General features: G+C 58.3%; 57 protein-coding genes and 3 pseudogenes (2 of these 60 running past the window's edge). 24 read left to right on the top strand and 36 right to left on the bottom strand.

The window, feature by feature from the left end; all coding sequences use genetic code 11:
* From AB8B33_RS38220 to AB8B33_RS38200, 5 genes are all read right to left on the bottom strand, one after another.
* Positions 1-1,475: the beginning of a helicase-related protein gene (locus AB8B33_RS38220; RefSeq protein WP_439019398.1), read on the bottom strand. The gene continues 3,610 nt to the left of window position 1, outside the view; only the first 1,475 of its 5,085 coding nucleotides appear in the window; its start codon is at positions 1,473-1,475; the stop codon falls past the left edge of the window.
* Positions 1,476-1,567: 92 nt separating this feature from the next.
* Positions 1,568-2,173, bottom strand: coding sequence for a DUF1419 domain-containing protein (locus AB8B33_RS38215; RefSeq protein ID WP_164565947.1), 606 nt, complete (start codon positions 2,171-2,173; stop codon positions 1,568-1,570).
* Between the two features lie 157 nt (positions 2,174-2,330).
* Positions 2,331-3,233, bottom strand: a complete 903-nt coding sequence (locus AB8B33_RS38210) for a DUF3991 and TOPRIM domain-containing protein (protein ID WP_164565959.1) — start codon at positions 3,231-3,233, stop codon at positions 2,331-2,333.
* Positions 3,234-3,765: 532 nt separating this feature from the next.
* Positions 3,766-4,344: a hypothetical protein gene (locus AB8B33_RS38205; protein WP_164565946.1), complete on the bottom strand. Its 579-nt coding sequence runs from the start codon at positions 4,342-4,344 to the stop codon at positions 3,766-3,768.
* Positions 4,345-4,425: 81 nt separating this feature from the next.
* Positions 4,426-4,884, bottom strand: coding sequence for a transposase (locus tag AB8B33_RS38200; RefSeq protein ID WP_164565945.1), 459 nt, complete (start codon positions 4,882-4,884; stop codon positions 4,426-4,428).
* Positions 4,885-5,510: 626 nt separating this feature from the next.
* Between AB8B33_RS38200 and AB8B33_RS38195 the strand changes: the two genes are divergently transcribed.
* The 3 genes from AB8B33_RS38195 (at position 5,511) to AB8B33_RS38185 (ending at position 7,910) form a co-directional block, all read left to right on the top strand.
* The gene (locus AB8B33_RS38195) at positions 5,511-6,287 is read left to right on the top strand and encodes a metallophosphoesterase family protein (RefSeq protein WP_164565944.1); all 777 of its coding nucleotides are present in this window, start codon (positions 5,511-5,513) and stop codon (positions 6,285-6,287) included.
* A gap of 52 nt (positions 6,288-6,339) precedes the next feature.
* A complete protein-coding gene (dut, locus tag AB8B33_RS38190; RefSeq protein ID WP_318035247.1) occupies positions 6,340-6,612 on the top strand; it encodes a dUTP diphosphatase in 273 nt (90 codons plus the stop codon).
* A gap of 296 nt (positions 6,613-6,908) precedes the next feature.
* On the top strand, positions 6,909-7,910 hold the full coding sequence (locus AB8B33_RS38185; RefSeq protein WP_164565942.1) for a restriction endonuclease: 1,002 nt from the start codon (positions 6,909-6,911) through the stop codon (positions 7,908-7,910).
* Here the strand turns inward: AB8B33_RS38185 and AB8B33_RS38180 are convergent.
* The 5 genes from AB8B33_RS38180 to AB8B33_RS38160 form a co-directional block, all read right to left on the bottom strand.
* Positions 7,873-9,609, bottom strand: coding sequence for a DEAD/DEAH box helicase (locus AB8B33_RS38180; RefSeq protein WP_439019397.1), 1,737 nt, complete (start codon positions 9,607-9,609; stop codon positions 7,873-7,875). The genes AB8B33_RS38185 and AB8B33_RS38180 overlap by 38 nt on opposite strands.
* Positions 9,609-10,052, bottom strand: coding sequence for a hypothetical protein (locus tag AB8B33_RS38175; RefSeq protein WP_439019396.1), 444 nt, complete (start codon positions 10,050-10,052; stop codon positions 9,609-9,611). Before AB8B33_RS38175 ends, AB8B33_RS38180 begins: the two co-directional genes overlap by 1 nt.
* 2 nt (positions 10,053-10,054) lie before the next feature.
* Complete coding sequence (locus tag AB8B33_RS38170; protein ID WP_164565939.1) at positions 10,055-10,642, bottom strand: hypothetical protein; 588 nt, start codon at positions 10,640-10,642, stop codon at positions 10,055-10,057.
* A 99-nt stretch (positions 10,643-10,741) separates the two neighbouring features.
* Entirely contained in the window at positions 10,742-11,113 is a 372-nt protein-coding gene (locus AB8B33_RS38165) for a phospholipase D-like domain-containing protein (RefSeq protein WP_439019395.1), read from the bottom strand.
* 58 nt (positions 11,114-11,171) lie between these two features.
* A complete protein-coding gene (locus AB8B33_RS38160) occupies positions 11,172-12,446 on the bottom strand; it encodes a phospholipase D-like domain-containing protein (protein WP_164565937.1) in 1,275 nt (424 codons plus the stop codon).
* A 383-nt stretch (positions 12,447-12,829) separates the two neighbouring features.
* Between AB8B33_RS38160 and AB8B33_RS38155 the strand changes: the two genes are divergently transcribed.
* Complete coding sequence (locus AB8B33_RS38155) at positions 12,830-13,075, top strand: hypothetical protein (RefSeq protein ID WP_439019394.1); 246 nt, start codon at positions 12,830-12,832, stop codon at positions 13,073-13,075.
* A 215-nt stretch (positions 13,076-13,290) separates the two neighbouring features.
* On the opposite strand, the gene AB8B33_RS38150 is transcribed toward AB8B33_RS38155, so the two are convergent.
* From AB8B33_RS38150 to repA, 5 genes are all read right to left on the bottom strand, one after another.
* Positions 13,291-13,743 carry a hypothetical protein gene (locus AB8B33_RS38150; protein WP_164565935.1) on the bottom strand — a complete coding sequence of 151 codons (453 nt, stop codon included), beginning with the start codon at positions 13,741-13,743 and terminating at the stop codon, positions 13,291-13,293.
* Positions 13,744-13,746: 3 nt separating this feature from the next.
* Positions 13,747-14,106, bottom strand: coding sequence for a hypothetical protein (locus AB8B33_RS38145; RefSeq protein WP_246711336.1), 360 nt, complete (start codon positions 14,104-14,106; stop codon positions 13,747-13,749).
* A 92-nt stretch (positions 14,107-14,198) separates the two neighbouring features.
* Positions 14,199-15,479: a plasmid replication protein RepC gene (repC, locus tag AB8B33_RS38140; protein WP_164565934.1), complete on the bottom strand. Its 1,281-nt coding sequence runs from the start codon at positions 15,477-15,479 to the stop codon at positions 14,199-14,201.
* A gap of 198 nt (positions 15,480-15,677) precedes the next feature.
* Positions 15,678-16,679 carry a plasmid partitioning protein RepB gene (repB, locus tag AB8B33_RS38135; protein WP_164565933.1) on the bottom strand — a complete coding sequence of 334 codons (1,002 nt, stop codon included), beginning with the start codon at positions 16,677-16,679 and terminating at the stop codon, positions 15,678-15,680.
* Positions 16,676-17,890: a plasmid partitioning protein RepA gene (gene repA, locus AB8B33_RS38130; RefSeq protein WP_164565932.1), complete on the bottom strand. Its 1,215-nt coding sequence runs from the start codon at positions 17,888-17,890 to the stop codon at positions 16,676-16,678. The genes repB and repA overlap by 4 nt, the downstream gene beginning before the upstream one ends.
* Before the next feature lie 788 nt (positions 17,891-18,678).
* Here repA and AB8B33_RS38125 point away from each other — a divergent pair.
* Positions 18,679-19,056 carry a hypothetical protein gene (locus tag AB8B33_RS38125; protein ID WP_164565931.1) on the top strand — a complete coding sequence of 126 codons (378 nt, stop codon included), beginning with the start codon at positions 18,679-18,681 and terminating at the stop codon, positions 19,054-19,056.
* A gap of 8 nt (positions 19,057-19,064) precedes the next feature.
* On the opposite strand, the pseudogene AB8B33_RS38120 reads toward AB8B33_RS38125, so the two are convergent.
* Positions 19,065-19,447 (bottom strand): annotated as a pseudogene (locus AB8B33_RS38120) (integrase); the annotation flags it as partial.
* A 260-nt stretch (positions 19,448-19,707) separates the two neighbouring features.
* Between AB8B33_RS38120 and AB8B33_RS38115 the strand changes: the two are divergent.
* The 4 genes from AB8B33_RS38115 to AB8B33_RS38100 all read left to right on the top strand — a co-directional run bounded on the left by AB8B33_RS38115 (position 19,708) and on the right by AB8B33_RS38100 (position 23,099).
* Entirely contained in the window at positions 19,708-20,223 is a 516-nt protein-coding gene (locus AB8B33_RS38115) for a GNAT family N-acetyltransferase (protein WP_164565930.1), read from the top strand.
* Between the two features lie 396 nt (positions 20,224-20,619).
* The gene (locus tag AB8B33_RS38110; RefSeq protein ID WP_164565929.1) at positions 20,620-21,513 is read left to right on the top strand and encodes a helix-turn-helix domain-containing protein; all 894 of its coding nucleotides are present in this window, start codon (positions 20,620-20,622) and stop codon (positions 21,511-21,513) included.
* 90 nt (positions 21,514-21,603) lie between these two features.
* The gene (locus tag AB8B33_RS38105) at positions 21,604-22,314 is read left to right on the top strand and encodes a YbhB/YbcL family Raf kinase inhibitor-like protein (RefSeq protein ID WP_164565928.1); all 711 of its coding nucleotides are present in this window, start codon (positions 21,604-21,606) and stop codon (positions 22,312-22,314) included.
* A gap of 29 nt (positions 22,315-22,343) precedes the next feature.
* Complete coding sequence (locus AB8B33_RS38100; protein WP_246711335.1) at positions 22,344-23,099, top strand: methyltransferase domain-containing protein; 756 nt, start codon at positions 22,344-22,346, stop codon at positions 23,097-23,099.
* 424 nt (positions 23,100-23,523) lie between these two features.
* On the opposite strand, the gene AB8B33_RS38095 is transcribed toward AB8B33_RS38100, so the two are convergent.
* Positions 23,524-24,441, bottom strand: coding sequence for a recombinase family protein (locus AB8B33_RS38095; protein WP_164565957.1), 918 nt, complete (start codon positions 24,439-24,441; stop codon positions 23,524-23,526).
* A gap of 516 nt (positions 24,442-24,957) precedes the next feature.
* Between AB8B33_RS38095 and AB8B33_RS38090 the strand changes: the two genes are divergently transcribed.
* Positions 24,958-26,097 (top strand): RHE_PE00001 family protein, encoded by a 1,140-nt coding sequence (locus tag AB8B33_RS38090; protein WP_439019393.1) that lies wholly within the window; start codon positions 24,958-24,960, stop codon positions 26,095-26,097.
* A gap of 240 nt (positions 26,098-26,337) precedes the next feature.
* Here AB8B33_RS38090 and AB8B33_RS38085 read toward each other — a convergent pair.
* The 5 genes and pseudogenes from AB8B33_RS38085 to AB8B33_RS38065 all read right to left on the bottom strand — a co-directional run.
* Positions 26,338-26,541: pseudogene (locus AB8B33_RS38085) on the bottom strand (HNH endonuclease); the annotation flags it as partial.
* Positions 26,542-26,851: 310 nt separating this feature from the next.
* Positions 26,852-28,741, bottom strand: coding sequence for a UvrD-helicase domain-containing protein (locus AB8B33_RS38080; RefSeq protein WP_439019392.1), 1,890 nt, complete (start codon positions 28,739-28,741; stop codon positions 26,852-26,854).
* The gene (locus AB8B33_RS38075; protein ID WP_439019391.1) at positions 28,728-31,028 is read right to left on the bottom strand and encodes an AAA family ATPase; all 2,301 of its coding nucleotides are present in this window, start codon (positions 31,026-31,028) and stop codon (positions 28,728-28,730) included. Before AB8B33_RS38075 ends, AB8B33_RS38080 begins: the two co-directional genes overlap by 14 nt.
* Before the next feature lie 109 nt (positions 31,029-31,137).
* Complete coding sequence (locus AB8B33_RS38070; protein ID WP_439019390.1) at positions 31,138-31,506, bottom strand: DUF2513 domain-containing protein; 369 nt, start codon at positions 31,504-31,506, stop codon at positions 31,138-31,140.
* Positions 31,507-32,176: 670 nt separating this feature from the next.
* Positions 32,177-32,878 (bottom strand): hypothetical protein, encoded by a 702-nt coding sequence (locus AB8B33_RS38065; protein ID WP_439019389.1) that lies wholly within the window; start codon positions 32,876-32,878, stop codon positions 32,177-32,179.
* A 307-nt stretch (positions 32,879-33,185) separates the two neighbouring features.
* On the opposite strand from AB8B33_RS38065, the gene AB8B33_RS38060 reads away from it, so the two are divergent.
* The gene (locus tag AB8B33_RS38060; protein WP_439019388.1) at positions 33,186-34,706 is read left to right on the top strand and encodes a Shedu immune nuclease family protein; all 1,521 of its coding nucleotides are present in this window, start codon (positions 33,186-33,188) and stop codon (positions 34,704-34,706) included.
* A 7-nt stretch (positions 34,707-34,713) separates the two neighbouring features.
* Here the strand turns inward: AB8B33_RS38060 and AB8B33_RS38055 are convergent, their stop codons facing one another.
* From AB8B33_RS38055 to AB8B33_RS38045, 3 genes are read right to left on the bottom strand one after another with little or no spacing between them, the layout of a single operon-like run.
* Positions 34,714-35,718 carry a HEPN domain-containing protein gene (locus AB8B33_RS38055; protein WP_439019387.1) on the bottom strand — a complete coding sequence of 335 codons (1,005 nt, stop codon included), beginning with the start codon at positions 35,716-35,718 and terminating at the stop codon, positions 34,714-34,716.
* A 20-nt stretch (positions 35,719-35,738) separates the two neighbouring features.
* A complete protein-coding gene (locus tag AB8B33_RS38050; RefSeq protein ID WP_439019386.1) occupies positions 35,739-36,476 on the bottom strand; it encodes a PaeR7I family type II restriction endonuclease in 738 nt (245 codons plus the stop codon).
* A 2-nt stretch (positions 36,477-36,478) separates the two neighbouring features.
* Positions 36,479-38,194, bottom strand: a complete 1,716-nt coding sequence (locus AB8B33_RS38045; protein ID WP_439019385.1) for an Eco57I restriction-modification methylase domain-containing protein — start codon at positions 38,192-38,194, stop codon at positions 36,479-36,481.
* Positions 38,195-39,016: 822 nt separating this feature from the next.
* Between AB8B33_RS38045 and AB8B33_RS38040 the strand changes: the two genes are divergently transcribed.
* Entirely contained in the window at positions 39,017-39,571 is a 555-nt protein-coding gene (locus tag AB8B33_RS38040; RefSeq protein ID WP_439019384.1) for a T4SS efffector SepA family protein, read from the top strand.
* Positions 39,572-39,987: 416 nt separating this feature from the next.
* Here AB8B33_RS38040 and AB8B33_RS38035 read toward each other — a convergent pair whose 3' ends face one another.
* The gene (locus tag AB8B33_RS38035; protein ID WP_439019383.1) at positions 39,988-40,734 is read right to left on the bottom strand and encodes an SDR family oxidoreductase; all 747 of its coding nucleotides are present in this window, start codon (positions 40,732-40,734) and stop codon (positions 39,988-39,990) included.
* A gap of 93 nt (positions 40,735-40,827) precedes the next feature.
* Here AB8B33_RS38035 and AB8B33_RS38030 point away from each other — a divergent pair, with 93 nt between their 5' ends.
* From AB8B33_RS38030 to AB8B33_RS38015, 4 genes and pseudogenes are all read left to right on the top strand, one after another.
* The gene (locus AB8B33_RS38030) at positions 40,828-41,760 is read left to right on the top strand and encodes a cupin domain-containing protein (protein ID WP_439019382.1); all 933 of its coding nucleotides are present in this window, start codon (positions 40,828-40,830) and stop codon (positions 41,758-41,760) included.
* A gap of 187 nt (positions 41,761-41,947) precedes the next feature.
* Positions 41,948-42,262, top strand: a pseudogene (locus tag AB8B33_RS38025) (DUF309 domain-containing protein); the annotation flags it as partial.
* 6 nt (positions 42,263-42,268) lie between these two features.
* Positions 42,269-42,469 carry a hypothetical protein gene (locus tag AB8B33_RS38020; RefSeq protein WP_428413680.1) on the top strand — a complete coding sequence of 67 codons (201 nt, stop codon included), beginning with the start codon at positions 42,269-42,271 and terminating at the stop codon, positions 42,467-42,469.
* 166 nt (positions 42,470-42,635) lie between these two features.
* A complete protein-coding gene (locus AB8B33_RS38015; RefSeq protein WP_439019381.1) occupies positions 42,636-42,935 on the top strand; it encodes a cold-shock protein in 300 nt (99 codons plus the stop codon).
* Positions 42,936-42,948: 13 nt separating this feature from the next.
* On the opposite strand, the gene AB8B33_RS38010 is transcribed toward AB8B33_RS38015, so the two are convergent.
* The 5 genes from AB8B33_RS38010 to AB8B33_RS37990 all read right to left on the bottom strand — a co-directional run bounded on the left by AB8B33_RS38010 (position 42,949) and on the right by AB8B33_RS37990 (position 44,758).
* On the bottom strand, positions 42,949-43,215 hold the full coding sequence (locus tag AB8B33_RS38010; protein ID WP_439019380.1) for a hypothetical protein: 267 nt from the start codon (positions 43,213-43,215) through the stop codon (positions 42,949-42,951).
* Positions 43,216-43,220: 5 nt separating this feature from the next.
* Complete coding sequence (locus tag AB8B33_RS38005; protein ID WP_428413349.1) at positions 43,221-43,463, bottom strand: hypothetical protein; 243 nt, start codon at positions 43,461-43,463, stop codon at positions 43,221-43,223.
* Positions 43,464-43,477: 14 nt separating this feature from the next.
* The gene (locus AB8B33_RS38000) at positions 43,478-43,723 is read right to left on the bottom strand and encodes a hypothetical protein (RefSeq protein WP_439019379.1); all 246 of its coding nucleotides are present in this window, start codon (positions 43,721-43,723) and stop codon (positions 43,478-43,480) included.
* 73 nt (positions 43,724-43,796) lie between these two features.
* Positions 43,797-44,573 (bottom strand): exodeoxyribonuclease III, encoded by a 777-nt coding sequence (gene xth, locus AB8B33_RS37995; protein WP_439019378.1) that lies wholly within the window; start codon positions 44,571-44,573, stop codon positions 43,797-43,799.
* Between the two features lie 5 nt (positions 44,574-44,578).
* Positions 44,579-44,758, bottom strand: coding sequence for a hypothetical protein (locus tag AB8B33_RS37990; protein ID WP_439019377.1), 180 nt, complete (start codon positions 44,756-44,758; stop codon positions 44,579-44,581).
* A 199-nt stretch (positions 44,759-44,957) separates the two neighbouring features.
* Here AB8B33_RS37990 and AB8B33_RS37985 point away from each other — a divergent pair, with 199 nt between their 5' ends.
* The 6 genes from AB8B33_RS37985 (at position 44,958) to AB8B33_RS37960 (ending at position 49,014) form a co-directional block, all read left to right on the top strand.
* Positions 44,958-45,854, top strand: a complete 897-nt coding sequence (locus tag AB8B33_RS37985) for a Ku protein (protein ID WP_439019376.1) — start codon at positions 44,958-44,960, stop codon at positions 45,852-45,854.
* A 12-nt stretch (positions 45,855-45,866) separates the two neighbouring features.
* The gene (locus AB8B33_RS37980) at positions 45,867-46,679 is read left to right on the top strand and encodes a non-homologous end joining protein Ku (protein ID WP_428413341.1); all 813 of its coding nucleotides are present in this window, start codon (positions 45,867-45,869) and stop codon (positions 46,677-46,679) included.
* Positions 46,676-47,707, top strand: coding sequence for a non-homologous end-joining DNA ligase (gene ligD / locus AB8B33_RS37975; RefSeq protein ID WP_439019375.1), 1,032 nt, complete (start codon positions 46,676-46,678; stop codon positions 47,705-47,707). Before AB8B33_RS37980 ends, ligD (AB8B33_RS37975) begins: the two co-directional genes overlap by 4 nt.
* Positions 47,708-47,878: 171 nt before the next feature.
* Positions 47,879-48,352: an Hsp20 family protein gene (locus tag AB8B33_RS37970; protein ID WP_439019374.1), complete on the top strand. Its 474-nt coding sequence runs from the start codon at positions 47,879-47,881 to the stop codon at positions 48,350-48,352.
* 74 nt (positions 48,353-48,426) lie between these two features.
* Positions 48,427-48,726 (top strand): DUF982 domain-containing protein, encoded by a 300-nt coding sequence (locus AB8B33_RS37965; RefSeq protein WP_428413338.1) that lies wholly within the window; start codon positions 48,427-48,429, stop codon positions 48,724-48,726.
* A gap of 9 nt (positions 48,727-48,735) precedes the next feature.
* On the top strand, positions 48,736-49,014 hold the full coding sequence (locus AB8B33_RS37960; RefSeq protein ID WP_439019373.1) for a hypothetical protein: 279 nt from the start codon (positions 48,736-48,738) through the stop codon (positions 49,012-49,014).
* Positions 49,015-49,026: 12 nt separating this feature from the next.
* On the opposite strand, the gene ligD (AB8B33_RS37955) is transcribed toward AB8B33_RS37960, so the two are convergent.
* From ligD (AB8B33_RS37955) to AB8B33_RS37940, 4 genes are all read right to left on the bottom strand, one after another.
* Positions 49,027-51,699 carry a DNA ligase D gene (gene ligD, locus AB8B33_RS37955; protein ID WP_439019372.1) on the bottom strand — a complete coding sequence of 891 codons (2,673 nt, stop codon included), beginning with the start codon at positions 51,697-51,699 and terminating at the stop codon, positions 49,027-49,029.
* Between the two features lie 336 nt (positions 51,700-52,035).
* Positions 52,036-52,329 carry an I78 family peptidase inhibitor gene (locus AB8B33_RS37950; protein WP_439019371.1) on the bottom strand — a complete coding sequence of 98 codons (294 nt, stop codon included), beginning with the start codon at positions 52,327-52,329 and terminating at the stop codon, positions 52,036-52,038.
* A 219-nt stretch (positions 52,330-52,548) separates the two neighbouring features.
* Positions 52,549-53,133 (bottom strand): flavodoxin family protein, encoded by a 585-nt coding sequence (locus AB8B33_RS37945; RefSeq protein ID WP_439019370.1) that lies wholly within the window; start codon positions 53,131-53,133, stop codon positions 52,549-52,551.
* Between the two features lie 98 nt (positions 53,134-53,231).
* Positions 53,232-53,582: a DoxX family protein gene (locus AB8B33_RS37940; RefSeq protein ID WP_439019369.1), complete on the bottom strand. Its 351-nt coding sequence runs from the start codon at positions 53,580-53,582 to the stop codon at positions 53,232-53,234.
* A gap of 139 nt (positions 53,583-53,721) precedes the next feature.
* On the opposite strand from AB8B33_RS37940, the gene AB8B33_RS37935 reads away from it, so the two are divergent.
* Complete coding sequence (locus tag AB8B33_RS37935; RefSeq protein WP_056536345.1) at positions 53,722-54,294, top strand: TetR/AcrR family transcriptional regulator; 573 nt, start codon at positions 53,722-53,724, stop codon at positions 54,292-54,294.
* A 200-nt stretch (positions 54,295-54,494) separates the two neighbouring features.
* On the opposite strand, the gene AB8B33_RS37930 is transcribed toward AB8B33_RS37935, so the two are convergent.
* Positions 54,495-54,932, bottom strand: coding sequence for a VOC family protein (locus AB8B33_RS37930; RefSeq protein WP_060642032.1), 438 nt, complete (start codon positions 54,930-54,932; stop codon positions 54,495-54,497).
* Positions 54,933-55,150: 218 nt separating this feature from the next.
* Here AB8B33_RS37930 and AB8B33_RS37925 point away from each other — a divergent pair, with 218 nt between their 5' ends.
* Positions 55,151-55,773 carry the 5' portion of a PAS domain S-box protein gene (locus AB8B33_RS37925; protein WP_439019368.1) on the top strand. It continues 460 nt past the right edge of the window, so the window shows 623 of its 1,083 coding nt (coding positions 1-623); the start codon lies at positions 55,151-55,153; its stop codon lies beyond the right edge, outside the window.

Below are 55,773 nucleotides of genomic sequence, written 5' to 3'. Positions count from 1 at the left end.
ATGCCATCCGTACTCCGTCCTTTCCTGGCCGCGACCGGGGCAGCGACGCCCTCCACCACCTGCATCAAGGCCGTCGCCTTGCCAATGAAATAACTACCTTCGCGCACCTTTGGATCGTCGGGCCGCTCTGCCATCGCGTCCGCAACCTCATCCTCGAGTGCGAAATCGATTGTGGGCGGCTCGCCGTCATAGATGCCTGAAGGAAGGACTTCGATGGCAGCGTTCAGGATCGTTTCAAGATCATCACCTGTGGGCTGGCAGGTATAGGTCTCGCCGAAGGGACCTGACGTGAGCGCGTGGTGCCCTAACACCATGCCTGGATGATCGGCAAACCATTTGTTGATGCGGAGACTACCGCCCTCGCCTGCAGCCTGGACATCTGCGAGATCGAGCCAACTGCTGTCTCCTGCCTGCTCTTGCGTGCGGCGCTTGCGGAAGAACAGGATATCGACGACGACATCGGTGCCGGCGTCGGCGCGAAAGCTGCCCTCGGGTAGGCGAATTGCTCCGATGAGATCGGCCATGGCGGCGATGTATCCGCGGGCTCGCGCGTCGGCCTTGTCCATTGTGCCGGACGAGGTGACGAACGCGGCAATTCCGCCCGGCGTCAGCCGGTCGATGGCCTTGGCAATGAAATAGTCATGCAGTCGGAAACCGAGGGAGCGAAAAGCCGGATCGCTCTTCACTGTCCGATCCGAGAACGGCGGATTGCCGATCGCCAGATCGAAATGATCAGGCAGATCGGTTCGCGCGAAATCACCGGCGATGATCTTTGCCCCCGGCTGCAGCAGCCGGGCGATCCTGGATGTCACCGGATCGAACTCGACACCGGTGACATGGCTGACCTTAGAGATTGCGTCAGGCATCAGCGCCGGGAAAACGCCGACGCCGATCCCAGGCTCGAGCACCCGGCCGCCGGCAAATCCCAACCGAGCCAGCCCCGCCCAGATGGCGCGAACGATGAACTCCGGCGTGAAATGGGCATATTGGGTGCAGCGGGCCAGCGAGGCATAGTCGGCTTCTTCGACCGCCGACTGCAGATTGGCGCCGAGTTCCTCCCAGCCTTTGCGGAACGCCGCATCGCCCGGCCGACGGAACATGCCGCTGGCAAGCTCCGATGCACCAAAACCGGTGAAACGGATCAGTCTTTCCTGCTCGTGCGTCCGTGCCGGGCGATCCTGGCGCTCGATCTCTCGCGCTGTCAGGATCGCGGCGATATTGTCGGCGGCGCGCTCACGCCAGGACGCCGCCAGATTGCGGCTGCCATTGAGCCTGAAATCGATTTTTTCGCGCATCGGCGGTGGGGGCTTTGCTTGCGCTTCGACAACTGGAACCGGCGGGGTGGCAGGCGCCGGCTTTTCCACCGGATCGCTTTGGTCGAAGACAGCGTTCAACGCTGGCGCTCCAAGGTCGAAGCCCGAGGAAAGGGCAGTATTGCCGAAGAGATCGAGGGTGAAGGGATCGTCATGGGTCACGGGAAGTCCTTTCGTCAGATCGAGGCGCGGGCTCCGGCAGTGGGTGCTGCCCGGCCGGCGAAAAGGGATTGAGGGGGAGATGGCCGGGGCGCTTAGGCCGCGACAGCGTCGCTTAGGTGACGGATCTGAACGGGGAGCTTGGCGGCGACCTCGTCGTCATCAAGGTCATCGAGCCGCTTCCAGACCTTCGCCTGCGTGGCAGAAAACACCAGGACAAGACGCTGGCCAGCAAAACCGGGAACGAAACGCTGATCGCCATAGGCGCGAAAATCCGGCGCGGTGATGCTCCAGATATGGTCGAGTTTTTCGACCCGGCTCATCGCGCGGACCGGGCGCGATTGCCGCTCGACGATTGCGCTCCGCATCCGGTTGATCGCGCCGCTATCGCCAAGATCACAATAGCTATGAAACCAGCGGAACTGATCGTCGATCTTCAGGCTGAAGAAGACGCTCGTCACGCGTGCTGCCTGGAATTCGCGCATGGCAAAATGGTCGGCGCGCATCAAGAGCGGCGGAAGGATGTCGAACATGCGATCGTGGTCGGCCTCCGATATCTCGAACCATTCGCCGGCATAGAGCCTGCCGGAATGGCGCGCCTCATCGAAGGGCGCCTGGGCGTGCCGATTCATCATCGCGTAGAATTCGTGGCGGCTGGCCACACCTTCGAAGATCTTGCGGGTTTCGGGATGGCTGATCATAGCTTGCTCCTGAGGTTGCGGCCCGAAGAGCCTTGTCTCCGGACCTTTTGATCACTCCATCCGCGATCGCCGCCTGGCGAATTGCCGGGTCAGGGGCCGCGCCAGCGGGCGGAGACTTGCCCTTGACGCGGCAAACGCCCATGCGGCATGCCCTTCTTCATCCTTCCTCCCTGTCCCGTCTTTGCTGCAGTTCCTCGTTCCAGTCGGAAGCGTTCGGACGAAGCCGTTGAAACCCGCAGTCCTGGCCAGTCGAGATCTGCCGCAACCGGTCGGCATAGGCCTCGCCCTGGCTATTGCGGTCGGTCGCGGCCACCAGAAGATCGAGGTGACCGGCAAGCAAGATTACCGCGGCCTCGGTTGCCGGCGACCAGCCGCCGGCCGTGCTGACATAGAGCGTGTCGGCGCGGGATTGTTCGAGTGCTGAAAGGCTCAAGGCATCGATTGCCGCCTCGGCGACGCAAAGCCTTACCGCTGCCGGATTCCCGAACCGGAAAAGCGACTTTGCGCCCCCGGACGAAAATCCGCGCCAGGCTGGTCCTCTCTCTTCCCAGCCGCGGATTGTTCCCGCATCGTCCTGATGGGCGAACCAGGCGCTCGCCGACGGTCCCTGGCGGATCAGCCGGGCGTCGATTGCCAGTTGCAACTGATGGCGCGGGATGGCGCGCACCCGGGTCAGATAGTCGTGGGCGGCAGAGCCGGGACGAAGGACCGGGCGGGCCGACCATCGCTCGAAAATATCCGCCTCCCGCCGGCGTGATCGGCGCGGTCCCCAGGCAGGCTGTGCAGGCGCCATGCCGGCCAGGGCGCTGACCGCGGCAAGCGTTGCCTGGAAATGGCCGGGCTGCAGCCAGCCGACCAGTGCAAAGACATCGCCCTTGCGGTCTGAGAGAGGATCGAACCACCCTCTTCCCTCGTGAGTGACGATGATGATTTCGGCGCCCCGCCGATATTTGACGGCGCGGCGCGTGCTCTCCTTCAGATCGATTGCAAAACCGGCCTGCTCCAGTCCGACGGCGCAGGACGCCCGCGCGCGTAGCGCCTCTATGTCTCGTCTGTCCATCCTTCCCATCTTTCCCATCCTTTCCGCCCTTTTACTCTCAGGGCAGATCCCGCCAGCCGCGAAGACCGGCGGCGGCAAGGGCGCGTGCGTGGATCGACCAACGACGGAGATCGGGCGCGGCGAAGCCTCCCTTGCGGCAGACAGGTCGCGAGCGGCAACCTGAAGCGCTGGGATGGAAGCCTCCAAGGGAAGACCGGCCCAGGTTTGCGCATGTCCAATATCGCCGCCTGAGGGCAACGCAACGATTAGCGAACGGTCGTGCTCACAGGTTCAATAGGAAATCGCTCCAACTGCCGTCCAGGAGGGTTATGGTTCGTTGCAAATCGGCTAGCCGATATCGATGAGCACGATGTGAGTCGATCTCACTCCGATTGCGGGGGACTCGAAAGGGCCACCACAGGGTTCGGAAAGTGTTTTGGTCGTCCGAGGCATGCGGTCACTGAAGTTTGATCAAACGCCGACTGTTTGGCTGGCGGGAGAAGCACGGAGATCTCTCGCTGGAAAAGACGTTCATTCGAACAGATCTTTGGATTTATTCCGAGCCGAACCGCCTTAGCATCGATCTCAGCTTCTCGTTTTCCTGACGGAGCTTGATGATCACGAGCCTCTTCAGCCGACGGTTTTCTGCGTCGAGCGCAACAAGGTCTTCCTCGTCATCGCGCGGTTGCGAAAACTCAAAGCAACCGTCGGCAACAGTCTGCTGTTGGATGGGTGCGCGTTTGCCGCGGATTGAAGAACGGTTTGAACTCTTCGCGTCACTTTCAGTCCGACGATGATCGTGCGCTGCGGGCGCCGCAATTGCCGAAAGCTCTGGCGGAACGCCTTTTAGGGATACACCATTCCCGTCGCCCACGAGCGGACTAGCTGGAGCGTGAAGATGGTCCTCAACTGCAGCATGAGGCTCCTGCAAGGAGGCGATGGCTGCGACCGGAGCTGGATCGCTGACGGGGGCATCCGGATCGGACCGAACCGCATCAGGCAAAATGCCATCGGCCTCAATCTGCCGGGCAACGGCCTGCAGATCGAGACTACCCCAAATGGATGGAGATCTTGCTTGGGTTTGCCGCCGAGTCTTGTATTCGACAACGAAGTTGCGCTGTGGGGTTTTCATCGTTCGTCAGTTTCACATCGATTGCAGCAGCGCAGTGACCACTGCCCCGTTGATGGTGTCATCGCAAACATGAAACCCTGCCTAGCTGATCCCCAGCCGCTTGCGCAGTGCGGCGTTTTCGGCGCGAAGCTTTTCAGCAAGCAGCTTACGCAGCCGGCGATTTTCTTCCTCAAGCTGGGTAAATTCGGCGAGTTCATCGTCAAATGCGGCCGTGCTCGCGGGGACTTCAGCAATCGTCACAGCAACGGCTTTCTTCCACGTGTAGTAGGTCTGGTCGGATATCGACGCGGCATTCACAGCATCTTTCAATGTTGCGCCACCCGCAACGGCAGCTTCGATCTGCTTGATCTTGTCGCGCTTCTCGTCGTCACTCAAGCCGCGCGCCCTGGGCTTTGCCGTCTTTTCACTGACCGCGTCAGCCTTCCCCGCCACTGCTTTCTTGGAGCTTGACCGTTTGCCACGAGCGGCAGTCGCTGCCTGCACCGCTTCAGGCTTTGTTGCGGTGCTATCGGGGGGTGTAAGGACTTCTTTGTCAGCCATCGATGATCCTCATGTTGTTGCACGCGTTTTCGGTCAGGTCGGTGCAAGAGTCAATGTCGCCGCATCACAGACCCCTGATCAGCCTACGTCCGCTCAAGGATTGCGGCAGACCAGTCGCGAGCGGCACGAATTGGCGAGTACCCCTAAATTTTTAGGGTTGCTCATGATGCGAGGCCGCGCCGGCAATTCTTCCAGCTCGGAAAGAAGAGCGTACCAGGCAAAGGGCGCAGCGCGGCCGGAGCCAGTTCGCGCACCGCTTGACCGGTTAAAAGGGCAGCCGCAGGAGGTTTAGCATAGCGCCGCCCATCGGGCGGAAACCGGGATCGACTGGCCCCGGCAAGCGGTTCCGATCAAACTTTCCCGGATGCTCGTTCCTCAGGGACAAACACTGGCAGGCTGCTCTTCAGCGTCAGGGATGGACGCCCACAGGGGAAGACCGCAAGGGCTTCCGCTCCGCCGACAGCCCGGCCCGCAAGGGCGACGCACGGAACACTAGATGCGGCGCGAGAGCCGTCGTCACCAGCGCCGGCCGGTTTCTCCTCCAATCATTTGCTGGGAAGCCTCGATAATGTAGGCTCTCCGATGCGGTCAGTCGCGGGCAAAACATTAAGCGCCGGAGAGCATGAATGACCAGAATTCTCGCGTGCACAGACATCCATAACAACGTCAACGCAGTCCGGCAGCTAAGGGTGCGAGAAGGCAACGATTACGACGCGGTGATCGTCGCCGGAGATCTCGGAAGCGAGACCGCCGGCGAAATCTTTGAGCTGTTCCAGAGTTTCGAATGCCCGGTTCTCTACGTCTTCGGCAATTGGGATCACCGGCTCGGACACGACAGGCGTTTCGGTGAACGGTGCCACCATGTGCACCTTTCTGCGGTGCGGATCGGGGCGCTCAGCATTGTCGGCGAGACAATTGACGGCATCGATCCCGATTGGGAGACCTTGCGCCCCGAGATCGAGGCCGCAAACTCTGCCGGTATCCCTGCAGCCCGCCAGGCATTTCGCCAGCGGCAACGCGAAAGGCTCTCCGCGATCGTCGAGGCCGAGGGACCGGAGCGCACCATTGTCGTCAGCCACTATCGGCTCACGAAGACACAAAGATTCCTGCCGGGCGTTCCGCTTTTTCTGTTCGGGCATATCCACCGTTTCGAGGACAAGACCTTCCGCGGCCAGCGCTTCGTTAACGTCAGCGCCCTCGACAACAAGGTCATGGTCGTTCCGCGGGATCTTAGCCGGATCACGCGGAACGACTACCGCTATCTGAACGACGGCAGCTATGTCGTGATCACCCACGACCAAGACACCGGCTTTGCAATCGAGCCACGTCGGTTCGATCCCGATTTCTCGAACTGGAAGCGTATAGAGGGTATATTCCACAGCTCGGCCACCGAGGTGGAGTGACAACAAGAATTCTCCTGCCGTGAGGCAGCATTCAAGAGCGAGAGGTTCGTCAGTGAGCGAGTGTGTGCAGATCAGGCCGCGCTCGGGACTGGCAGCGAACCACGGCATCACCGTCCTGAATTCTCCTGCTACCATCGACAGCGATTACAGGGGCGAGATCAAGGTCATCCTCCACAACGCCTCCGATGCGCCGTTCCTCGTCAAGTCGGGTGACAGGGTCGCACAGATCGTCTTCGCTTCGGTGCTGCGCGCTCAATTCGATCAGACGGGCGGTTTGTCTCACTCGGTGAGGGCCGGTGACGGCTTCGGCAGCACGGGGCCCTAAAGCGCGTTTCGGCTGCCAGAGGAAGTCTAAACCGGGCGGCCCCGCTCCTGCGGGGCCAGTCTCGCTCGGTACGAGCCCAGCGGACGGTGATGGCCGGCGCAGGCGCGCCGTCGTCAATCCAGGCGAAACTTCCGTTGTCTGGCCCGAACTCGTCGGCGGTGGCGGCGAGCTCTTCTTCCGACAGGTGGTGGATCACCACCGTCGGCTGACCGAGCCGCGCCGATTTCAATTGACAAACGATCCGGGCCTGCAACCCTGAGGCGGGTTTCGTCGGAACAGTCTCCGGGGGGAATAGCGTGCGAAGTTACAGGATCGGACGTGCTCATCTCCCGATCGCGACCGGACAGGGTGCCGCGAAATTCGGCGGTCGCTGGAACCCCGTTGGCTCAGCCGTGATCTACACAGCTGACTCCGGTGCTACAGCGATGATGGAACTGTTCGCGGAACGGTCGCCGGACACGAGTCTGCCTCTGAGGATGGCAACCTTCGAGTATCCCGATACGGCGATCGACCAGATCGATCTAGCCAACACCGCACTCGACGATACCGCCGCTTCGCTGGCGATCGGCCAGAGATGGCTCGACGCTAACGCGAGCGCCGTCCTTAAAGTGCCGTCCCGCCGGGTGAACGGCGGATACCTCTATCTCATCAATCCTGCCCATCCCGATTTTCCGGCGTTCGAAATCGTCTCGGATGAACTGCTGTTTGAGGAAATGCCAACGCCGATCCTCAAGGCGGACCGATCCCTCGGCCTGATAGGTCTTCCGGGCGTCCAACTCGACAATTGGACCGGCCTTGTCGACCTCCAGGGTCGCCCGCTGACATCAGGTGGAAAGGCAAAAGCGCTCATTGAAGTTCAGGCTCTCGAAGGCGATCTTCTCGCCCGTCTGCGAGCGGATCCTCGGGAGTTGCTTCGTTTGTCGCCGCGCGAATTCGAACGTGCGATGGCCGCCTTCTACGAGGATCTCGGGTGGCAGGTCCAGCTGACACCCGAAAGAAAGGACGGTGGCAAGGACCTTATCATCGCTAAGGCCGACGAGGCGGGCACGCGGATGTGCTATGTCGAATGCAAGCGCTACGCTCTCCACAAACCTGTGAGCGTGGGTATAATCCGCGAGCTCTGGGGAGTCGTGGACAAGGATAACGCTACCTCCGGCATTGTCGCGGCGACTTCCTATTTTACCAAAGGCGCCCGAGCGGAAAGTCAGAGCGCGCGCATGGCACACCGCATGGCGCTCTACGATTACGACGCCCTGGTGGCTATGTTGAGGTCGACGATCGGCGGCGCGCGGCGGTAATCAGCTTTGATACCAGAGGGTCGCCTGCTTCCGCGACCGCCTCGATGACAACCGCCCTTGATGGAACATTGCCCAGGTCCGCGAGAGGAACAGTTCGAATGTCCTTGGAATGCGAGGTGCGCTCGAGTGCCGTGATCATCGTCGCCATCTTGGTCTGTTCGCCAGTCTCGGCGTAGAAGAGAATATAGGTGTTTTTCTTATCCCGCAGCGTGCTGCGGATACGGCTCACCTCTTGCCAGGTGACGTCCTCACGAGACTTTGGGCTATAAAACACGGCGAAGTCCGCTTCCGGCAGATCGAGGCCGCGTTTGCCGGTGTCACGTGTGATCAGCAACAACACGTTAGTGCCGGCGCGAAAGCGGGCAAGTGCGCGGTCATTGTCGGCTGGCGACTGGCTTCCGTTGACGACAACGATTGTCCGCCCCTCTGCTCTCAATTCCTCGGCAAAGCGATCGAGGATCCGGATATTGCGGAAGAAAATGACGCCGCTTTCGCAAGGGTGGCGATCCAGAATCCGGTAGAGCCCATCGGCTTTCCCACGCAGCTGCGCGTGCATGGGGATCACGTCGCCCTCCCGGGGCGGATCAATGATGCGGCGGACGGTTGCGGGAATGCGGCTCTCCAGTTCTCGATCCCAGCGAAACGTCTCCTCGAATTGCCAACCGGTATCGCGCGCCATGTCCTCGTAGAGAAAATCCGCCAGATGGCTCAACCATTGGAGCCGCCCAAGCAGACCGGACACATTGTCCGAGAACCTGCGAGGAAAGCCCGGCGACAGAGGCAACTGGCCCGAGCGGATCTGGCTGAGCCTCGGCAATACATAAACGGGATCGATCGGAAAGCCGAGCGCGCCTGAAATCCAGTTGAGCATGAGCCCAATTTCTTCGTCGATGGCCTCGTCCAGCGCGCGCACATCGGGATCATCGATTGCAACCGCGATGATCTCGGCATGTGGGATGAAGTCGACGTAGTACCGCTCTGGAATGGACACGTAGGCCGGCTCAAGACCCGCATCCAGGAAGCGGCGAAAGGCAGCCTGTGCCGTGGCGTCGACCTGCGTCTCGACATCGGCCGCAATGTCGACCTCGGCGAGTTCAGGCGTCGTCGCGCTGACGAGCAGGAGGCGGCAATGCTGCGGCAGCTGATCGAGGAGACCGTTCAGCGCGTCATGGAAATTCACCGCGACGTTTCGCGCGAGATATCTCAGTGTCAGGAAATGATCGAATTCGTCGACGATCACCAGACCAACCTGCGATGCGATTGCGTCATCGAGGGTTCCGTCGCCGAGCCGGTTGGAAAGGAATTCCGGCATTCCGAAGACGATGCGGGCGTAATCGAAGGAGGCACGCACGTGACGACCGTCCTCACGCGGGTTGGCGCCAACCAGCCGGATGGGGAAGGTTGGATTGAGCCAACGCGAGCGGTCGTGCAATTGGCTGAGCAGCGCGCGGCGCGGCGCGGTGAACAGGACACGGGAATCGGGCCGCTCGGTTAGAAAAAGGGCCGCCGCCATTCCGCAGATGACCGTCTTGCCGGTTCCTGTGGGCAGCGTAAGGACGGCATTGCGATCCTGCAAAAGCTCTTCGACGCTCTTGATGGCTGCCGTGCTCTGATATGAGCGGATCTGGTAGGCGTTGTTGATGGCGCCGCGTTTAAGGGCCTGCTGCAGATAGGTTTTGGCGCGTGAACGAAGCAGCATCAGCCGCCAGGGTTTACGGGAAACGCTTTCGCGATTTTCGCCTTCATCTCACGACCGACGCACCAGCCGTTGATGAGAAGAATAACTTGCAGCAGAAGAACGATGACGAAAAAACTGTTGAACACCCAGACAAAAATGCCTGGAAGGGCCACTTTTGCAGCGAGACGGATGTCGTTGAAGAAGTAGACGACCGCGCCCCCGAAGCAGAGAATGATGATAGTCATGACGAAGGGCTGCCAATTGTAGATCTCGACCATGGCATATCGGCATTCACGCCGTGCCGCGACCTCCTTCTCGTCCGAGCCGCTGTTGATCTCCCATTTCGTGCGCAGCCCCTGAAGTTTGGCCAGCCAGTTGCCGAGATGAACCGCAAACAGGCTGACAAGCAACCCGAAGAGGCTCATCAGCGAGCCGGACAGTGAGGTCAATGCGGTCGGCTCCATGGTCAAGCTCCAAGTTTCGCAAGAAGTAATGGAAAAAGCTGCGACGGGATGTCGACGGTCCGTCGTCCTGGCGAAACTGCCTTGTTGATGGGGGGCGGCAGGTTTGGCTGAGCGCGAAAAAGCTCTTCAAGAAGGACGGTGAGCTCGCGATAGCTGATATTGTCGAGGGAAACGGGCACGGGCTTCAACGCATCGCCATTCACGTTGTTCTTCTTTGCTTCCTCGAGCTTGCCGTTCAGCGCGACACGCAGGTTATCCCTGCCCTTCTTGCGCCAGATTGTCTGCTGCTTTTCGAGCAGGACGCGGGAGATATAGGCCGCCCTGCCGTAGGGAACGGAGAAGTTGTTGAAGATCCGCTCGGCCGAAGGTACGTCGTCCGGATAGAAGATCGGCAAGAGCGCCGTCAGCCACTCGGTGTGCTGCTCGGTTAGCGACTGATAGGCGGTGCGTCCGGACATCCAACCGAGAACCTGGTCCAGCGCGAAGTTCGCCAGCTGCTGGCGCTTTTCAGGATCAGCAGCAAGCTGTTCGCTGATGGACGCGGCGAGTGCCGCCATCCGCGCATCGTCAATATCGGCCTCGAATTTCACGTGGTGCCCTCGCCCCGAGCTGTGCAATTACAGATAGCATAGTGTCGCGCGCTTGCGAACGAAATTTACAAAGGGGAGGTGCCGCGAATAACGTTCGCATCAAGCCTCGGGAAGCCAGAACGCCAACATCCGTTTGGTTTCTCCGATATTCCGGCGTCGCTGCCAGTTGGGATCACGCGAGAGATACTGGAACGGATCGCGGTCTTCGCGCGCCGATTCCTCCAGATAGGCGCGCCAGCGATAGTGACTGTAGGTCTGCATCGCGTTGATGGCGTAGTGCATCGCAATCTTGCGGTGACCTCGAATGACGATGAAGTTCTCGTCGTTCTTGCTGCTCGCCGATTTCGAGAAATTGTGCGAACCGGTGACCACGATCGGATCGTCACCAAACGGGTCGATTATAAGAATTTTTGAATGGGTGATGGCGTGGCCGATTGCACTGCGGAACTGAGATGCAGTGCCCTCGACCACCCATTGTCCCACGGTTTTGCCGACGCCGGTGTCCTGTGCCGAATCGAGGAAATATTCCTCAGGATCCTGCTTCAGCAGCTTGAAGTGTTCGGCGCCAGTCGAGGTGAACTGGGTCGTGACCCCTCGCACGTATAAGCTTTTTCTCCGTCTGCATGTTCAACAGGGTCCTCACCGGTTCATTACCGGGCTGGAACATGATGAAGAACACACCCTGCTTTGCGCCCTTGACGAGCTCCACCAATTCCTTGGTGTCGATCTCGCCGTTCAGCCGCGAGAACCAGCTGTCGACCGTCGCCTCGCCCAGAGCGATACCTCGTTTCGGGTGATTGTTAGAGTCCAGCAGGTCCTCGGTTACGGTGTTGCCGGCCCCGACCAAGAGGGTAAACTGCGCCTCGTATCGGTCCGCGAGGTCCTTGTTCACCAGCATGATGCCGTTGTTGAGCTGGGTGCAGAGGCCGGTCGGCGTCCAGTTGGTGCTGCCGGTCCAGACCATCTCCGGCGCGAACAGTCCACCCGCACTGTGCCCAATGACGACAAATTTGTTATGGGCTAAGGCCTGAGGAGCCAGGAAGCGATCGTGCACGACGCAGCCGGCGCCTTTCAGGCGGGCGCGGGCGTCGGCATTTTCGTCCTCACCGTCTTCGTCGACGCTGCCGTTTGCCAGCACGATATGGGCGCGGTCGCCGATAACGACGAGGGCATCGACGAGTTCCTCATCGCTCAATTCGTAGAGGGCTGCATGCAATTCCATCTCGGGCGATTCTGCTACCTCGTCGATCATTGCCAGCATCGTTTCCCGCAGCGTACCGCCGAGAAAGTTGCGCGCTTCGCGATCGACATTCTCGCTGACGACCACCGCCGTCGCCTTGAGCTCTTCGAGAGTTATGCCTTTGCGCTGCATGTAGCGCGCCATGAATTGGGACAGGACATAACCACGGTTGAAGTGAACGCTGACGCCGTCGCCACAGTCGGCGCTGAGGGTCAGGGTCTCCGACCAGTCGCTCGACGGTCCGTCGATCAGTGAACCATTGTTATCCAGAACCCTGGCCACCACCCGGTAGGCGATCAACTCGCCGAGGTCGGCCGCGTGGTCCGTCCAGTCATAACGCTGAAATGGCCAGATCTGCGAGGAGCGTGACGTCAGGCGCTTTCCGTTGGCGTCAACCTCCGTGTCGTTCTCAAATCCGACTCGATTGGAAAGATATTTTGGATCATCATCGCCTCGGCGGCATTCGATGGCAAAGCCAATGCAACCCGGAATATCTTCGCTATGACGCCACACGAGATGAACATCATCCGCGTTCGAAAATACTTTTAACTTAATATCGGTCATTTGCGCCCCTCGGCTCTATCCGCAAAGTATGCGTGCAACTCCTGACAGTATAATGACATATTACTCGCCCGAGCAAACTGGCGGTGAGAACTGACCAATACCTTGCTGCAAACGTTCTGAAAGGAACATGCAGCTCTATGTGGTCAAACGGGATAGCATGGCTTCTATCGGACTGTAGTTGTGATTTTCGGCCGTTCTTCCTCACTGGAGTAGACGCATCAAACGATCGCTGCCGTACAGACAGCCGCCTGTGCTTGAAGGACTGCGCCAGCTTGCCAGAATTGCCTAAAGGTCCCTAGCCTGGACCAAACGCGGCAAAAAACCGCAAATACGGCGTTGCCTCCCCCTAATGGAGTGTCGGTGCTTCCGCCGCTGGTTGCTTCTTGGCGACCCACAAATCGTTGGTTCTCTCCATACTCATCATTTCGGCGGGAAACTTGCGTTTCTGGATGCTTTATCTCGACGAGCATGGTCGAAGCACACAGGGCGCGCCGGTCCAAGCGTTCTGCTTCGTGAGTACGAAAGAGAAGGGTCGCAAGGAAGAAGGCCTGCATTTTCTGCGCGTGAGCATGAAGAACTATCGCGCCTTCCTGCAGCTTTGGGCAAAATGGCTTCAAGATGAACGATGACGGCTAGTTTTCGTCACCGTACGATCGGCCGGGAAAGTCCGTTTGAAACGGACAATTTTTCGTACTTATAAAGTCTTCTTGCCGTAAGCGGATATCGTGTTGACGACCGCCGATTCCACTAGAGATGTCTTGAGGTGAGGCACGATGAACGGCCGCGCGTTTCAAATCGACGCACCGGAAGCCGGCGGGACCGCTCCAGCTCCGGGAAAACGGCCCTATCTTTTTTTCTGGAGCAGAACCCATACTGCGAACGCCTTGCGATCCGATCGCGGCGTCGATGCAAGATCTCTAATTGCCTGCTCACAGTTGTCGATCAGAACAAGGACTTCGGCCCGGACATAACGCGCAAGCGGGTCGTAATCGGCGCGGTGACGTTCTTCCTGCAGGATGACAAACGTATCGGCGAACGAGACGACGCTGCCCGGGAAGCCGCGGCTTGCCGCTGCTTTGCAGGAGTTTTTCGCGACACCGTGCTCGAGTGCTTGCGCCCATGCTGGTTCGCTGCGCGTTTCGCCCGTACCCACGAGCAGATCGGCGCAATCGCGAGCAAGCGCATGAAACAGCGCATAGTAAGCTGTACTGACGCCGCGTTTCAGGTCGGACCGGCGTGGACGCTTCGGGCTGGCCTTCGCGAGCCGCCGAGCGGTGGCGATCAAATCATGCGACACGGGTTAGCTTGCGATCTTCTGCTGTTCGTCGAAATGATGCCGAATATGCGGAAACCGCGTCTCTCCAAGGGCGCTCAACGCCTTTCGCACCTCGGTCGAAAGACCGTAAGTGAGTTTCGAACTGATTGGCTTGTCCGAATATGCATACTTCACGTCGACGAGCAGGATGGGATCGCCATCGCTGTCTCGATCGGCCCGAATGTCGGCGCCAGAAAACCCTGCCTGGCCGAGGCGGTCACGGAGGACCTTCTCAACGGCCGACTTGGTGGAGTTTGATATGGTCTGTTCGTCGCTCATGTTTGCAATATAGAGGATTCTGACCAGGACCGCCACTCCCGCAGAGACGAGGGCGAGCATATACATAGCGCTGCTGGATCCACGATTCTCACATTCAAATGCTAACGGTCGCCAGAACAGCCGCATTCTCACGACTAACCGCCAGGCCACACCAGAACCTAAGCCCTGCGTCGTTGCGGCACACCGTTCGCTCGCACAAGCGCCATCAACATCGGACCAAGGCTGAACTCGCCGCGCTGGGCTCGGCTCGTCAGATTGCGCAGATAGCCGCCGGCGGAGTTGATGTGCCCTCCCCTCTCAAGGATGCAGGCCATCACCGTGGCCGCATTCTCCGGGCCCATCGCCATGCATGCCTCTTGATACGCCGAGGGACTGACGCCAAGCATGGAGCGAACGACGACCGCTGCCGACAACAGATCGCGCCAACTCGAAACGACACCCCCGGTCGCGTAATCGGAAATTTGCGGGCATGCCTGAAGCACGAGGCCCAGCGGGAACGACCGAAGATCAGGCGCTATGCCCATTCCATCCCTTTCGGCTTTCTGCCGACCTGTCGATTGGTCGTCGTCTCGCGGTTCGGCACCCCGCTGACTGTTTTGCGCCGGCTTTGTGCCCTGCTTCGTTTCGAAGCCTGGTTCAGACTCATAGATAGAGTCGGGTTTTGAATTCTGTATATGCCGCTCAGTTTGAATGGCATTGCCGCTTTGATTTTTCGTTTTGACATGCGTTTCCAGCGTGTTGAGGATTTCCTCGCGCAAGAGACCCAGTTCGTCGAGGACATCCTCAACCTGGGCAGCGTTCGGAATCCGTGGCAGCCGCGCAAGTACGGACTTCAAAACCGCGATCATTCCCATCCAATCACCGTTAATCTCTTCTTCGATGGCCGTCTCGATCATCTTGGTGATATCGCGCCGGCACACGGTCAATCGCTCGCGTAAACGCTGCAAATGCAGTCGCTCTGCGATAACATCGGCCGCAAGACGCTCGATCTCTGCCGCCCGGGCAAGCAAGGGCGCCAACGAGAAGCCGAATGCCTCGGCAATCTCCCCGCCGCGGCCCTTTTGGGCATAACGCTTGCCGTTAGCGCTATCCTTGCGCACCAGCAGTCCCGCTTCGATCAACGCGGCGAGATGTCGGCGAATTGTCTGTTCCGCCATCCCATGAGCTCTTATCGACAGCTGCGCGTTGGACGGAAAAACGATTAGGCCATTGTCTTCCGCGAGCTCGCTGTGCGGATAGAAACTGAGAAGCGCATTTAGAACCGCCAGGGCCCGATCGTTCACACCGAGCAACGGTCTTGCTTCGCACAGCAAGCGATAAAGCTTCCATTTCTCGGCCGATGCACCTGGTTCAATCTCGCGCGACGCCATCTGGCTTGCAAGCATCCCAAGCGACATCGACCGCCGCCCAAAGGGCGTCGTGATTTGTCCACTTTCCATCTTCTTTCACCTTTCATCAGGCAAAAGAAATCCGCTCACCAAAACGGTGCCAAAGACTCTTGACGGGGATTCGTGAAAATGCGATTCTCATTCTTGCTTAGGGAATTGAGAGAGGCTTCCACGACGGAAACGTTCTGGTGGCCTTTTTCTTTTTGCGCTGCTGCTCCTTTGCTAGCTTAACTATGTTCTGACCGTGCCCTAGTTGGACTGGCCGGCTTGATGTTCATATTCGCGCATCAACTCCGGCATGCGTCCTGCCAGCCAGCGTGCGAAAGCGTCTTCCGCTTTGGGAATGGTGACGGTCGTCCCCGAAGCCGAACTTTTCATGCGACCGAAATGCCGTCCCGCGAGGGCAAAATCGACGGTTTCGATTGGCTTCACACTTTGGCGCGCCGGCGCTCCGGTGGCGGCACTGACGGCGAGCGCGATACGGCCGACGCCGTCTGCCTTGCGAAACTCGCTCGTTTGAAGCACTTCGCGGACCGCACCGATTTTGCTCTCATCCTTTAGAAGATCTGCGAATGCCGTCCACTTCGGCCGCCCGACCGCTTTTGCGCGACCGATTGCGAAGATGATGTCGCTCGGCACGACCGACGTCACCCGAAAAAGATGCGAGACGGCAGCTTCGGACAGGCCGAGAATTGGGCAGATGGCCCGATGGGAGAACCCTGCGTCTTTCAGCTGGACTGCCCACATTGCTTGCTCGATCCAGGTGAGATTTTCCCGGATGCCATTCTCAACTGACTGTTCCTCAATGAGCTGCCGGTCCGTCAGATCGCGCACATAGGCTTTGATCTTGACCGTCTCAGGCCGCTCCGCCTCCGCCATCATCGACTTGATCGCATTGAGACGGCGATGCCCATAGACAAGCTGATAGTGATCGCGCTTCGTGGGATGAGGCCGCACGAGAACGGGAATCTTCTGGCCCTCAGACGCGATTGAGGTTTTCAGCGCCTCGAGCTCTGCTTCGGCCTCTTCGTCGTTGTCGAAACGGTCCCGGTAGGGCGACCGCTCGACCTTTGCGGGATCGAGCGAAACGATCGTATCCTCGCCTAGATGCACGAGTGCTTTCCCGACATTCGAAATGACCGGCGAAGAATGACGCCGTGCGGAAACGGGTTTGTCCGCGTCTTCCGCCTCGGACACATCCGCCCTGTTTTCGGCCTCCTCGGCCATCCGACGAAGGATGCTTTTCTTCATGCGCTGCGCCCCCAGACCTTATGGGCCAATCCCAGGATCTCGAAGTTAACGCGGTCTGCACTTTCGACCGCGCGCTTCAAAGCTTCCCTCCCGACCTCCCCTGCTTCGAGCTCGTAGAGGCTCTTTTTTGCAACGGCTGCCCCAGCTATAGCCGTCGATTCGAGAGCTTCGGCGACGAGGACGTCATCACCGAAGAGCCTGCGCATGACGCCTGCCATATACTTCTGCGGCCCGTCGTTCGGGTTCACCCTGGTCAAAAGGAAACGGAAAAAGTCATGCTCGAACTTCGCACCAAATTGCGCGAGTACGTCAGAGAGATCTGAGATCATGATAAGAAACTGATTACACGAAGCGACATCGAGCATTGCCGGATGAACGGTGACAATGAGCGACGTTGCGGCATAGAGCGCAGCAAGCGTCAAGTAGCCGAGCGAGGGAGGAGTATCAAGGATGACGAAGTCATAACGATCATCGACACTCGCAATCGCAGTACTTAACCGCTCGAAGAACAGACCCAGGTCGTCTCGAGTCTTCGACGTCAGATAGGTGGGGGTATCAAACTCGAAATCCATGAGCTCTAGGTTTCCCGGAACCAAGTCGACACCGGGAAAATAGGTCGGCCGGATTACATCCGCGAACGGGCGCCGCTCATTGTCATATCGGATCGCTGCATAGGCGGTCTCGTTATCACCAAGGTCGAATTCCGGCTGAAGACCAAAGAGTGCGGTCATCGACGCCTGCGGGTCGAGATCCATACACAAAACCCGGTAGCCCTGCAGTCCTAGAAAATGTGAAAGGTGGATCGATGTCGTCGTCTTCGAGCTTCCACCCTTGAAGTTGACGGTCGCGATCACCTGCAGCTTCTCGCCATTGCGACGGACAGGTAGGAGTTCGCCGGCTTCGTCCGGGCGCATGGACGCCAGAAACGTTCTCAATTCCTTGACCTGCTCCACCGTATAGGTGCGTCGATTATTCTCGGCCCTCTCTGGTACTGGTCCTTTACCTTCGATCGTCAACTGGCGGAGCGTACTTTCCGGAACCGCCAAGAGGCGGGCCAGATCCATTGTTGAAAATGTTTTGGCAAATGTCTTGCGGGCTTCCGGCGGATAGACAGCTTCGCGCATGTCGCGCAGCTCGGCAGAAAGCTTCGCCGTGTAGGAGTCAATCTTCGACGCGGTGTCCCTGACGTTTTTAGATGCTACTTGCGGCATCCATTCCTCTTGACGGTTATGAGCTCTTTACGGGGCAATTTCCGTCGAGGGTGCCAGAGGCCATCCGATTCCACAAGGCATTTTTAGTTAATGAAATCTTAACGCCCATGAATCTGAAGGGCGGGTGACGACCTAAATGCCCATGCGGAGATTCAAAAACTTTACAGTTGTAAAGTTTCCGAATCCACATCCTCCCGGCAGAAAACTTTACAGTTGTAAAGCCCGAACACATCCGGAACCCTGCACGATCGATATCGTCGTGAAGCCGCCGATGACCGTGGATGACCCGATTCGTGCCTCCAATACAAGGGCATGGATTGCCCCTCCCTGGCCAATCCACCACATAGGCGACATCGATGCGCGATCAGCGACTGGATCTCAGAGCGAGCTGTAACGGCGCTCAAGCAATGCTGGCGCCCTTGCGGCCTACCGGTTGGAGTTTCGACTACTGACTCTCCCGACTGAACAACGACGGTTCGAGCGTCGAAGTCGCCACGTTGATCTGCGGTCAGCTTCGTTGCGGAATGAAGTGGGCGCAGGCCCTCCATTGGGCATTTAGGCTCAGTCTCCCTTTTTGCGGATAGTTTGGATTTCCTTGGGAACGCGCCGGTCAGTACGCTGATTGTGATCGGGGTCCGCTTCTGCCACAGCCGATTACATCGGGCCCTAACTCCAGCGCTCAATGAACGGCAGCGAAACGCAACATTCACAGCCTGTTCAGCGCGCTAATGTCATCAAGTAACCAGAACGAGCCTTACCTCCCAACACAGGCTCTTATGGAGTAGGCGATGAAAAAGATCATTCTCTCGACACTTGCCACATTGGTCGCGACCGGCAGCATCTTCGCTTCCTATGGCTCCGCGAGCGCACACGACTATCGCGGTCACCGCCACGGCGACAGGGGCGCAGCCATCGTTGGTGGGCTGGCGGCAGGGGTCATTGGTGGCCTAGTTGCTGGTGCTCTCATCAACGACAGGCATCGTCCGCAATACGACGATGGAGCAAGCTATGGCTACAGCAACGGCCCGCGTTACGAAGGTCGTGTCGGTTATCGCGACTATGGTGACTCAGGTTACCGCTACCGCAGTGGTCCGCGTTATGAGGATGACTCCGGCTATCGCGATTTCGACGGCTCGGGCTATCGTTATGACAGTGGTTGGCGTTGATGCGAGCTAGTGCGTTGCCCATGCGGGCCGTCGACTCTGAGCAGCCCCTTGGCGCGCAGTTCCGTCTCTACGTCGGCCGGCATGCCATGGTTGGGGTCCTCGGCTCTCTCGACCGGATCCCAGAGATGATGGGCGACAAATTTCAACAACAGCGCTTCGGGCGCCGGCCAGGGCAGCGCTCGTCCGGTGGCTGCCATGCCCAGGCTTCGAGATAGGCCAGATCCGAGGTCAGCGCCCTGAGCGTGTTGTCGCCCATGCCCCGGTTGACGAGATGGCGCAGCGTCTCGACATCCTGGTCGGTCAGGAGCTCGGCAAGCTCGTCGCGGCGCTCCAGCGGCAGCACGGCGGCGATCGTGTCGAGTTCTTCGGCCCGGCGCTCGACAGCGGTCAGTTATGTCTTCGGTTTGGCCACGGTGGCTCCAAAAGGACGATTCAGGCGGCTTCTGATACCGTGATTTGCGCCGATTCTTTCTGTCTCGATCGGCCTTGTTCAGCGAAATCAATTTCGTTGTAGTGATAGCTGTTCCAGCCTTCCAAGATCAGCGGAATCGTCTGACCTGGCCGGAATGCGCCATTAGCGGCCGTTGTAAATGCTGGTAGGCATGATACCTGACGCTGCAGTTTTAACGCTTCTGGAACGCGAGCGGTGCATTGATCGAGACGAATAGGCTTACTCTCCGACCGTACCTGTTGAACGACTATCAGCCTTATCTGGCGATGTGCACCGACGCGGTCGTTGTCCGGTTTCTTGGAGGACGACCTTTTTCACCGGAAGATGCATGGCATCGCCTGATGCGCTATGCAGGCCACTGGTCGTTATTAGGGCATGGAATCTTTGCTGTTTTCGAAAAATGCAGTGGTAACTATGTCGGAGAGACCGGCATTGCTGATTTTCATCGCGGGCTTGGCGCCTCTTTCGACGGCGTTGGGGAAGGGAGCTGGACTTTTTCTTCCCGAGTGCACGGGTTTGGCTACGCGTTCGAAGCGACTGATGCAGCTCACAGATGGTACACTGACACTTTGCGTCAGAGTCGGACAGTGTGCCTTATCCATCCCGAGAATAGTGCGTCTCTTAAGCTGGCCAGCAGGCTGGGCTACACTGCATTTGTCGAGCAACATTATAAAGATCAGCCCATGATAATGCTTGAAAGACAAGCGAGACTTTGACCGCTTAGGGCCGATTCCGGTCCTTAGCAGGTCCTTGCAAATCGCGGCGTCTTGGGACTCTTATGGTTCGCGAGCATGTTGAGATTTGCAGCGATGCATCGTGGCCAGGCCAATGTCCTCGCTAGGAGATCTCAATGGCGCAGACACCTGAAGCATTCTCGTTGTTTGCCAGGATTCCCGGAATCCTCTTGATCGGCTGCAATGCACAAGAAGGAGACAATCACCTAGGCGTTGAGGGTCGCTTTCGACACTGTCTCAGACAGTTGTATTCCTCCAAAAAGATAGGCAATAGCAGACATTGTCTTTGCGGTTTCCGCGCCATTCGACGGTATATCGACAGCCACTTGATTTCGACATAGCAATGACAATCGATCCAATTTGGAGATGGTTTGTTCAATGCGCGACAGCGACAAAACCCTGCGCCGCCGCCTGGTTGATGCCTTGCGCCCATTGGCTGAGCGCGACACCCGCTTACTGCTCAAAAAAGAAGATCCACCGTTCATCTCGGCCTTCGTCGCCCGTCACCGGGAAACGATTTCCGAGCTCAGCATGCCCGCCGCCGGCCTCGTCATCGTCATCGAAGGCCGCAAAGAGGTTCTGTGGGGCGCGAAACGCAACATCTACCAAGCCGGTGACGCCTTCGTACTGCCGGGCGGTGCGGAGGTCGATGTTGTCAACGAACCAGATACCGACACTGGCATCTATCGCGCCTTGTTCGTCCGCTTCTCTCGCGCCCTGGTCATTGAGGCGGCGCGCCTTTGGCCACAGCTCACCGTGCGCGAAGTACCCCTCGGCTCGCCCATCACGATCAGTCCGACGCTCTGCTCGGCAATCATCCATAGTGGCGAGGCGCTGGCGGATCCGCTCGACCTCTCCCGGCGCGTTGTGGACCACCGTGTTCTTGAGGTTCTGCTTATCCTGGCCGAACAGGGTGCGCTGCCATTGATGCCCAAATATGTCGACAGTTCAGTCACAGAAGCGGTGCGGCTCTTGATCCGCCACCGGCTCGATCACGCGTGGTCCACAGCTGCGGTCGCCGCATCCCTCTCGATGTCAGAGGCCACCCTGCGGCGGCGACTGCGGGACGAAAACCACTCGCTCCGCGCGGTGCTGCTCGCCGAAAGAATGCAAGCCGCTTTCCTCATCCTCTCGGATCGGGATGCCGATGTCGCCGACGCAATTGCCGCTACGGGCTATGCTTCGCGTTCACACTTCTCGCGGCACTTCCAGGATGCCTTCGGACAGGCTCCTTCGACCGTTCGCAGAGCACGTAGAAAACCAATGGCCTGACCGCTTCAGGCTCATTCCTGATCAGATCGGGCCCACCCGCGCTGGCATCGGTCCCTATGGTCTACTGAAATCAACCAGGCGAGACGAACAATGACCAGGAATAAAAGCATATGGGCCGCCATCAGTGTGGCCGCCGCATTTTCCGCGACGGCGCCCATGGCCGCAGACTTCACGCTGTCCGTAAAGTTCGAAGGGCTTGACCGCTCTGGCCGGTTTGCAGACTCCGCCGCCTTCTGCCCGCCCGGGATCCGGTCCAAGGACGTGAGCCCGGGGGTCTCATGGTCAGCGGGACCCGAGGGCACCAGATCTTATGCGTTGCTGATGACCGATCCGGACGTACCGCAGGATTTCAGCCTCATCAATAAACCCGGCACCACAATTCCATCCGACGCGCCGCGGATCAGCGTCTTCCACTGGGTTCTGACCGATATTCCCGCCGGTATCATGTCCATCGGCGAAGGTGCGGAAAGCGAGGGTCTCGTGCCGGGCGGCAAGCCGGTCGGCGTGACGCCTCACGGGCTGCGCGGCGCCAATGTCTATACCAGTTTTCTGGCCAAAACTGATGACATGGCCGGCACCTATGGCGGTTATGACGGCCCCTGCCCGCCCATAAATGACCAGCGCATCCACCACTACACTCTTGAAGTGGTCGCACTCGACGTTCCGACACTGGGCCTATCCGGGCCATTCACTGGCGAAGACGTGGAAAAGGCCATGGCGGGCCACATCCTGGCAAGCGGCGAGGCGATAGCGACCTATACATTGAACCCGAGCCTGATCCCCACCCCCACGGCGAAGTAGATCACAATCCCGAAAAGTTGAGCCACACCATGTCACCAATAAACGTATCGTCCTCACCCGTCTTCAATCGAGATGCGTCCGGCTACGACGTCCTTCGGCGCGGCCTTATTCCCTGTTTCGATGCGTTTTACGGCACAGCACTCGACTTGATCGATGACTGGCGGCACACCGACAAACTGCGTGTCCTGGATCTTGGCGCTGGCACCGGTCTTTTCAGCGCCATGCTGCTTGCCCGCCACCCCGATGCGCAGATCCACCTCGTCGATGCCTCTGAAAAAATGCTCGAGCAGGCCCGGCAACGCTTCGATGGAAATCCGGCCATTACCTATGCCGTAGCCGACATGGCCGATGCCGAGCTCGGCGGTCCGTGGGATCTCATCATCTCGGCACTGGCGATCCATCATCTGGAAGACGCCGCGAAAAAGCACCTCTTCGGTGGCATTCGGGGCGCCTTGTCCGAAGGTGGCCTGTTCGTCAACGCCGAGCAGGTCCTTGGCCATGATTCCGAGGTAGAGGCCCGCTACGCCCGGATCTGGCTGCAGCAGGTCAGGACGCTGGGCATACCCGAAGCGGAAATCGCCAAGGCGCACGAGCGCATGTCCCACGATCGTTGCTCCTCGGTCGAAAGCCAGTTGCAATGGATGCGCGATACCGGACTTTGCCAGGTCGACTGCAGCTTCAAAGCATGGCGTTTCGCGGTGCTCAGCGGCGTTAGGACGATCGGTCAGGCGGAACGGGTTGTCACTGCAAAGCGCCGGGCGGCCCAAGAGCTCTTTCGAGAGTGATCCCGTGGACAGAGGCGGTTGTCCGGCATGCCTTGATGAGGATGCCGAAGAGGGGAGGGACCGTTGTTGCTGGCGATCATGGGCATTCCTCGAAGCGGTGGTTTGTCCGATGAACCTCTCACCGGCATGGCAGGCAGTGACGATTGCGGCGATTACGGAACTGCTCTTCGGGGCTGGTCGCTGGAACGACACGACTTCCGTCTGCCGCTCGCAAGGCCCTTTGGGCAATTCGAGCGCGGGCCCACCGCCCCAGATCTACAAGCCCCTTTACCTACGCAGGTGGCTTCAGCCGTGAAACTCCGCTTCCAAACCGAATACCGGCAGCTCCCCTGAGGCATTATCGAAAGCAAAGGCTGGAAATCTCTGCCGCCGAGAACAGGGCGCGCAAGAAGCCGGGCAATCGGAAGGTTGATGCTCCGTGCCCTCAGTGACGGATAAGACCGAACCGATGTGCCTCGTCCAGCAGATGACGAACAGAGGATGGCTGCCATTTGCGCCCACCGCGCGCCGGCCGCTCTCCCATCTGATCCAGTTGGGCGGCGATGTCGCGAAGCGAAAGGCCGGGATCGGCAATGGCGATCGCCGCTACGAGCTTCATCAGATGGTCTTCCGGAGCTCGGCGAGGCGACCGGGTGAGGAGTTCCTTTTCGGCGAGCTTTTCGCGGACCATGCGATGGACGGCGCGACGAAGGCGCTCAACGGTCCAGTCGTGGCCGCGACGATTGAGAACCCGCACGACATTGTCCCAGCTGTGCTGAGGCCGGAGCTGCCGCACCGTTGGCAGCCATGTTTGCGCGGACGCAATGAGCTCGTCGAGATAGAGTTTCTCGCGTGCTTTCGAAACCGCCTTGATTGCCTCCGGCCGCCGCTCTCGCAGGCCGGGATTTCCGGGAAGCTTTCCTCGCGCCTTTGCCGCGTTGATGCCGGCTTTGGTTCGCTCTGCGATCAACGCTCGTTCGAGCTGGGCAACAGCACCAAGGACCTGAAGGGAAAACATGCCCTGCGGGGTCGAGGTATCGATCGGATCACGAATGGATCGGAAATGGACGCCGCGTTGCTCAAGGTCCTCGATCACCTGCAAGAGATGGCTGACGGACCGGGCCAGCCGATCAAGGCGGACCACGACGAGGACGTCGCCAGCAGTGAGCTCTCCGAGCAATCTGGTTAGGACCGGGCGAGCTCGCGATGCCCCAGATCCATGCTCTTGGTAGACCCGATCGCAGCCGGCGGCGCGCAGCTCGTCCAACTGGGCGTCGTGAAGCTGATCCTCTGTCGAGACGCGTGCATACCCGATGAGCCGCTTTGGAGATGGCGGGACGTTAGCTGTTTGTCTCTTTGCCATCTGGCTTTTTAGGGGCCTATTTCGAGGTGTCTTGTACAGATAAAGAATGCGCGAGAAAATGACCGGTTGCAAGCGTGTTTTATGAGGTAAATGCAGCCCCGCCAGACTCGAAAAGGGACGTCGAACGGGCATTGGGCCGTAACCAGGGTGAAACGCGCCCTGGTGGCCATCTGCGGCGGAAATGGCTGAAAATAAGGAGATCGGAGGACGGGAGGGCCATGAAAGCCTGGTTGAGCGACAGAACGATGGAGAATTCTGCGCTCATCGGTAGGGGAGGGCTGCTCTGAGTGGCCTGCAGAGCAGAGACGTTTCCGCCGGACCTCGCCGAAATTTGCCCAAACGGCCGGAAAACCAAGGCTTTCCGGCCATCCAGGACGACCGACAGGGTGATTTGCGCCACCAAATCAATCTACCATCGATAATTGGTACTTATCGATGGTTAGAAGCCCACCCCCGCATCATACCATGTGAAGAACCGCAACTTTAATATAGAGTTCGTTTAGCAAATCATTTACCATGATTTCAATGACTTATGATCTCGCGAAAATCAGCATGACAGCCCTAATCCGACCGGCTTACGACGCCGGGACCGCTCTCGCGCGTCTGGACGAGCGCATCGCCCGTTCGCCGGTCGGTCAGGGCTGGATCGAGCGGCAAAATTTCGCCGATGCCTGCGCGTCGCTGTGGATCGACGGCGAACTCGTCCATCTCGAAGACCTCGTCCTCCACGACGCCACCCGCGATATCCGCACGCCCACCCACGAACTCACCATCGCCCGCGACGTGTTGCGCACCCGCCGACGCATTGCCGCGCAATCGCCGGACTGGGCCTTATCCGCAGAGGGTATCCGTATTCTGCGACAGACAGCGGACATCAATTCAGTCGACGCTGACGCGGCGGAGCCGGCCAGCGTCGTTCGGACCGCAATCGCGGCCGATCCCGAAGGGGAGGGGGACGTCGCCGACGACATCGAAAGTCTACCCGGCGTTGACTACGCCGCAATCGATGCAGTGCTGGCCCGCTCGGAGGCCGCGATTGAGCAGGCGAAACGGTCCGGGCGAGCTGACACCCGCGAACGAGACCCTCTCGTCTATGATCTCGACTGGGACGAGCATGCTCGGCTTGACGAATGGCGCGGCGTGCTGCGGCAGACTCAAGACCTGCCGGCGGTGCTGCAGGCGATCATCGCCCTCGATGCCTGGAATGAATTGTCCGTCCTGCAGCACGCGCCCTGGCTCGGCCGGCTATTGGCCGCCTCCATCCTGCGCCAGGCCGGCGTTACCACCGGCGCCCATCTTGCCGCGCTCAATCTTGGGCTCAAGTCCATTGCCGTCGATCGACGCCGGCATCGTGATCGGGAGACCCGGTTGCTCGCCATCGCCCACGGGCTGGTCGCGGCCGCCGAGATCGGGCTGAAGGAGCACGATCGTTTGGCACTCGCCCGAACCCTGATGGAGCGGAAGCTGGACGGACGCCGGACGTCTTCAAAACTTCCGGAGCTGGTTGAGTTGGTGATGGCCAATCCGTTGGTGTCGGCAAAAATGGTGGCGAAGACGCTCGATGTGACGCCGCAGGCGGCGCGGCGGATTGTTTTGGAGCTCGGGCTCCGGGAGATGACGGGGAGGGGGAGGTTTCGGGCGTGGGGCGTGATGTAGGGCGGGCACCTCAGTAGCTTGTCGTGCGACGCTTCAAAGAGTGTCGGTCGCGCGAGTTGTTTTACGTCAGACGTCGCTGAATGGAGTGCAATGCGATGAGCGAGAAGTTCTTAACCATCGCATTGCACGGAATGGCAATCGTTGAGGTCGCAGCATGAGACTGCTTCCGCTTGACCTGATGAACCCCTTGCTAGCGAATAACACGTAGGCGAGCGAGCGACGCTTGGGCCTCGTCCCTGGTCACGGTCCGCATCCAGCTGAACATCGGCGCTGCTGCTGCCAAGCTGCGACGGATCCTCGAGAATGGCTTGAATGCTGCCGCGGACCATCTCGATACGACGGACAGTTACCGGCTTGAGCAGTGCGTTCTCGAGGCGCGTTAGCCAACGGAAGTTTTTCCGGCCGGTTGTTGCGGCGGTTGGTATCGATATGGTCTACGACGTGTTCGGGGGTAGGGGCACGCTATGGAACGTTGTGGCGACAACACGATGGACGCGAACTGTCCCAATCTGCATGTAGCCGGTTTTGTCGCTCGGCCTTCCGAACGTCCAGGTGTTATCGGTTGGGCGGGCCCGCGTACCGTCGGGCGGAAAACGGCTCAATTGTCCCGAATAGAATAGCGCTCGCCATCATAAGAGCACTGAAGTTCGCGAGAAAGATCCTCAGCATCAACCATGCGGAGTATTATTATACGATGCTACATTAGGTTGCAACTGCCGAAGACATCGGACCCAATGACAACATGGACTCATGACTAGAGGATGTATACTTCCTGTTCCTCAAACCAACCGTTCTCCACCGCGGTGGACTTCACCGCGCTAGGATTTTCGCTGTAGGCAATTATGGCGAGGCTGTCTTCGGCTCGGCTACACGTCACATAAAACAGTCTTTTGGTCCGATCGATCGTCGTCTCGTCGCCCTGGGCCTCGCGTTGAATATCTGTGGCACTCTTCGCTTTGGCTCCAAAGAGCTTCTCATAGCTGAATAGAAATCCACGCGCTTCTTCGTCACTTACGATTACCAGCACTCGCGGGAATTCCAAGCCTTTCACGCCTTGATGTGTATCAAAGCTCGAGGTTCGGCTGACATAACTCTCGTAATTCTCAATTTGCGCAAAGGGTGTATCCAAAACGAGCCGCCACGCCTCAAGCTCCGTTAGTTTCTCATCTGTGCCGGGTTCCTCCGGCCTGTCATCTTCACTCAGGTGAACCTCGCCGGCGCCGACAAACGGGGTGAGGGGAGCCGGAATGGGAAACAACTGAGATACCGCGATATCGCCTAGCACGTCCAAGAACGTTGGGTTCGCACCAGCGGCAAAAAGAGCGGCGAGGGAGTCCACTCCGCGCTGAACTTGCAGGATCCTTTCGGCCTGGTCCACGCCGTCAGCTTGGAGCGCTTTCTTCTCAAGCAGCGGTGAGCGCTCACGAACGGCCGCCGCGATCTCGAAGTCATCTTGGCTCCTAATGGCCTTTACGAGGATCAGCACGTCCTTTGCAAAGAACCGCGCCGCCGAATAGCTGCCGTCGAGCAATCCGGTTCGAAGGCGCTCAACCTTGTGCAGGGGCTCGAAGAAAGCCGAAAAGCCTAGGCGCCGTGCCGCCATGTGGTGTTCAAGAATCAGAGATTTGACGCTCCCCGCGGTCCAACCATCGTCACCCGTTTCCTTGACCATGACGGTACGGACATGGCCCTCGGTCGAAGCCTGATCGCTCCCGGAAGGCACGATAAAAAGGCGGACATGGCCCCCCGGTTTATTCGACCGTGCGCGCTGCTCCTGACCATCCACATCCTTGCGGATACGGTTGATAAGGCGAATGATCCGCTCACGACTGCGATGGTTCATGACCTTCGCTGGCCGCTCCCAGCTTGCAGGAAGAGCTCGCTCCAGACCGACCATGCCATCCGAATAAATGCGCTGCATCGTGTCGCCAAAGAGCCCAAGGCTGAATTTGCTGCCATGCTCCTCCTGAACCGTGAGAAGGGCCGCCAACAGATCCTTGTTGGTGTCCTGGCTTTCGTCGATCAGCAGGATAGGGAAAGCATTCACCAGAATTGACCGCAGGCCCGGCTTGTCCGTGAGGAAGCTCGCCGTAATCGAAATGACTTCGCTGTGGTTCAGGGCGTCCCGCTCGCGATTGTCACCAGTCGGGCTGTACTGGAACGTCAGCAGGTCATCGAGTGCGGCCAAACGAGCCGTCTTACTCAGGATCGACTTTTCCCGGTCCGCAGAGGCTTTACTGGTTCGGCCTCGGGTCTGCTTATCTTGAAGTTCGGCAATCTCAGCCTTGAGGTTTTCTTTCAGCCATTCGCGGATATCGTCGTTATAGCCCTGAATGAGCGACCAAGCGAACGAATGGATCGTGGACACAACCACACGGACATCGAAATCCAGGCGCTGCTTGATCTCATCACAAGCTGCATTGGTGAATGTTATGACACCGACATTCCGGCCGCCCAGAGCCAACCTTTCGCCGGACTTCTCGCGCAGGCGCCGAAGCACTTCAATGAGAGAGCGCGTCTTTCCGGAACCCGCACCGGCATACATGAAGAAGCTTTTGGGTGCGTCGAGGTCCAAGCATTCAAAAATTTCATCATCGACATGGTTGTCGACGAGGTTGTCGTTTGTTGCCTCATTCTGAGCCATCTGACCCACCGGACTTCGTTACATCAATGATATCACTTCGCTTCTTCTTCAGCTTTCCCTCGAGCCAATCCAAACCCTCGTCAATGTAGGCCGGCACCTTTAAGGTTGTAAAATCCTTATGGGCCAACACATCGAGCGCGAACTCCGCCTTTTTTCCTTTCTTCAGGGCCACGAACATGGCTGCGCCAATCGATTTAATATCCGGCTGCTCATTGATTGCAGTGTGGAATTTTTTTACGAGGCCGTTGCCAGTCATCTTGGAGAAAAATTCGATATTTGAGAACACAAGTGCATCCTCAAACGTGTAGGGCAAGGCTTCGACCTCGTCGGAAGTACCTGGTTTAGCTACGTTTAAGGGCTTCTGGTAGGCGACGCGAACCGAAAATAATGGATCGCCTGCTGTATCCTTGACCTTTTGGGTCTGGGGAAGGTCGAACAACTCGTCTGCGTCGGTTTTTTTTGGCCACCATTTCTCCAGCGTGTCATTGTTAGTGATCTGTCCAGCTTTTCGCTCAGGCTGAACCGCTTCGCCGTCCTTCTCGGTGTCCAGATCGGTAATAATGAGAGTGCTCAAGCCCAAGTGCTCGATAAGTGGCCTGAGCGTATGGGCGTGGCTGCCACCTATTTCCAAGATCGAGAGGTAGCACTGGTGGAGGTAGGGATAATGCTTCCGCACAAAGTTCGGCAGCAACATGCGCTCTGCAGGTCCCTCCACCAATATGGCAGCGTCCGCAAAAAAGAGGTCAGCATGCTGCGATCTAAGATACCGCGTAACGAACCGCTCAGTTCCGCTTGCTGGGCCGAAGGTTTCCGATAGGTTGACGACAATGGAGGTAGGCACGCTCGCACCCATGCCGGCCGGCAGGCGACGGAAATAGCGAAGGGACGAAAAAGGTGTTTCGTGCGCGACGTGGCTGGAATGGCTACTTACGATGAGCTGCGTGCGAAGGGCCTTCGAGTCTCCGAGATCTTTATGTTTGCGGAGAACACTGTAAGCTTTTCGGACGAAAACCTGCTGCACTTGGGCATGAAGATGCGCCTCCGGCTCCTCTATCAGGACAAGCTGCAGCGGCTCGATCGGGTCATCAAGGTTGTTTTTGCCGGCTTTTCGGACCCGCATCCAGGCGTCACGAAACGCCATAAGGCGGAAGATCATCGAGATCAGGTTTTGGTAGCCAAGACCGTTGTTGTTTTCGGGAAGACGCAAGGTAGGCGTGATCTCACCCGCTTCGCTCACCACATCAATTTCAAACGATACCGCAGCTTCGTGATCAATGCCATCCACGGCTCGAAGCCGTGTCGATACCTTGATCTTTGGGTCCGTGACCCCGGGATATCCCAGACCTTCGACCTCGACAAACGCGTCGGAGAAACTGTCACGCAGACGTACGTTAAAGGCCTCCTGAGCGGCCTCGATCGCCTGCAAAGCCCCCAAGTCGCTGATATCGGGTTTATCCGTCGGGTCCAGGTGTTTGGTATAATAGGATCTCAGTTGCTCGGATAGGCGCCGGCTTTCGGCGTTGCCGGGGGCCGCGCCCTCTTCCGCGCCATCCGTTTCGCCAAATCCACGCTGAGCATTGATCTCGTTGACCCGTATTAGGCCGCTAAGCGGGTTGCCCTCGATCGCTACGGCGCCGGGGCGTAGCTTTTGAGGTTGGGCCCTACCGTTTATGGGCGCCTGTAGCTTCGAAGGATTCAGGACGTAAGTGCGAACGGTAAGGTACTTCATGAAGTCGCGGCTCAGAAAATCGAGTAAATCTTCCGGCCACAATGTCAGAGACGGCGTTGGGGAGGGCACCTCGCCTTCCTTTTTCAAACTCGTCTTCAGCTTAACAGCGTCTGTGAACGCAGTTAGGAACTCCTGGTGGAGTTTTTCGATCTTCTCGGGTTCCAATCTCAAGCGCAGGCCCAGAAGGCCCTTGGTGAAACCAAGGGTCGGCAGCACAGTCCGAACGTAATGGAGCTCGTTGTCCCCAACCTCGAGCCAGAGATCGAGAAAAGGCATACACTCGGTCCAGGCCGTGTCGGTAAGGTCCGGAGGGAGCTCCTCCGCGTGGGCTTTTACCCAAGCCTGGCCGATTTTCCGTATCTTGTCCCAATGGGCGAGGGTGAGATCATGGGGCCGGAAGCCCTTGCCGTGATTCAGCAGGAACCGCCGGAGCGCGACCATGGCGGACGTCTTGCCACTATTGTTGGCGCCGACGAAAAGTGTGGTCTGTTCCGCAAGATCCATGCGAACGGCAATGAGTTTCCGAAAATTTGACAGTTCCAGATGCGCTATTAACATCAGCTCCCCCGTAGTTTGAAGAGCTTAGGAGTGGAAACGGAATCTTGCAACCGAGAATAGTCACATTTCACCAGATCGGACAGGGATTCGGCAACGTCTAGCCGATGCCTTAGAGATTGAGATCGACGCCGGTGTAACGCTCCACATTCTTCTTGATGAACCGTTTCGCGAGGGCCTTGGCCAAATCCAGCGAGAATTCACCCGCCTCCAAACCTTTCTGTGTCTTGTCCCAGATATCCTGATCACGCACGTTGTCGATGAAATCGTGGCCTTCCCATTTCAGCCCTTTGAACCCAATACCACGGTTGGGATCACTGTTGCCGGTGTCGACGAACCCGACCAACCTGCTGGTACGTGTAGCCTTCGATCTGCATCCGCTTATCGCCGGCATTTGACGAACCAAATGCCTCCGGGGAGCAAATCGCGCGCTTCGAGCTGAAAGAGGATTTCCCGGACCAGATCCATGTCGCGCTTCCATGTATCTATCTCCGTATCGATCTCCATGTGCCGTGCACGCCAGATACGGGAAGCCTCTTCGTCCATATCTATGACCTGATAGCCGTAATGGTCGGATTACCAAGCCTTTACAACAGCGCCCTTCGCTGTCAGCTCATGCCACCGCAACCATGCCTGACGGGCGCGGGGGTCACTATTGCCGCCGTTTCATCAGTTCGGCTTCAGTCGAGGAAATTTAGCCGACGCCGGCGCAAATGCTCGGCCCGATCATAAATGATATGGCACCGCTGGCAGAGCGAGCGCATTTTCCGTCCATCGTTATGCCCAGGATTGTTATGCAGGTTGGCTGTAGCGAGGTAGACGACGCGTCGTCGGGACGTGATCCAGGAGCGGGGGAGGGCGTTCCTTGCGCACGGCCAAGCCGCGATCGTCACACCAGATGCCAGAGTCCACGTCCCACCAGCGGCCGTCGCCAAGATGGCAGACAATCCTGCCATGGGGCGGCTGGCAATGCTCACACCGGGCCTTCGCCCTTTCAAACCGCACCATGTCCGTCAACTGCTGCCAGTCGATTGGATAGAGCCACCGGTGTTGTGGACGGATGGGCGTCGGCCCGGCTTGTAACGAAAACGGTCGTTTTACGAACATAGTCGCGGTTCCGTTTACGTGGTGCCAAGCCTCCTGATGTCCTCCTAACCTTTCGCTCGCTTCCGCTGATCCCGTAGGAGACCACCTTTAGGAAAACGGCGCTCGTATTCCTTCGCACAAGCATCCCATTTTTTAATCGATTTTAGGTGACCTATTATCAGGCCCTCTTCGACGTCGGCAGCGAAATACCGGTTAATGAGTTGTTGCCTGACCATGGTTTGAACGTTCTTTTTTGCCGGGCAAGGTACCGGGTTCTCGTCGAGAAAACACCAGTGAGCGGCCATTTTCACTATTCCGAGCTCCCCCACTGCCGTGACGAGTGAGGCATCCATCAACTTCGCCAACTTGAAAAATGCATCCGAAGCCATGATGGCATGTCGCGGCTGCCATTCTATAGGCATACCGTCGATGATTGAAGGGATGGCAACGCGCCACTTACCCGCGCGCTTTGGCCATTTTGCCAGAGCGTTCTGAAAGTCCTTGCTGACTGACAACTCAGCCAAGGCTGGACTTGCGCGCCCCGACCGATGGACAATACAGTTCCTTGCGACGTCAAAGAATTCGACGACTTTCGTAACATCGACGATCGTCGCTGGGGAAATTCTCAGGCGAGATAATAGACGCTCGGTGACCGCGTCAGCTTCCACAGAAGTCGGATTAGGTCTAGCCCGATTTAGCTCCGCATCCAAGCCAGTTTGAAAATCTTCAAAGGCTGAAGCGGCACGGACAATGCCAATCTCAGCCACAAACGCTTCTGCCTTTCCAGCGATATCAGTAGGATTTTTCCAATGTGTCACTGGCCCCCAAGGTTCTGATCCGGTCGGGAGAGTGGCCGTGGTCGCCGACGCTGAAGAACTGGTCTTCTAAAATTCGAGCGCGCCCACCGCAGCTTTGATATTGCGATTGAAATCATTGTGAAAATTCAGGATTTTAACAAAGGGTTCGCTTATAGCGTTTTCGAGATTCATGTAGTGCTCTAACCCTCTGCAATGATTACTTGCTTTCGTGTTTAATACACGCTGTTCTGTGAAATATGTCATCAGAAAATACGCGATGGCGGCCGCGCGACCCATCAACTTGAAGCAAGAGAAATTGGAATCCCAGCTTATGGATGAAATATGGGAAGGAGAGCCAAGGCTCTTGGTTCAGCAGCAGGGCGCAACTACCGACTATCTTTTAGAATTAAGCCCACAGCTGCGTAGAGCGGCTGCACGGCTACGAGACGATGGCGTCGAGCCAGTTCCGACTCGCCTGTTCACCATCGACCATTCCAACAGACGTATCGCTATATATCCGCTCATAACTTATCTAAGCGGGCGTCTATACATGCCCAAGTATGAAAGGATTGAATCGATTTGGATTGACTCCAATTTTATCGATGACCGACCGACAACGTCGATCGACGCCGTGGGATTTCTGGATACATATTTGCCTTCAGGCTTTATCAAGGAAATCGGATACGGGTTGGGCTTGACCAACGAAATGAAGCCGCTAATCCAAGCGGTGGAGAAGGTTTCCGGCATCAATGGCTTGTACCTAACAAAACAAGGCAAAACCGGACGAAATGGAAACTTCTTTCATATAGTCGATCAGGATTTTTCAAACATCCGTAGTATGTTCAATCGGATTACCCGAATTCATCAACGGGAAAGTCTGAAAGAACGAAATTTTCTTGCGCACAATGAAGTTCTGCACAGAGCCCTTCCAGAGGAGTTTCCGGAAAAGGTACGTGCCTATGAACCCGGTACCATTTTCAAGCTCATCGGTGGGACAAACGCTGCCACTACCGTCCTGAAGGGGGCGGATCGGGTGGCGCTCTTGGAAGCTGTCAAGGGAAACGCACCCTCGATTGCCAAGCGTGATCCGAAAGAGTTCGTGCAACTCCAGAAGGACATTGAGCTCGTAAGTCTCGATGGGATGATAGAAGCCTTCGAAAGAAAGCTGGGCCATAACCGCAATGAACTGGAGTGGCAACGGTTGTTCGAGGTCAACCCTTTCATTCTTTCGATGATATTCGGATATCCCGTCGTTGTGGTGCAAGCCTCGGCATCAGTTGGAGGAGGGACCCTCTCCGGCGTGGGTACAAAAATTGCTGATTTCTTGTCCAAGAACAGCTCCACATATAACGCTGCGCTCGTGGAAATAAAAAGGCCTGGCACGCCCATACTGGGTGCCGAGTATCGCACGGGCGTGTGGGCACCTTCTCGTGAGCTTATGGGCGCTGTCGTCCAAGTGCTTGATCAGCGGCAGAAGTTCGTCACGAATATTGCCTCGATCAAGCAGTCATCGCGCGTCTATGACTTGGAAGCATATTCCGTTGATTGCGTATTGGTTGCAGGCAGAACCCCAAGAACACCGGAAGAGGCAGCTTCTTTTGAATTGATAAGAAGTCAATTCAAGGACGTTCGCGTCGTCACGTTCGACGACCTGTTGGGAAAACTCATTCTATTACGTGAGATGCTGTCTGGAGAGCGGTATGTTTCAACGGTAGATCCCGCCGAGTACGAGACTGAGCTCGATGAGGGCGAATTCGACGACGACGGCCCTAACGGGGAGGACCGGCACGAACAGTGATCGCAACTTAAAGAGTCATCACGCCCCTTTTGCGCTCTGCCGGAAAGCGCGCAAACCCAGCCACCCGAAACCACCAGCGGCGCTCGGCGTCTTGGGCGACATTGCTAACCCAGGCCTTTTTCGAACTTGGCGCCGGCGTTCGTAAGTTGCAGAACCAGCTCAAGCGAAGCTTTGTGTGCGGCAAGGGCCTGCCCACGATTGCACGCTTCCTCTCGATAGCGAATGCCGGGTTTGCATTGAATCTCATCCACCAACGGCTTCCACTGAAAGAGGATGCCAAACCCTCGAGCTGCTTGCAAAGCTCCGCAAGGCTATGGCTGAACTTGAATTGACCGCCTGCAAGAGTGATGGCCGCCTTTAGGACTTTCTCAGCGGCCTGCAGCGAAGCCCATTTGGATTCGCCGTAACGCTGGCCGCGGTCAAGCATGTTGCGCACAGCCGTCTCGATGTCGCCACGCGCAATCTCAATCAACTCGTGGTCGCTATTAGTCTGCAGTATGTCGTGCGCTATGAACCCTCGTTGGAAGTCGTCACCAAGCTCCCGGAGGGTATCATCATTGAGAGTGGCCGCTCTCCCTTCCGTCAAATCTGTAATCAGCTGAAGAATGTTACAAATGGCGGGCCCCTTAGAGGCGACTTCTGGCCTTTCGACGAAACGTCGCGAAAGGATGAATTGCGCCTGCCCCATGACGAGCGGTAGGCGCATCTCGTAAAGATCGCCTTCAATAGAAGTCGCGATGTTGCCAGGTGAAAAGCTCGTTTTAAGTCGGTCACCGTAGCGGCTTTTGTACCAATCTCGGATATTCTGGCTCAGCGGCGCGTACCGCGCCAGGTCAGGCCGAGCACCAGGAATGAGATTTGTTATGGGTATCGAGATCTTGTAGCGTGTACCAACCTTCATGATGGCGTGAAGGCTACGTCCGGGGATAGCGATGCCTTCTTGGATGCACTCGGCATCAATGCCCCGCATCAGTTCCTCAAACCCTTCCCCGCTCTCCGGCACTTCAATCACTTCTAGCCTCCAGCGAAAGCCTAACCTTGTGCAGCTGCCGTCGCGATGTGCCCGGCAAGCGTCGTTACGAAGGTCTTAAGGCTCGTGAGTTCCGACAACTCATTGAAATCGCCCGTCGCTGACGCCGTGCGAGGTGACGCCAGCAACGCCGCTGCGCCATAAAGCTGCTCTTGCACCAGGCGCTGGCAGAGTACGTCGTATCGTTTCAGGTACGAAGCCCCTTGGAATTCCTTGAAAACTGGGAAGTGAGGAGAACGGTCCGTAACCGGACGACGGGATTCTGGTGCATCTTCCACCATCATCATCCATCCGACAAATGGCCGTGGGTGTTTACCAAAGCCGCCTTCGCGGTAGGCAGTCCACAGGTCATGGGCGGTACCGATAGCCTCCTCGGTCCGGTTATTGAAATTGTTGCCGAAGGACGGCCCTACCTGGCTCTTGAGCTCGATCGCCGCGATGAGTCGCTTATCCTGGACCACCAGGACGTCCCACAACTTGGTCGGCCGAAAGTAGCCCGGCAAGGTCAGCACGGCCCTCTGCTGATGAATTGACGCATTCTTGAGACCATTTGCCTCGACGATGTCGATAAGCAAGGCGAGGAAACCATCCATGTTCTTGCCAGCGGTAACCCCCGCACGCTCGCCCTGGTCGGCCCGGCCAGCTTCGATCTGTTTCTGGCGCGCCTTCTCCCGGTTGCCCCAGAATGCCATAGTGGCCTCGCGGGCCTTCTTCTCATAATCAACTAAATCAAGCGGCATTCTTAAATTGTCCCATTTCCCCCCATGGCCGCCCGCTCCGCCGGGCTCAGCCGATAGAGATGGGCAACAGCTTCATTACACCGCTGGATGTCAAGCGCCCGAGCTGCACTCAGCAGCTCATGGCGAACTTCCGGCGGCACGTCCTTCCAGTGCGGCACGCGGATCCGGCGCAGGTACTGCGCCTGGAATCGCAGGTAACCGCCCCGCATCTTCGTCGAGTAGATCGCAACAAAAAGGCGTGCGATGCCCGACAGCAGAACCGCCTGCAGCGCCTGGATGTCCCAGTCGTCCGAGGTAATATAGTAAAGGTTGTGGTGCGGGTAGAGCTTCCCGGGCTCATACACAATATTCGCCTCGCTCTTGATGTCCGGGATCAGAAGCTTGGGCTTGTAGGTCAGGCTCGGGTAAATCCGGTCAATTGTGCGGTACCAACCGTTCGGGTTCTTCTTCGAGACATGGCGGTTCTTGATTTCAGCGCCGTGCTGCTCGAAATACCGTGCCAGGCGCGGGTATTTGTCGAGTGGCACCAGTCCGCCCTTCTCGTCGAAGGGGTTGATAACGCCTTTACCGTGCCATTCCACCTGCCCGGAGTGAATGTCCTTCGCCATGGCCATCGGCAGCTTGCGGTCGTCTTCGACGTCCAGCTTGTCGAAGGGTCCCGTGAACACCTTGTCGGCGCCCGTGGCCACACCAATGCCCACCTTGCATCCGGCTTCTTCCAATGTCGGAAACTGCGCCTCCAGCCGCCGCACCACCGCCAGCTGGTCAAAGGATTCCAGCACCCACGGCTCGGCACCCCGGGCCAGCGCCTGGATTTCCTTGACCCCCTCTAGGGTTGGAGCGTCCTCGGACGTCAGCGCCGTCGCGAGTGATGCCAGGAAGGGGCCGTTGATTTCCGGCCGGTGATAGAGGCGGGTGGCCTTGCCGCGTTCATTGGCGATAATGAAGATGGCAGGGTAGGCGCTGACCTCGGTATGGAATGCCGGCGTGTCCATCATGTCCACGTAAGTCCGGAGGTGGAATTGGTCCGCCACCAACTTGCGCAAAGGCGTACCGTAGCGGTTCTTCATCCAGCGATCGGCACAGATGAAACCAAGCGCGCCGCCCGGCGCCAAATGGTTCAGAGAGTGCTCGATGAAGGGCACATAGATGTCCGCCCGGTCATAGATCGTGGCATAGCGTCGGCGATACTCCGCCATCAGCTCGTCCGGGATCAGCTCCTGGCGTACGTAAGGAGGATTGCCGACGACATGGGTAAAAGTGCCCTCGAAGTCCTCAAGCAGGAAATCGCCCTGCGACAGCCACGCATCCGCAAGGCCACGTGCGACCAGCTCTGACATGCCACGCTCGGCAAGCAAGCCAAGCACACGGTCACGGGTAATCTCAAAGGTTGCCCGATGCAGCTCCACGCCCCGCAGCGCCGGACGCAATGCAGCAGCGAGGTCTTGCTCGGGCATGTGTTCTCGGTAGGACGTCAACAGGCGGTCGATGATAGGCAGGAGAAAATCACCATCGCCAAACGACGGTTCCAGGATCCGCAGCGTATGCAATGGACGATCGACCGTATAGCCGGCAAGATCCAGAATAAAATCGACCACCTCGAGGCGGGTAAAGATCGCGCCCCGCTCTTCAATGCCGGCATTGGCCAGCTGAGCGACCGCGGCCTCGAGGGGATCGAAGCCTGGGAACTGGGGAGCGTAACTTTTCAACAGCCGCAACGTGAGCCTCCAAAATTAGGTGGGGCCAACCTAGGCGGTTCATTGGCTCCGAGATACGGCAACACTAGAACAAGCCAAGAACATTGACAACTTATCAACAGCTATAGGGACGCTAGTGTTGCCCGCCAGCCGTCAGGGCAGTGGTGTCCACCCCAGAGTCGCCTCGATAGCCCGCCGATATGGCGTGGACACTTGTGCAGGCGCCCGGCGAATGTACGTCTCGGCCGCTGCTCGTTTGCCTCCCTCGAGCCCGCCAAGGTAGGCAGTTACCTGGTCTACGGTCGGGACCATCGTCCTTCCGTTGAACCGGGACGACAGTGCCGTCCACACGACTCCCGCAACCTCATGGGCAGCTGCCCACGCCGGCAGTGCAGCGATCGTAGCGGGTGCCGGGTCGCCCACCGACCAGCTGGCTACATTCGCCTCGTTTGTGGTGTCCTCCCGGGCCATGAGTGCGGTTTTGGCGCTCGCAAGATCTTGTGCCTGCATCGCCGCCCACAGCGAACGGGTTTCTGGTGCGCCGGGTTCAAGTACCAGCGTTATCCGTCCGTTGTTGGACTGGCGTGTAAATTCCACACGGAGCAGGGGGCCGTCCTCAAACCATCCGCTCGCCAATGGGAGATCCCGTGGATCCCAGATCAGCGACCCCCAGCCCAAACATGCGATCGTCATGTGCTTTCCCCCGCGTATTATCGCCCCCAAACTCGCACAATAAGCCCCGCCACGCCAGCGATCCGCTAGCGTAGAAAATATGTTACATATTTCCTTGAAAATCGAATAGAAAGTATGTTACATATTTTCTATTGGACATAGAAGGCCAATATGATGCCGGTAATCAGACTCAGTGACGCCACCTTCGCGGAACTAAAAACCATTTCAACTTGGTTCAGCACAAAGACTCCGGGCGATACCATTGACCAGCTCGTCCGGGAAAAACTTGATGAACTGGGGCTTGAACGGGATCAAGAAGAGTCGCTGGACGCGTTATCGAGCGACGACGTCATTCGGTTCACCAAAGCACCGGGACTTTCGTTCACACGTGTCCTATCCGCCAAGATAGCGGGAAAAGTCGTGCCGAAGGCTAACTGGGCGAACCTCCTTCTGCAAATGATCGCCACCATCAAAGGCAAGGGTCTTTCGGCCGAGAAGCTTGTGGCAGAGCTCCAGGTTCCGGCGAAAAGCCGCACCTACACCGGCGAAGGGTTCCGGTACCATGACGAGCTCGGGATATCGATCCAGGGGCAGTCCGCTCAGGACGCCTGGAAGGAAGTGGAGCGCCTGGCTCAGAAGTGGAAGGTTCCAGTCGAGGTACAGTTCCAGTGGCGCCAGAATGAGAAGGCCCAGCACCCGGGTCGATCCGGCGTCATTACGATCTGACGGATCCGGGCACATCTGCCACGCCTCCACGTGGCAGACAGTCGCTCTGCGCACCACAGCGCAATGGGGAGCGCGTTCGCGGCGCGGTGGGCTCAGCAGTGGACGGTCCGCTGACGACCCCAAGTCGGCCTCCGCGACGCCACAGTCATGGTGAGATTGGAAAATCTGATACTTATTGAAATCATGTCAACATGGTCGGTTGTTCGTTTCCCATCAAGGCGTGGGCTGCGGCAGGAATGTGCCTCGGCCATTTAAACCCCATTCGCCGGCCTCCTAAAGCTGTTTATCGGCTCCCGCCGGAACACCTGCGATTAGGGGTGCTGTCGCTGTGACAGGCGGCCCTCGCTATCGTTGGGCGGGGAGAAGCGGAGGGCAGCAGAAGGCCCGGAGCATCCAGCCCCTGCCACCATCCTCCGTCAACGCGCCTGAGCAAGCGCGACAGCGTCCGCTCCGGCAGGGAAGCGGAGCTGGTTATCGGTATCGTGAACGGCCTGCCAGATTGCTTCTGCAACATCGCTTTCGGTGGTGGTCAGGGCCGGGTTTGCGAACGCCTCGAGAATTGGCTGTGCGAATTCTGCATAGCCGCCGGGAAGGAGCTCCGAGACAGGAACGATGGCATTCGCCCCAAACCGGGTGGTTGGCGCATAACCGGGCTCGACGAGTTTCACGCTTACTCCGAAATAGCGGAGCTCATGCGCGAGCGAAGCCGAGAAGCCTTCAATCGCCTGTTTGGTGGCGGTATAGGCTGCCGCGAGTGGGAATTCTCCCAAAGTAACGCTCGACGTGACATTGATGATGGTTCCGGACCGGCGCTCGCGCATCTGCGGGATGACCGCCTGGCACATCGCCATAACGCCAATCGTGTTGGTCTCGACAAGCTGTCGGATGAGGGACATCGGCATCGCCTCGAATGCACCTACACTGCCAATCCCCGCATTGTTCACCAGCACGTCAATCTGACCGGCAGAACCGATCAGATCGGCAATGCTCCCGGGGCTGGTGACATCGAGCGGCAGCACGCGCAGCCGGTCGGATTCAGGAAATAGCGACCGGTCCGGGCGCCGCATAGTCGCGACGACATTCCACCCGCCAGAAAGGAAGTGTTCCGCGGTAGCCTTGCCGTAGCCCGATGATGTTCCGGTAATGAGGATGGTCTTCGTCATGTCTGTCTCCTTGGTTTGGTCAGGTGACAATAGACGGCAGTTCCAATACGATCTATAATACGTAGTGCATAAACCATTACGGATCGTCCAATCATGGATCCTCTCAGCGATATCATCGCCCTTTTGCGGCCGAGCACCGCAGTAGCGAAGCCCATTTCCGGGCGCGGCCCATGGGGCATTCGCTATAAATCGTATGACGCACCTGGGTTCACGGTCGTGCTGACCGGAGAAGCATGGGTCACATTTCGTGATCGGGAGCCGCTCCGGATTGCTGAAGGCGATTTTCTCCTTTTGCCGACGACGCCGGCGTTCTCGCTGTGCAGCAAACCAGGCGTAGCGTGCATTCCCGCTGAACCTCTGGCTGAAGCTGTCCGCCACGGCGAGCAAGAAGGAGAGGCAGATTTCGCGGCTCTGGGTGGAAGCTTCTCGATTGAGAGTGTCAACGCGCCGCTGCTGCTCACGCTACTGCCCGATCATATTCATATCTCCGCTTCAGCGGGGCGCGCGACGCGGTTCGGCCGCCTGATCGAACTGCTGTCTGAGGAGTGCGTTGGCAACTATCTCGGCAAGGAACTGATCATCCAGCGCTTGCTGGAGACGCTGCTGGTAGAGGCATTGCGGTGGGACATTATCGGCGACAACGCAGCTTCGGCGGGCTTATTGAACGGTTTGCGCGATCCCGCCATTGCCCGTGTCCTGCGTGCCATCCACGAGGACGTGCGGACGAGGTGGACAGTAGCCGACCTTGCAGGAATAGCCGGCATGTCGCGATCGGCCTTCGCCGCGCGGTTTCATAAGGTTCTTGGTTGTGCGCCAATTGAATATTTGGCGCGCTGGCGCATCGCACTTGCCAAGGATGCGCTCCTGAGCGGCGCGAAGTCCCTCGACCGAATTGCGGACGAAATCGGTTACGAATCCGCCAGCGCCTTCAGCACAGCGTTTAGCAAAAGGCTCGGCTGCTCTCCGGGCAGGTTCGCCAAAGGATACGTTGCCAGTGCCAGTCCTGACCTGCTTGCCTTCTCATGACCGGTGACACGCGCGCGAGGAAACTTCCGGCTGCGGCCTTGGCTCCGCGAACGGTCCGCTTCAAGGCCCGGGCTCAAGGGGCCCCATGTGCTTGGCTCCCAAGCCTGGTAACGTGTGGGCAGGTTGTCCGTAGGGCCGGTTAAGCGCCTGTTGATTTCAAGGGCTTTGCAATAGGGACTTTGGGTCGATGGGACGTCCTCGATTACTTCCAAATAGATCATTCCCCCGCTACGCCTACTTGCCGGGCATGGGCCCACATCCAATCCGTGATCCTGGAGGACATAGCTACGGTGTCCAGCCCGTTTTGGTAAGTGCGTCTCTCGACTCTGAGGAGTTCGCCTGGGGCCAGGACCTCTTCAATCACGGGTACTATTGGGAAGCCCACGAGGCGTGGGAAGGACTCTGGCAGATTGCAGACAGAGGAAGCCCGTTGCGCGCCTTTCTGAAGGGATTGATCTTGCTATCCGCAACGGGGGTGAAGATCCGGGAAGGCAAACGGACGCCAGCGATGCGTCACGCTAGACGCGCCGGCGCGCTGTTGCGGGATCTGACACCGGCGCCGGATGACCATTTCGCGCACGCCCTAGGCATGTCGCCAGTATCGCTCGCCGGTCGCGCCGAAGCGACCGCTCAGGCCATGCCGGTATTGCACATGACGTCCCAGGGGCAGCCCGAATCCGTCTTCGACTTCGTTCTGGGAGACGCGTAGATATTGGCGGATTACTCATAGGGATTTTCGGCGCAAAACGGCAGCCACTTTATACTGCGATCGTGATGAGCTGTTTCATGTTGTGCGTCGGATAGCCAATCCGGATTGCGTTTACGAAGGCCGGCTGCACAAATGCATGCAATTCTTCTCAGATAGGAAGTCATATATGCCCACCGGCAAGGTGAAATGGTTCAGCGTGAGCAAGGGGTTCGGATTCATCATGCCCGACGACGGTAGCGCCGACATCTTTTTGCATCTCTCAAAGGTCGAGGAAGCCAATCTACCGACGTTGGAAAGCGGAACCGCGCTTCAATATTCTATTGGGTCCCGGAACGGAAAAGTCTTTGCAGAAGGGCTATCGATCGTTCCCCGGCCAAAGGCGCTTCGACGAGAGCCCGGACCGGATAATACAGGTTCAGATTTCGAGACAGAATTCGAGAAGGAATGGGGCCTTCGAAGGCGATAGCGGTGTTGGACGATTAATGGAGCAAGCGGTCCTTGATCGCTTGTCCGACGACGGTCAATTGCAGCACCGGTTCGCCTCGCACAAAGCTTTCCTCCACCAGTTCCAGCTGCTCGAGCCGCTCGACGATCCTTTCCGATAGGCGCCTGTCACCGACCAACCAGCCCTTGCCGACTTTTTTCTGTCGGCGGAAAAAAGCGATCGCTCTCAGAGCGTCCTGCTGCGTGCGCGTGAGGCTTTTTGCAGTATCGACTACTGCGCGATGATCCGGTGATGGGACCATGTCGCCTACTCCTTCGCCTCGGCCCGGATATTAGCGCCCGGCCAGTCGTTGGCCGGTTCCTCAACAGTTTCTTCGGCGGGATCGGGATCACGCTCATAGGCGAGTTGCCGCTTTGCCAGAACGTCCTGCAGTGCTTCGATGACGACGGCCGTTCCATGACCCTGACTTGCGAACTGATCAATGATGTCAGCGACGAGGTTGTCGAGGTGCTGGAACAATCGTTCCGGGCTTTCCAGTCGTTCGGTCATAATACACGCTCCTCTTAGCTTGGGGTCCGACGCTGTTGCCAATCCTTGTAAGGCGCCAAGAGCTGGCCCGGGAACCGATCCTCAATGGCTGTCTCGACCAATGCAATTTTCGCAAACACATCGCTACTGTCGCGTTCGTCGGGGCGAATGTCGTCGCTCTCCTCTTCAAGCTCCTGCATGGTTTCGAACAATTCGTCCTCGCTCATTTCCGCGAGACGATCGGCGAAATCGCCGGCATCGAAGTCTCCTTCAACAGGCATAATGTCCTCCTTCTATGATATTGTCGCGGCAAGCGGGGCAGCTCATCGAGTAGATATCCGGCTATGAGATAAGTTATCCGTCATCGAGTTCAATCCAGGCCGGCGCATGGTCGCTGGTGTGCCCCCAGCCACGCGCAAACTTGTCGACGCCTGACGCAGTCAGCCGGTCCTCCAGGGAAGGGCTGAGCAGGAAGTGATCGATGCGCAACCCGGCGTCGCGCGCAAAGGAATGCCGGAAATACTTCCAGAACGTGTAGATGCGCTCATCGGGATGAAGATGCCGGATCGCGTCTGTCCAGCCCTGGTCCACGAGGTCGGCATATGCGGCTCTCACCTCCGGGCGAAACAATGCGTCGTCCAGCCACCGCTCCGGCTTGTAGACGTCGAGTTCGGTCGGCATGACGTTGAAATCGCCGACGAGCGCCACGGGTACCTCCAGTTCCAGCAGTTCATCCGCATAGGCGTGCAAGCGTTCGAACCAGCGGAGCTTGTAATCGAACTTCGGGCTTGGCGCGGGATTTCCATTCGGAAGATAAAGACAGCCTACGACGATACCATCGATTGCTGCCTCGATGTAGCGGCTGTGACTGTCGTCGGGGTCGCCGGGAAGTCCTCGACGGGTTTCGCGCGGCTCCTGTTCACGGGCGAGGATCGCAACGCCATTCCAGGATTTCTGGCCGTGCCAGATAGCACCATAGCCGGCGCGCTCGATCTCGCGCCGCGGAAACTTATCCTGCGGTGCCTTTAATTCCTGCAAGCAAACGACATCTGGTTTCGCCTCGGCGAGCCAGCGCAGCAGCACCTCGAGGCGGCCGTTGATGCCGTTGACATTGTAGGTCGCGAGCTTCACAGATCTTATCGGCGCTTGTGATCGCCCTTGTCACCCTGACCAGGTTTTGCGTCGTGTTTGGCATCGTGGCGAGCATCGGCCGAGAGGGAGCGGGACACGTCAACGCTCTCCTTGAACTTGCCGTCCTCGTCCCTGCGGACATACCGCTTGTCGGTTCCGGTATCGATCAGTTCGCGTTTGGTCATGGCGAGACTCCTTTATGGTTGCTGTTTCCCATAAACGCACCTGCCGCCCAAAAGATGCATGCGAATCAGCGGCCTAACTGGGACTCGTATAAAGGGCACGGCAAAACAGCTAAGTCATTGAAAAATGATTCGTTTCGACTCGGAACAATTGCCCGCTGATTCGCTTGAATCGCCTAAGTTGCGTCAGGAGTTCAGCGTCATGGTTGCCCCAAGAGCCAATTGGAAAGGCTTCATCAAGTTCGGAGAAGTATCCTGTCCGGTGGCGCTCTACACCGCCGCCTCCTCGTCAGAGCGAATTGCCTTCAACACGCTGAACCGAAAGACCGGCAACCGGGTAAAGCGAGAATTCGTCGACAGCGAAACCGGCGATCCTGTCGAGCGCGACGACCAGGTCAAGGGCTACGAGATCGAGAATGGCCAGTACATCGTTCTGGAACCCGATGAAGTCGCCGCCGCCGTACCCGAAAGCGACAAGACCCTGAAGATCGACGCGTTCATTCCATGCAACGAAATCGACGACGTCTATTTTGACAAGCCTTATTATCTTGCGCCTGACCGTATGGGCAAGGATGCTTTCGTGCTGCTGCGCGATGGTATGAAAAAAGCAAAAGTCGCCGCCATTGCCCGCACGGTCCTTTTCCGCCGGATGCGCACGGTCCTGATCCGCGCACACGGCAAGGGCCTGATCGCCTCGACGCTGAACTTCGATTACGAAGTTCGCTCATCCGAGAAAGCGTTCGAGGAACTGCCGGATCTGAAGATCGAGGGGGAAATGCTCGATCTGGCGGAACATATCATCGGGAAGAAGAAGGGTAGTTTCGATGCCGGCACCTTTGACGATCGGTACGAAGCCGCGGTCGCCGAACTGGTGAAGGCCAAGATTGAAGGCCGCTCGCTGCCGAAGAAGAAAGCGCCGGCTGCTTCCAGGCCCAGCGATCTGCTGCAGGCACTGCGCGAAAGCGCCGGGCTCGCAGCCAAGGCCGAGCCGAAACGCACCGCTGCCAACGCCAACAAAGGCACCGGCCGGCAAAAGGCCGCCAAACCTGCCACTGCAGCGAAGTCGAAGGTTGCGACGCCAGCGCGCCGCGCAAGCTGATCGGAGGATATCATGGCAGTTCGTCCATACTGGAAAGGCTATCTCAAGCTGTCATTGGTTACTTGCCCGGTGCAGATGATGCCGGCGACATCCGAGAACGAGAAGGTCCGCTTCCACACGCTCAATCGCGAAACCCAGAACCGGGTGGTCAGCCATTATGTGGACTCGGTCACGGGAAAGGAAGTTCGGGAAGAAGACGAGGTCAAAGGCTATCAGCGCGGCGAGGACGAATACATCATCCTCGAGGATGAGGAGCTCGAAAATGTTGCGCTGGATAGCACCAAGACCATCGATATCTCCACCTTTACCCCGCGCGATAGGATCGAGTGGATCTGGCTGGACACGCCCTATTATCTGTCGCCGAACGATCCGGTCGGCCAGGAGGCATTCTCGGTCATACGCGACGCGATGGAATCCCAGGACATGGTCGGCATTTCGCGGTTGGTCATCACGCGGCGCGAGCGCGCCGTCATGCTGGAGCCACGCGGTAAGGGTATCGTTTTGTGGACTTTGCGTTATGGTGACGAGGTGCGCGATGAAGAGACCTATTTCGAGGACATCGGTGATGAGACAGCGGATTCCGATATGATGCCGCTGATCCAGCAACTGATCAAAAAGCAGACCCAGCACTGGAACCCGAAAATGGTCATCGACCCGGTTCAGGACCGGCTGCTCGATATCATCGCCGAAAAGAAAAAGGCGCTGAAAAAGCCATCGAAGACCAAGGCGAAAGCGCCAGCCTCAGCGCCCGCACCGAGCAACGTCATCAACATCATGGATGCCTTGAAGAAGTCAGTCGCAGCCGAGACCCGGACCGGCAAATGAGCAAACGCGCCAAGCCTTTGCTGCAAGACGATGCCTTCACCGCAAAATCCAGGCCGAGGCGGAAGCGTGACCCGGCGCAGCCGAACCTTCCCTTCGACCCCATGCCCGATCGGGTCGACCCATGCCTGGCATTGCTCAAGACGGCGCCGCCAGTCGGGCCGGATTGGGTCTTCGAAATCAAATGGGACGGCTATCGGCTCGCCATCCATATCGAACCATCGGGCGTCCGGATTATCACCCGCGGCGGCCATGACTGGACCCACCGTTTTCCCGCCATTGCCGCGGCTGCTAAAGAGCTTGGGGTTAGAACAGCCATCCTCGACGGAGAGGCTGTCGTCCTCAACGCCGAGGGCCGATCCGACTTCGGAGCGCTACAGCGGTCGCTCGGCGGACGCGGCGGCAAGAAAGCCTCGACGGAGTCCATCCTGTTTGCCTTCGACCTCCTGTATTTCGATGGTCATGATCTGACGAAGACTGAACTCTCAGTCCGACGGCGTCTGCTGACTGATCTGCTCGAGGGTGCGGTTGGCGCGATCCAGCTTTCGGAGGAAGTCCAAGGCGACGGCGCCACACTTTTGGAAAATGCCCGCTCTCTCGGACTGGAAGGCATTATCGCCAAGCACCGCGACAGCCGGTACCGCTCCGGGCGGACCGGGGACTGGCTGAAGATCAAATGCGTGCAAAGCGAGAGTTTCACGATCGTCGGCTACGAACAGTCGGCCGCCGCGCTCGGCGGGATCGGTAGTCTACTGCTGGCCGCTCGCCGCGGCCACGATTGGGTCTATGTCGGCGCTGTCGGCACGGGCTTCAAGGAGAAGGACGCCACCTATCTGAAGAAGACGCTCGACACGCTGAAGGCCAGAACGCCGGTCGTGCCGTTGAAAGGCAAGAACTACGTGTTTGCGCAACCGACGCTGATCGCCGAAATCGAATTCCGGGGCTGGACCGACGATGGTAATCTGCGGCATGCCTCTTACAAAGGCCTGCGTGAAGTCCAGGATAATGCGGCGGTTTATGCGCTGAACTGAATGGCGCCGGCAGAGGCAAAAAAGCCGGAATTTTTTCTGGCCGTGCTCTTGAATCTAAAAATCCCAAAAACCAAATCGATTGTCGCCAGCCGCTGATGAAGGGCTGGCCTTGCTGGAGGCACCGTCTTTCGGCGCTTCCGTACCCCATGTTGCTTCAAGGAGGATATGGCTATGGCAACATCTTACGACTACGCACCGCTGTTCCGTTCGAGCGTCGGCTTCGACCGGGTCTTCAACCTTCTGGAAAACGCTCAGCGCGCTCGCTCGATCAGCGACTGGCCGCCCTATGACATCGTCAAGACCGGTGACGACAACTACCGGATTTCCGTTGCGGTGGCCGGCTTCTCCCAGGACGATCTCGACATCACCTTCCAGTCCAATCTGCTGACTGTCACCGGTAAGAAGCAGGAAGCGGCTGCTGAGGGCTACCTGCATCGCGGCATCGCCGGCCGTCCGTTCGAACACCGTTTCGAACTGGCCGACCATGTCCGGGTGAACGGAGCGGCTCTGAGCAACGGCCTGCTGTCCATCGATCTTGTGCGTGAGATCCCCGAGGCACTGAAGCCGCGCAAGATCTCGATCCAGAGCGAACCCGCGCTGACATCGGCTGCTCCGGCGCAGATCGAAGCGCAGAAGGCAGCTTAATCGACATCGTCCGCTCAACTGGGGCGCCGTTGCGACGGCGCCCATCGACGTTCCGGGTTGGAAAGGAGAGAGCGATGAAACCCGATATGTTCAGACAGCCTGTTTCCATTCTTGTCGGCCTCGGCTTTCCCGCGGAGGTGCGCGGCGTGATGGACGCCTACCGGCACCTCGTCGAATGGCCGGTCTCACAGAGAGATGGCGCGCACTCAATTGCGCTCAAGGCGTGCAGTGCCGCGCTGCGCGGTGAGATCGAAGCAGAGACCGCACGCGGTCTATTTGCCGCCTTTGCCGAGAAACACGACCTACTGGCGCCGGAAATCAACGGGATCGTCGCGTCGCGCTTGCGGCGGGACAGAGATCCGCACGTGCGGTGAGGTGGTCAGATGATGCACGATATGTTGCAGCAGGCCGCCGACAATGCGATGGCGGTGGGCCCAATGGTCCTGCTTCAGGGTATGCAGCTTCAGCGACCGATCGACGTGGTGAAGTCACCGTCTCTTTCCGTCGATGACAAGCGCGCGATCCTTGCCGCTTGGGCGTCGGATTTCTATGCGCTTGATTCCAAGCCGGCGCTTCGTCAGTTGCCGGGAACGCCGGAGCCGGTCTCGATCAATGACGTGCAGTCTGCTCTCAAGGCGCTCGATCGGTGCTATGGTATTTGATGGACTGCGCGTTCAGGCGGCCTGCTTCATAGACTTGGCCAACCGCTTGATTGCCTGCTCCAGCGAGCGCTGTCCGTCGCAATAATCCTGCCAGGCGCTCGTCTTCTCAAGGAGCGCCGGCACGGTGCGGATCGTGAAGCGCTTGGGATCGAGATCTGTCTTCACTTGGGCCCAGGTCAGAGGCATCGATACGGTGGCACCGGGACGGGCACGCGGAGATAAAGGCGCAACAGCGGTCGCCATGCGATCGTTGCGTAAGTAGTCGAGGAAGATGCGGCCGTTTCGTTGGTTCTTCGCCATCTTGATCAGATAGAGGTCAGGGTTCTCGCGCGCCATCTGCAAGCAGACGTCGTGCGCAAAACCCTTCGCCTCGGGCCAAGCCAGCTTCTTGCCCTTGGCCACGGCAAGTGGGGTGACCACGTGCAGCCCTTTGCCGCCGGTGGTCTTGCAGAAACTGACGAGCCCGAGCTCCTCCAGCCGGTCGCGCATCTCGCGGGCGGCTTCAACGACGGTGGAGAAGGGGACGTCTGGACCGGGATCGAGGTCGAACACTAGGCGGCCCGGAACTTCTGGCTGATCCGGTTCGCAGTTCCAGGGATGCAGTTCGACGCCGCCGATCTGGGCGATTGCCGCGAGGCCTTCGACGCGATCGATCTGCAGATAGGGCTTTTTGTCGCCGAACACCTTCACCAGCTCGAGGAGGTTCGAGGTGCCCGGCATGGCATGCCGCTGAAAGAACTGCTCGCCGCCGATGCCATCGGGGGTGCGGATGATTGAGCACGGCCGACCCTTGATGTGGTCGATGAGCCAAGAGCCGACCACCTCATAATATTGCGCAAGCTCGACCTTGGTTACAGGCTTGTCGTCACCCGCGTCCGGCCACAGCGGCTTCTCGGGATTGGAGATCAACACGCCCATGACATTTGCCTTGCCGCCCTTCCGGAAAGACTTGGTCGGCGTTGGTTTTTCAGCCTCTGCCTCGGGATCAGGCACATCGGCTTGTGCCGGTGCGGAAGGCTTCTCCGCAACGACTTCGCCGGCCGGCTTGTCTTCCCGCAGGCCCTTGAACGCCGCCTGACGCACCAGACCGTCGGCCGTCCAGCCGGCGAACTGGATTTCCGCGACAAGCTCCGGCTTCAACCAGACGATGTCAGGATCCTTCTTCGGCGCGCCGATGCCTGTGAACGGTGACTTGGTGGTTTCCAGCTCGCGGAGCTTCGGCAAAATCGTGTCGACGACTTTTGCGCCATACCCGGTGCCAACCCGGCCGACATAGACGAAATGATCACCGCGGTTGACGCCGACCAGCAGTGAGCGAAACTTGCCGTTCGTCTTGGCATAGGCTCCGATGACCACCTCATGGCCAGCCCGGCATTTGGACTTGGCCCAGGTGTCGCTCCGGCCGGACTGATAGCGCGCATCACCTTGTTTGGAAACGATGCCTTCCAGCGACAGCCGACAGGCTGACTTCAGAACTGCGTCCCCGCCGGTTTCGAAATGCTCGACGAAACGCAAGCGTGGATCCTCGCCCGCGTCTTCAAGCAGCTTCTGCAGCCGGTCCTTGCGCTCGGTCAGCGGCAGTTGTCGCAGGTCCTCGCCGCCCTCGAACAAATGGTCGAAGGCGAAATACACCAGGGCGTCCGTCTTGCCTTCCGACAGCGCCGCCTGTAGCGCAGCGAAGTCTGGCGCGCCGTGTTCGTCGAGCGCACAGATCTCCCCATCGATGATCGCATCGGGCAGGGTTGCGGCCGAAGCGGCGATCGCCGGATATTTTGCTGTCCAGTCGAGGCCCTTGCGGGTTTTGAGCGTTACCCCGCCGTTTTCGATGCGCATCTGGATGCGGTAACCGTCAAACTTGATCTCATGAATCCAGCTACCGGCCGAGGGTGGACGCTCGCGCGTCTCGCAGAGCTGCGGCGCGATGAAGTCGGGCATCGGCGACTTCGCTGGCTCTGCCCCTTTGGCCGACGTTGCTTTCCTTTTGGTTTTGGTTCCGGCTTTGCGTTCTTCAGCAGCAAGGCCGTGGGTGCTGTCCCAGACGGCATCCGCCTGAACGTCGCCACTCTCGACCATGAACGGTTTGGGCTTCCTGCCTTTGCCGGCGGCGATCGCCTCCATCGTCCGGCCGGAGGCCACCGATGTTGCGTTCTCCTCCAGGACAGCCGCACCGTTCTCCTCGACGGAGAACTCATCGTGATGCTTGATCAGCAGCCAGTTGGTGCGCTTGCCGCCGTCACGATCATTGCGCATCCGCACCAGCACAAAGCTGCCATGCAGACGCTCGCCCTCCAGAGTGAACTTGAAGTCGCCTTTGGCGAGAGCCTGTTCCGGACTTTTATTGCCCTCCGGCTCCCAGTAGCCACGGTCCCAAAGCATGACCGTGCCGCCGCCATACTGGCCCTTCGGGATCGTGCCTTCGAAATCGCTGTAGTCGAGCGGATGATCCTCGACCTCGACGGCAAGACGCTTGTCGTGTGGATCGAGCGACGGCCCTTTGGTCACCGCCCAGGATTTGAACACGCCATCAAGCTCAAGCCGAAGATCATAATGCAATCGGGTCGCGTCATGTTTCTGGATCACAAAGCGCCGACGGTTCGACGCTTTCAGCGTTGCCTGGCCGCTCGGCTCCTGCGTCTTCTGAAAATCGCGCTTCTGCTTGTAAGTTGAGAGCTTGTCGCTGGCCATGGCAGTCCCCGGTACAAATCCGCCTCCAACGTCGAATGACGAGAGAGTTGAGGCGCGGCCGGACAGGTAGGACGCTCGACTGCCATTTCGTTGGCCGCAAGGAGAAACCGGAAAAATCCTCGCGTTCATCATTCCTATCACGTCCGGTTGACACGGCACGCGACCTCGGAACTGAGAAGCATCCAGCCCGCATTTTGTTCCAATTCAGCGTGTTAAGACGCCGCGACGGAAACACGCCGCGCGTCAACTGACCTGCTCGACCTTCAGGATGCTGAAAAGACGCAAAGGTCGATAACCCGCGCCAACCGCTTTAGTTATGTTTCTCTCGTCCGATTTCTATCCACAGATCGCCCCCAACACGCGGCCTGAGGTGGGATCGGTCTCTAAGGTTACCCTGTTGTCTCGGTAATCATGGGTGACGGGTTGGCCGGGGGCGATCTGGCGTACGATGGTCACTCCAGTTCTTCGCTTGGCTTCCTCGTCGGTCGGCTTTGGTTGCCCATTAAGTGCCCGTGCAGCTACGGGATCGCACCGACCACTGGGGACTTCAGAGCCTGCGGAGCAAGCCACCAAAGCCGGGAGCGTGCCGAGGAAAACCAGAATAGGCGTAACACGCAGAGCAGATTTCATTGGCTTTTGCCTCTTTCGATCAACGACAGATTGTGTCTTTGCATTGCCGCCAGCTAACTTCAATATGAAGTCGTTCTGTCATCGAAGGCGTTTTGATGTACCCGACGTATTCGAGATCGGCTACACCGTTTCGGCGGCTCTTTAGACTTGTCGCGAGCCGCCGGCATACCCGCATCCGTGGGGCCCGGGTGCAACGACATTGACCCGAAAGCCTCCTTGTTATTCAGCCTGCGTTGCTTTGTACTGCCGAGCGACGCTCATAACCCGCGCGCCATAGAGACGTGCTGTTTCGAGATCGCCCGAGGACATTTCATCCGGGGCGGCGTCAGCGTCCGACTGCGCCATCGGGCCAATATATGACCCCATGCGGTTCGCGTCATCGCGCTTAGACGCTTTCACGTTCGATGGTTTGATGCCGAGGCTCACCCATAGGCCACCATGCTGCCCGGAAAGAAGGACAAAGTATTGCAGCGTGTTTAGCTTGTCGCCATTGAGGCTGGCGCTGTTGGTGAAGCCGCCAAAGACTTTGTCCTGCCACTTCGCGGAAAACCACGGCTTGGAAGATGCATCAGCGAATTTCTTAAATTGCCAGCTCGGTCCGCCCATGTAAGTCGGCGAGCCGAAGATGATCGCGTCGGCGGCATCCAACGCGGCCCATCCGTCGTCAGAAAGGTTGCCCTCGGCGTCAATCGCAAGGAGCTTTGCGCCAGCACCTTCCGCGACGGATTCAGCCATGCGGTGCGTATGGCCGTAGCCGGAATGGTAGACGATAACAGTGCTTGGGACGGAACTCGATGTGGTCATGATTGGCTCCTTATGCCATGGTTATGCGCCTCGCTGATGGAACTCAGCGCGGTTCGGATTAGTCGTTGCTGTGATTGAGGCTGGCGGTTTCCGCGCAGCTAAGATGAGAACTGGACGAGAGCTGCGATGATTAGTAGCAGCAGGAACACCGATGGCGGCGGGATATGGCGGAAATCGCGGGCCCTGATGATAGCGATAACGGCCGCGACCATGATGCAGGCTCCAAGCGCCACGCCGAATGCGAAGGTTGGCCGCAAGACCAACAGAACTGCCGTCAGGAATTCCAAGATTGCGGTGATCCAACACCACCACGATGGAAATCCGTAACGAACGAACTCTTCCCGAACAGCCTTGCTGCCGGACGCGTTGATGACCGCACCGAGAAGGAATGCGGCGGCGGCCAGGAGCGTCGCCGCATTGCCGACTGACAGCGATATGAAGTTGAACATTGGACGATCCTAACGGTGACACCCGCGAGCGATGCGGCGTCAATAGCGTCATAAATAACTATAGCACTGCTAGAATGTCAATCGTTGCTTAAGATTATTTGTGCCGCTATAATGCTTTGAAACGAATGAAGGTGAAGTTGTGGGCATAAGTGAACGCAAAGAGCGGGAGAAGGCCGAGCGAGAGCAGCGGATCATCGGCGCTGCAAAGATGCTTGCCGAAAAAGACGGATGGGCTTCGGTGACTGTTCGTCGACTTGCTCAGGAGATTGAATACAGTCAGCCCGTCCTGTACGCCCATTTCGAAAACCGCGACGCGATTGTCGGGGCGGTCGCTCTGGAAGGATTTGGGGAGTTAGGGCCGGTGCTGCGGTCATCGGTTCGCCGCGGCGCGAGTGCGGCGCAAGCAATGGAAGACGTTGCTATGGCATACCTGGAATTCGCCATTGAGCGGCCGGCTTTGTACGAAGCCATGTTCGTCCTTCCGAGCGGTCTGCGGTTTGCAAAGTCCGATACACCTCAGTCCTTGCGCGATACATTCGGAGCCATGATGGCTGTCGTTGAGCCATTTTGCGCAAACGCTGAACTCGCTACCGAGGCTTTCTGGGCTACCCTTCATGGTCTAGCGGAGCTTGAGCGCCATGGACGGATCAGGACGGCGTTTCGCAAAGAGCGAGTTGCACATATCGTTGATATGTTTGCGTCTAAGAGTTGACATAGGAATACGCGAGACGTTTCGACACAGGCATCCCGACTTAAGGTCATTTGCGAGGTTTGCTGGGCTTCCTCGCACTTTTTCCAAATGATCATATGGCGCATTCGCAGACTCAATTGTAAGCTGCATGAGATCGAGGCTACCTGTTGGCGCGCGGTCTCAACGGCCCCCGGACAGTGGCTTTCCAAACACATCTCTGCTTATCCGAGTTCCTCGGCAAGGCCGATGAGAAGACCTTCGGGTCCGCGGATGTAGCAGAGCTTGTAGGCGTTCTCATATCGGACGACATCGCCGACAAGCTGGGCGCCGTGCGTGCGCAATCTCTCAACGGTCTCTTCGACGTCATCGACTGTGAACATGGCTCGCAGATAACCAAGGGAGTTCACCGGAGCGTTCCGATGATCCGCGACGACCTCCGGTCTGAGGAAGCGTGAGAGCTCCAGCCGGCTGTGGCCGTCCGGTGTGCGCATCATGGCGATCTCGACGTGCTGGTCGCCCAGACCAGTGACGCGACCGGCCCATTCGCCCTCGATCGTCGCGCGACCTTCGAGTTCGAGGCCCAGCTCCTGAAAAAAGTCTATCGCCGCTCCAAGATCTTCAACGACGATCCCGATGTTGTCCAATCGCTTTACCGCCATGTCGGCCTCCTCCGGTTTTCGCACCGACTTTCTTCCAGGACGTAGATGAACCATCGGTCCTGACATCACTATCAAAATCTTTAGGGAATCTATTCGGATGGGTTTCCCCCTTACGAGACTTCGTGCTGTTATTGGTGACGTTTGCCGAATATGATCGGCGCTACGCCAGGTGGCTTGACCGTCAGGCGTCCAAAAATACTTTGATTGACGGGGCGTAGATGTCTATTTCCGATGATCAGCAATGCGAGGACCAGGCGAAGGGCCCGCGACAACTAGAGGCTGACATAGAAGCTGCGCAGGCGGGACATATTGCTGCAGCTTTTCTTGCAGCGATCGTCGAATCCTCCGACGATGCGATCGTCAGCAAGAGCCTCAGCGGCGTTATCACGACCTGGAATAAAGGCGCCGAGCGTCTTTTCGGCTATGCGGCGAATGAGGCCATCGGAAAGCCAATCACGATCGTCATTCCACCGGATCGCCTCGACGAGGAACCAGCCATTCTCGCCCGCATCCAGGCCGGCGAGCGCGTCGATCACTTCGAGACGATACGACGACGCAAAGACGGTAGCCTGATCGATATTTCTCTCACCATCTCGCCTATTCGGGACGGCAACGGAGAGATCATCGGCGCATCGAAGATCGCCCGCGATATCTCAGAGCGCAAGCGAGCTGCCGAGCATCAGGAACTTTTGCTTCGGGAAATGCATCACCGGGTAAAAAACCTATTCGCCATTACCGGCAGCATCATCACTCTTGCGGCTAGGACGGCAAAAACGACTACCGATCTCGCCTCGGGGTTGAAGGACAGGTTGATGGCCCTGTCCCGGGCGCATGAGATGAC

The organism is Rhizobium sp. 768_B6_N1_8, assembly GCF_051811225.1.
GTDB lineage: Bacteria > Pseudomonadota > Alphaproteobacteria > Rhizobiales > Rhizobiaceae > Rhizobium.
Note: the sequence above shows the minus strand (reverse complement) of the source record. Positions and strands in the feature narration are given on the sequence as shown.

What these genes read in the sequence shown, in the direction of transcription:
- AB8B33_RS38050 (WP_439019386.1), bottom strand. Translation starts at nt 36,476, where the DNA reads ATGCCGCTTGATTTAGTTGATTATGAGAAGAAGGCCCGCGAGGCCACT.
- AB8B33_RS38110 (WP_164565929.1), top strand. Translation starts at nt 20,620, where the DNA reads ATGCGCGACAGCGACAAAACCCTGCGCCGCCGCCTGGTTGATGCCTTG.
- AB8B33_RS38145 (WP_246711336.1), bottom strand. Translation starts at nt 14,106, where the DNA reads ATGTATATGCTCGCCCTCGTCTCTGCGGGAGTGGCGGTCCTGGTCAGA.
- AB8B33_RS37980 (WP_428413341.1), top strand. Translation starts at nt 45,867, where the DNA reads ATGGCAGTTCGTCCATACTGGAAAGGCTATCTCAAGCTGTCATTGGTT.
- AB8B33_RS38035 (WP_439019383.1), bottom strand. Translation starts at nt 40,734, where the DNA reads ATGACGAAGACCATCCTCATTACCGGAACATCATCGGGCTACGGCAAG.
- AB8B33_RS37970 (WP_439019374.1), top strand. Translation starts at nt 47,879, where the DNA reads ATGGCAACATCTTACGACTACGCACCGCTGTTCCGTTCGAGCGTCGGC.
- AB8B33_RS38125 (WP_164565931.1), top strand. Translation starts at nt 18,679, where the DNA reads ATGAAAAAGATCATTCTCTCGACACTTGCCACATTGGTCGCGACCGGC.
- ligD (WP_439019375.1), top strand. Translation starts at nt 46,676, where the DNA reads ATGAGCAAACGCGCCAAGCCTTTGCTGCAAGACGATGCCTTCACCGCA.
- AB8B33_RS38030 (WP_439019382.1), top strand. Translation starts at nt 40,828, where the DNA reads ATGGATCCTCTCAGCGATATCATCGCCCTTTTGCGGCCGAGCACCGCA.
- AB8B33_RS38215 (WP_164565947.1), bottom strand. Translation starts at nt 2,173, where the DNA reads ATGATCAGCCATCCCGAAACCCGCAAGATCTTCGAAGGTGTGGCCAGC.
- AB8B33_RS38060 (WP_439019388.1), top strand. Translation starts at nt 33,186, where the DNA reads ATGGCGGCCGCGCGACCCATCAACTTGAAGCAAGAGAAATTGGAATCC.
- AB8B33_RS38090 (WP_439019393.1), top strand. Translation starts at nt 24,958, where the DNA reads ATGATTTCAATGACTTATGATCTCGCGAAAATCAGCATGACAGCCCTA.
- AB8B33_RS37985 (WP_439019376.1), top strand. Translation starts at nt 44,958, where the DNA reads ATGGTTGCCCCAAGAGCCAATTGGAAAGGCTTCATCAAGTTCGGAGAA.
- AB8B33_RS38100 (WP_246711335.1), top strand. Translation starts at nt 22,344, where the DNA reads ATGTCACCAATAAACGTATCGTCCTCACCCGTCTTCAATCGAGATGCG.
- AB8B33_RS37960 (WP_439019373.1), top strand. Translation starts at nt 48,736, where the DNA reads ATGATGCACGATATGTTGCAGCAGGCCGCCGACAATGCGATGGCGGTG.
- AB8B33_RS38070 (WP_439019390.1), bottom strand. Translation starts at nt 31,506, where the DNA reads ATGGAAGCGCGACATGGATCTGGTCCGGGAAATCCTCTTTCAGCTCGA.
- repC (WP_164565934.1), bottom strand. Translation starts at nt 15,479, where the DNA reads ATGGAAAGTGGACAAATCACGACGCCCTTTGGGCGGCGGTCGATGTCG.
- AB8B33_RS38005 (WP_428413349.1), bottom strand. Translation starts at nt 43,463, where the DNA reads ATGACCGAACGACTGGAAAGCCCGGAACGATTGTTCCAGCACCTCGAC.
- repA (WP_164565932.1), bottom strand. Translation starts at nt 17,890, where the DNA reads ATGCCGCAAGTAGCATCTAAAAACGTCAGGGACACCGCGTCGAAGATT.
- AB8B33_RS38000 (WP_439019379.1), bottom strand. Translation starts at nt 43,723, where the DNA reads ATGCCTGTTGAAGGAGACTTCGATGCCGGCGATTTCGCCGATCGTCTC.
- AB8B33_RS38180 (WP_439019397.1), bottom strand. Translation starts at nt 9,609, where the DNA reads ATGCTGCTTCGTTCACGCGCCAAAACCTATCTGCAGCAGGCCCTTAAA.
- AB8B33_RS38095 (WP_164565957.1), bottom strand. Translation starts at nt 24,441, where the DNA reads ATGGCAAAGAGACAAACAGCTAACGTCCCGCCATCTCCAAAGCGGCTC.
- AB8B33_RS37965 (WP_428413338.1), top strand. Translation starts at nt 48,427, where the DNA reads ATGAAACCCGATATGTTCAGACAGCCTGTTTCCATTCTTGTCGGCCTC.
- AB8B33_RS37945 (WP_439019370.1), bottom strand. Translation starts at nt 53,133, where the DNA reads ATGACCACATCGAGTTCCGTCCCAAGCACTGTTATCGTCTACCATTCC.
- AB8B33_RS38205 (WP_164565946.1), bottom strand. Translation starts at nt 4,344, where the DNA reads ATGAAAACCCCACAGCGCAACTTCGTTGTCGAATACAAGACTCGGCGG.
- AB8B33_RS38200 (WP_164565945.1), bottom strand. Translation starts at nt 4,884, where the DNA reads ATGGCTGACAAAGAAGTCCTTACACCCCCCGATAGCACCGCAACAAAG.
- AB8B33_RS37990 (WP_439019377.1), bottom strand. Translation starts at nt 44,758, where the DNA reads ATGACCAAACGCGAACTGATCGATACCGGAACCGACAAGCGGTATGTC.
- AB8B33_RS38175 (WP_439019396.1), bottom strand. Translation starts at nt 10,052, where the DNA reads ATGGAGCCGACCGCATTGACCTCACTGTCCGGCTCGCTGATGAGCCTC.
- AB8B33_RS38195 (WP_164565944.1), top strand. Translation starts at nt 5,511, where the DNA reads ATGACCAGAATTCTCGCGTGCACAGACATCCATAACAACGTCAACGCA.
- AB8B33_RS38210 (WP_164565959.1), bottom strand. Translation starts at nt 3,233, where the DNA reads ATGGACAGACGAGACATAGAGGCGCTACGCGCGCGGGCGTCCTGCGCC.
- ligD (WP_439019372.1), bottom strand. Translation starts at nt 51,699, where the DNA reads ATGGCCAGCGACAAGCTCTCAACTTACAAGCAGAAGCGCGATTTTCAG.
- AB8B33_RS38015 (WP_439019381.1), top strand. Translation starts at nt 42,636, where the DNA reads ATGCCCACCGGCAAGGTGAAATGGTTCAGCGTGAGCAAGGGGTTCGGA.
- AB8B33_RS38080 (WP_439019392.1), bottom strand. Translation starts at nt 28,741, where the DNA reads ATGGCTCAGAATGAGGCAACAAACGACAACCTCGTCGACAACCATGTC.
- AB8B33_RS38010 (WP_439019380.1), bottom strand. Translation starts at nt 43,215, where the DNA reads ATGGTCCCATCACCGGATCATCGCGCAGTAGTCGATACTGCAAAAAGC.
- AB8B33_RS38020 (WP_428413680.1), top strand. Translation starts at nt 42,269, where the DNA reads ATGCGTCACGCTAGACGCGCCGGCGCGCTGTTGCGGGATCTGACACCG.
- AB8B33_RS38105 (WP_164565928.1), top strand. Translation starts at nt 21,604, where the DNA reads ATGACCAGGAATAAAAGCATATGGGCCGCCATCAGTGTGGCCGCCGCA.
- AB8B33_RS37930 (WP_060642032.1), bottom strand. Translation starts at nt 54,932, where the DNA reads ATGGCGGTAAAGCGATTGGACAACATCGGGATCGTCGTTGAAGATCTT.
- AB8B33_RS38075 (WP_439019391.1), bottom strand. Translation starts at nt 31,028, where the DNA reads ATGTTAATAGCGCATCTGGAACTGTCAAATTTTCGGAAACTCATTGCC.
- repB (WP_164565933.1), bottom strand. Translation starts at nt 16,679, where the DNA reads ATGAAGAAAAGCATCCTTCGTCGGATGGCCGAGGAGGCCGAAAACAGG.
- AB8B33_RS38040 (WP_439019384.1), top strand. Translation starts at nt 39,017, where the DNA reads ATGATGCCGGTAATCAGACTCAGTGACGCCACCTTCGCGGAACTAAAA.
- AB8B33_RS37940 (WP_439019369.1), bottom strand. Translation starts at nt 53,582, where the DNA reads ATGTTCAACTTCATATCGCTGTCAGTCGGCAATGCGGCGACGCTCCTG.
- AB8B33_RS37950 (WP_439019371.1), bottom strand. Translation starts at nt 52,329, where the DNA reads ATGAAATCTGCTCTGCGTGTTACGCCTATTCTGGTTTTCCTCGGCACG.
- AB8B33_RS38160 (WP_164565937.1), bottom strand. Translation starts at nt 12,446, where the DNA reads ATGACCGATATTAAGTTAAAAGTATTTTCGAACGCGGATGATGTTCAT.